The sequence below is a fragment of the Microbacterium sp. Soil_C_42 genome, from assembly GCF_057656735.1.
In genome coordinates, this window is sequence record NZ_JBDGJU010000021.1 from 1 (window position 1) to 57,671 (window position 57,671).

Sequence of the window (57,671 nt, forward strand, 5' to 3'; positions counted from 1 at the left end):
CCTCGCCCGCTCCGGCGACCGAGGCGCCGGCCGCGCCCCACACCGTGGAGCCGTCCACCGACGCGCCGACCACCGATGCGACGACGCCGGAGGTGTCGGCGCCGCCGACCTCGGCGGGCCCCGGCTGGACCATCGTCGACGGCACCGCGACCCTCGCCCTGACGGCGGCCGAGGCCGCAGCCGGCGGCATCGCCCTCGTCGGAGGGCGCATCGTCTTCACCTCCGGCTCCGGCGCGACCGTCGCCGTCGAGGCGCAGGGACTGACCCACGTCATCGTGCGCGGCGTCGACGGCGCCGCGTCGTTCACCGTCGACCTCACCGGCATCGCGGGTCTCGCGCTCGCGATCGACGGGGCGCTCGACGCCCTTTTGGTGAAGGGCCTCCCGGCCGCTGTCGTGCTGTCGGGCGCGCCCGCCCGGCTGCGGCTGGACGCCGTGCTCGCGAGCCTGACCTTCCTGGCCCCGCGCGTGGCGGCGCTGATCTCCGGCCGCAGCGCCGTGGTCGTCGACGGCGCGGTCGTCCTTCCGGGGGCCGACCTCACGATCCAGGCGCGATCGATCACGGTGCGCTCCGGCGCGTCGGTCGACACGACCGGCACCGACCGCGACGGAGCGATCACGTTCCTCGCGAGCGACACGAGCACGCACGGAGAGGATGCCGCTGCCTCCGTCACCGTCACGGGCGCGCGGCTCTCCGGCGGCGAGGTGACGCTGCGCGCCGACTCGACGGATGCGACAGGCCCGTGGTCGTCGTCGTCCGCAGGAGTCGCGGTGGTGGACTCCGCCATCTCGGCGACCGGCGACGTGCTGCTCAGCAGCTCCTCGACGACCGCCTCCTCCGCGAACGGCCTCGCAGCCCTGGTGAAGAACCAGTCGTCGGCCGTGACCCGCGTCGGCGGCAGCACCTCGATCACCACCCCCGGCAGCGTCCGCATCGACGCGCGCAACGCCGCATCCGCGAGCGCGATCGCCGCAGGCGGCGCCGGAATCGGACTCGCCGAGGCAGACGTCGTGCGGCTCACGCATGCCGTCGTCGAGGGCGATCAGTCGATCACCGCGGCGCGGCTCTTCCTGCTCGCGACCGCCGCGGGATCGCTGCGCGTGGTCGCGGCCGGCACCGTTGCCTCGACCCCCGCGCAGTCCGAGCTCAGCGGGGCGGCGCTCGCGGCGAACCCGCACGCGGGAGCGGTCGCCGTCGGCCGCGCGTTCCTCGAGACAATCGCCCGCTTCGCCCCGTCGGCCAAGGTCGCTCTCGACGACACGCAGGCGACGGTCCAGGCGGACTCGTCCATCGACGCGACCGCGGAAGCAGCTGACGGCATCACGGCTCTCGTCGTGCGCGAGGTGTCAGGCGCCGCGGTCGGCGAAGGAGCCGAGCTGAGCGGCGTCTCAGATCTCACCGTTCGCGCCACCGCGCGCCACGCCGTCGCCGCTGACGGCGGCGCGGGATGGGCGCTCGTCTCGTCGACGGCGCTCACCTCGGCCTCGATCGACGGCGGCTCGCCGCTCGCGGTCGCCGGCGACCTCTCGCTCCGCGCCGAGCAGACGGCGACCGTCCGCGCGACGGGCGCGGGTGCCGCCCTCGCCCTCGGTGTCCACGACGCCAGCGTGCGACTGGCGCGCGGCGCCGATGTCGCGGGTGCGGTGGAGCTCGCCGCGGTCGGGCGGTCGGACGCCACGGCCATCGTCGCGAAAGGCCGTGCCGGTGCACCATCGACCGCGGTGTCGGTGCTCGCAGGCCTCGGCGGGGCGACGGCGTCGCTGCCCGCGCTCGCCCCGACCGCTGTTCCCGTCCGCGCCCTCGGCGGCGTCGCGATCGCCGCGACGGTCACCACCTCGCTCGGCTCGCTGGGTGCCGCGTCGGCGCCGCTGCGCTCCGGTGGCGGTGTCAGCCTCGCCGCCGTGAGCGGCGGTACGACGACCACCGGCGGCTCCGGAGCCCTGGGCGGCGAGACGTTCCTGCTCCCTTCCCCCGTGCGCGCCGGCACGGTACGCGTCAGCAGCCACATCCTGTCGGGCGGCGACGTGGTGCTCCACGCCGGGCGCGGCCCCCCGGCAGCCGACGGACCCGTCTCCCTCCGCGTCGACGTCGACGCCGCCATCTCCCTCCTCGACCCCACCGCCACCCTCGAGATCTCGCCCTCCGCGCAGACGCCGGCGATCACGCCGCCTGCCGGGGCCGTCCTCGTCTCCGCCGCTGCAGGCGGCACCGTCGCCCTCGGTCGCGCCACCCTCTCGTTCGCGGCCGGCGCACTGCCCGCCGACGCCTGGGTCACGATCACCGCACGGGATGCCGCGGTCTCCGGCATCCTCACCCGCTCCGCGGTCTTCGACCTCCGGGCGTACGACGCCCGGACCGGCACCCTGATCTCGACCTTCCTGATCGATCCGGTGCTGACCATCGCCGTCGCCAGCACGATCGGCCAGCCGCGCATCTGGTACGTCGCACCGGACGGCTCGGTCCAGGCGATCGCGACGACCGCGGATGCCGCAGCCGGCACGCTGACCGCCGCGCTCCCCCACTTCTCGGACTACGTCGCCGGCTCCCCGCTGGCCGGCATCGTCGGCATCATCGTGCAGCAGCTCGAGGCGTACGTCGCGAGCCATCCGTACGACCAGGACCTCGACGACATCGTGCTCGGCGACGCCCTTTCGCTGACCGGCATCCACCTCTCGATCGCGCTGGGCGGGCTGACTTCGCCGTACACGGGGACGGCGAGCTTCACCGCGACGCTCCAGCTCGACCTCTCCGTCGGCGCCCTGCGCATCCAGGCGAACGCCGCGGTGAGTGCGACGTACACGCTCGCGGGCGCGACGACGCTCGACGCCGGGAGCCTGCTGATCACCCTGGGCTCGGTCACACCCGACACGTCGTTCGGCATCTCGGTGTCGGCGGGCGGCACCGAGATCGCGGGGCTGACGGTGACGTCGGCCACGCTCAGCCAGGACGGCTCCGACCTCACGATCACGGCCACCGGGGTCTCAGCAGCATTCGGCGACGCGGTCGAGATCACCGGCGGGACGCTGCGACTGGTCTCCCGCGACGACACCGGCGACGTCGACTTCACGCTCACCGGCGGCACCGTGAGCTTCACCGCCGGCGGATCCGGACTGACCGTGTCGAACGCCACGCTGAGCTACAACGGCACTGACGGGCTCTCGATCGCGGGCGACATCGAGCTGGACATCGCCGACACCACGCTCACCGGCAGGGTGCGCATCACGCACTCGGCGGGCGTCACGACGCTCACCGTCAGTCAGCTCCGTGCCACACTCGCCTCGGGCAGCGCGCAGACCCTCGACCTCGCCGACGGCGGCGGCACCCTCGTGCTCGCGCCCGCCGGCGTCAGCGGCGTGCTCACCGCGACGGTCGTCGCGACGGGCCTGGTCACCGCGACGCTGGCCGGACGAGTCGAGATCGACACGGCGACCGGCACGACGACCGTCGCCATCGCGGCCCGGAACCTCGGCATCGACCTGGGTGGCGGCCTCGCGCTCACGGGCGCCGTCGTCGGCCTCTACGTCGAGTCGTCGGCTACGGGAACCACGATGGCGCTCGACGCGAGCGGCACGGTGTCCCTGACCGGCTGGACGGATGTCTCCGTCAGCGGACTCTTCCGTGCGCGCGTGAACGGGTTCACCGGCGTCGTCGACGAGGTCGTGGCGCTCGGCGACGGCTCCGGCGACGTCACCATCTCGTTCGCCGCGGCCGAAGGTGACACCTACAGCGGGACCGGACTCACGATCACGGTGCTGGGACAGGCGATGACGGGCGACCTGGCGTTCGCCGCCACGGCCGATGGATTCACGGTGACCGTCGCGAATCTGTCGCTCGCCCTCGGCGCCGGCGCGGTCTCCGCCCGCTTCGAGAACGGCGGAGGCACCCTCACCCTCGACGGCGGAGAGGCCACCGCCACGCTGACCGGCGACCTGCGGATCTCGGTGCCCGGTCTCGCCCTCGACACGTCGCTCGACCTCGACCTCAGCACTGCCGCCGCGGATCGCCACGTGCGGGTGAGTGGAACGGGCGTCGTCCTGACGCTGGCCGGACAGCAGATCACCTTCGACGAGTTCACGGTGGAGAGCGCTGTCGTCGACGGCGCGACCCAGACGCGGATCACCGTCGCGGGCGGCGCCTTCGCGATCACGTCGGGCACGACCGACCTCCTCGCCCTCTCGGACATCACCGGATCCCTGACGATCGCATCGACGGGCGTCGCCGGGCGGCTGAGCGCGGGCATCTCGTCCGAGGTCACCGGCTTCTCGTTCGCATCGCTGGTCGGCGTCGCGGTGAACACCGGATCCGCCGCCGTCGGCGATCTGCCCGCCGGACCGTATCTGCGCATCGACGCCACGGGCACGGTGATCACGGTCGCGGGTCAGGAGCTCACCGCCGACCTGACCTTCGAACGCGGCGTCGACGCCGCCGGCGCGGTGGTGGTCCGGGCGGGGATCGCAGGCGGCCGGCTGGTGTTCTCCGCGGGCGGCACGCCCGTCGTCACGCTGACGAAGGGCGCTGGGGCGCTCGTGATCTCGGCTGCCGGGGTTGCCGCGTCGGTCGCCGGCGTCGTCGCGGTCGCCCTGCCGGGCGTCTCGTTCACGGGCGGCCTGGCGGTGCGGCTGAACACGACCGGCGCGGACGTCGACACCACCGTCACGGTGGGCGGGACCGACGTCGCGCTGGTCCTCCCGGCCGGAGGCGCGAGCTACCTGCAGCTGTCGGGCAGCGGCATCGCGCTCACCATCGCCGGGCAGCGCCTCACCGGCTCCGTGTCGGTCGAACGCACCGGTGGCGTGACGACGATCAGCATCACCGACGGCAGCCTCGCCTTCGGCGACGGGATCCTGACGGTCACCGGTGTGACGGCGACGCTCGGCGTCGACGCCGGCGGTGTCTGGGGCTCTTTCACCGGCACGCCGGCCCTCGTCCTTCCCGGCGTGGGCATCGGCGCCGGCCCGCTCACCGTGGAATTCAACACGGACACCGCGGCGCACAGCGCGATCGCGCCGGGTACGTTCCGCGTCGGAGCCTCCTCCCTCGCGGTCACCGTCGCGGGGGTGTCGATCACCGGCACCGTCTGGTTCGAGCGGACCGTCACGTCGGGCTCGGCCTCGTACCGCGTCGCGGTGACCGCCGGCACGGCGAGCCTCGGTTCGTTCGTCTCGGTCTCCGCCATCACCGGGGCGTTCCTGATCACCCCCGCCGGCATCGCCGGCAGCATCTCGGCGACCGCGAACCTGAGCGTGCCCGAGTTCCTCTCCGTGACGGGAACGACGGTGAGCGTCGCGGTGAACACGACGCCGGGGCCGCTCGACCCGGGAAGCGGCGTCCTGCCGGCAGGACCCTATCTTCGTGTCGACGTGTCGGGGCTCACCGCGGAGATCCTGGGGGCGGGCACGATCGAGGGTTCGTTCTCCTTCACCCGATCGACTGCGCCGGGTGGAACCGCGGAGACGATCGTCGCGATGACGGGCGTCGCCGTGACGCTCGACGGCGATGCGGACCCGTCGCTGTTCGACGGGTCGGGTGCGCTGATCCTCCGCGCCGACGGTGTCGCGGGCTTCCTGTCGGGGTCGGCGTCGCTCGGCGGCGGAGGCATGTCGGTCGACGGCACCGTGCTGCTGCAGATCAACACCACAGCGGCCGCCATCGACACGGTTCTGCGCGTCGGCGGCTCGGACCTGGTCTTCAAGCTCCCGGCGCCGGCGAGCGGCGACATCATCTTCAGCCTGACCGCGTCGGACCTCACCCTGACGATCGGCGACTTCGTCACGATCGAAGGCAACCTCACCTTCAGCGACACGGTCATCGGCGGCGTGCCCGTGCGCGTCGTCGCAGCATCCGGTCTCACGATCTTCCTCGGGCGAGGCCCGGCGTTCCTCGAGTCCGGGGCGCTCAACCCTCTCGCGATGGGAGTGCTCCTCACCGACGCCACGATCGGCCTCGTGGAGATGGGCGGAGGCCACGCGTTCGTCGCGACGGGCACGGTCAGCATCATCGGCGTGCCCGGCGTCACGATCACCGGCACGACCAGCGTGCGCGTCAACGACACCGGCCTGGCGGTCACGCAGACCATCGAGATCCCCGGCAGCACCGCGCCGGGCGTGCTGGTCGATTTCGCCACGGATGCTGCGATCACCGAGTTCGTCGTCAGCGGGGCGACGCTCGCCTTCGGCGGGCAATCGCTGAGCGGCACGTTCTCGTTCGGCCGTGACGGCACCGATCTCACCCTCTCGGTCAGCGACGGGGCGATCGCCCTCGGAGATGCCGTCGCCGTCACCGGCATCCAGGGCGACCTCGTCGTGCGTTCCGGCGGCGTGGCGGGCACGCTGAGCGCCACGATCACGATCGCCGCCCTCGGCGTGAACGCCGTGCTCGCCGAGCTCGCGATCAACACGTCGGCGGCAGCCGTGACCGTGGGCACCACGGCGCTTCCCGCCGGTCCGTATCTGCGGGTCGGCCTCACCGGCCTCGACCTCACCGTGCTCGGACAGACGATCCGCGCCGACCTCGCCGTCGAAAGGGTGACGGCCGGCGGCGTCGCCACCACGGTCGTCGGGCTCACGAACGTCGCGCTCTTCCTCGGCGACGACGGCGGTACCCCTGGTGACACCGGCACCGCTCTCGACGACGACCTGGGCGTGCGGCTGAGCGCGGGATCCGGCCTCCTCGTGCTCACGGCGGCAGGTTTCGGCGGACGCATCGACGGCACGGTCTCGGTGCGCCTCGGCGCCGACGCGAGCCTCGAGGGCGAGCTGTCCCTCGTGCTCAACACCACGGGAGCGCGCGTGCAGGCGTCGGTGGTCGTCGGAACCACGGCGCAGGTGCTCGACGTCGCCGCCGGTCCGTACCTCCGCTTCGAGGGAACAGGCCTCACGCTCCAGGTGCTCGGCCAGTCGCTCACCGCGAACCTGGCGATCGAGCGGGTCACGCCGCTCGGCGCGGGAGGTGCGCCGGACACCACGAAGACGCTCCTGCGGATCGCCGCCACGGACGTCGAGCTGCGGCTCGCCGGCGACGCCCTCGTGCTGTCGCACGGAGCCGCGCTGATCCTGCTGTCGTCCGCAGGCGCCTCCTCGACCTTCGCCGGCCGCATCACCGGTGATCTGACCCTCGACGTCCCCGGCGTCGCCTTCTCGGCCGGACTGGCCGTCGAGTTCAACACCGGAACGGATGCCGTCGACCAGACCTTCCTCGTCCGCGGCCAGACCCTGACGCTCGCGCTGCCGACGGGCGGCGCGACCGGCTACGTGCGGGTGGCCGGCACGGGAGTCGCGGTCACGATCGCCGGACAGACCCTGACCACCGACATCGAGGTCGTCGATGACGGCGGCACGCTGACCCTCACCCTTCGCAACACGCGGATCGTGCTCGGCGGAGCGGCCCCGCTGCTCACGGTGAGCCAGCCGGCATCCGGCACCGGCTCGACGGCGACGATCGTGCTCGCACCCGAGGGGGCGTACGGCGCGATCACCGTCGCCGTCGCGTTCGGGGTCTCCGACATCGCGGTGACGGGCACCATCACCGTCGCCTTCAACACGACGGGCACGGCGCAGACCGTCGCCGGGTGGTCGGAAGCCCTCCCCGGCGGCCTGATTCGCGTCGGCGGCGAGAACCTCACGATCACCGTGCTCGGGCAGTCGCTCAGCGCCGACGTGACCTTCGAGCAGGTGACCGGCGCGACCGGGACGGTGGTGCGCGTCGGCGTCGCGAACGTCGCCCTCGCCCTCGGCCCGCTCACGGTGAGCGACGGCTCGGGGCTGTTCGTCATCGCCCCGAACGGTGTGGCCGGCTCGCTCGCGCTCACGGTGGACGTGTCGGGCTCGGCCTTCTCCCTCGAGGGCTCCTTCGACCTGCAGGTGAACACGACCTCGCTGGCGGTGAACGACACGCTCCAGGTCGGCGCCGGCATCGTGACCATCGACGTCCCCGCGGGGCCGTACCTGCGCATCGCGGGGACCGGGGTCGTCCTGACGGTGCTGGATCAGCGGATCCGCGCGGATGCCGCGTTCGAACGCGCGACCTCCTACGGTGCCGACGGCGTCGCGGGCGGCACCGACGACTCTGTGGTCACCCGCATCGCCCTTGCGAACGTCTCGGTCTCGATCGGTGCGGGTTCCGCGGCGCTCTCACTCACGGGTGGCGAGGCGCTCTTCGTGCTCCCGTCGACCGGCGGACTCGCGGGTCGCGTCACGGGCACGGCCGCGCTGACCGGTGTGCCCGGCGTCAGCATCGCCGCGACGCTGACGATCGAGATCAACACCACCTCCGCGGAGGTCGACGAGACCGTCCGGGTGGGTGCGGGCACCGTGTCGGTGAACCTCCCCGCGGGCGGATCGGGCGGGTATCTGCGGGTGGTGGGCGACGACGTCGCGATCGTCATCGCGGGCCAGACCCTCGCCGGTGACATCGAGGTCGTCACGCAGGGCCCCGCGCTCACGCTGACGGTGTCGAGCGGCGTCATCGCGTTCGGGAGCCTGGCGTCGCCCCTCGTGCGCGTCACGGGCATCCAGGGGTCCTTCCGGATCACGGCCGCCGGCATGGCGGGGTCGCTCGAGGCCACGCTGGAAGTCACGGTGCCCGGGCTGGCGGTGAGCGGCGACGTCGCGGTGCAGGTCAACTCCGGCCTCGCCGCGGTGACCCTCGACCCGGGTGGACCCGCGGAGGTCGTCGTGCAGCCGGGCCTCAAGATCGAGGTGACCGGCGCGAGCATCACGGTCGCGGGCCAGTCGCTCGGCGCCGCCCGCGTGCTCGTCAGCCGCACCCCGACCGGCGACGTCGCCTTCGCCGTGACCGACCTCACGCTGCAGCTCGGGACGTTCGTGAACGTCACCGCGGCGCACCACTGGTCGGGTGCCCTGGTTGTGACGCCAGGCGGTGTCGCTGCCGGCTTCTCGGGCAGCGTGACCGGGATCTTCTCGCTCCCCGCAGGTCTCACGCTCGGCGGCGACATCGAGTTCGCGATCAACACGTCGACCGCGGCGGTGCGCCGCACCGACCTGGGCATCGACGTCCCCGCCGGACCCTTCCTGCACTTCGCCGTCACCGGCGGCGTGCTGGGCGTCGCAGGCGGCCCGTCGTTCTCGGGGAACTTCCTCCTCAGCCGTACCGCGACCGGAGTCACGACCATCGCGTTCAGCGACGTCTCGGTCGCCCTGACGCCCGAAGGCGGCGATGGGCTCGAGATCGTCGACGGTCGGGGCGCGTTCCTGCTCGCGACCGGCGGCATCGTCGGCACCTTCTCCGGCGCCATCGCGGCCGCGGCGGGCGGGCTCGAGGCGGAGGCCACCGTCGCTGTCCGGTACAACGGCACGACGCAGCCGCTCAACCAGACGATCGCGGTGGGCGGAGTGGACGTGCCGCTCGTCTTCGCGGCCGATGAGATCGCCGACGCCGGGGGCGCCTTCATCGCCCTGGCGGTATCGGGCTCGATCAAGCTCGGCGACTTCGTCGAGATCATCGGCAGCGTCGACTTCAGCGGCGCCGAGCTCGCCGTGTCCGACCTCACGGTGTTCGTCGGGCAAGGTCCTGGATTCGTCGAGGACGACGCACGCAATCCCTTCGCCGTCGGCCTCTACCTCACCGGCGTCAACGGCTTCGTCAAGGGCACCACCGGCAGCCGCGTCGTCGCGATCTCGGGAACGGTCGAGCTCGTGGGCATCCCGGGCGTCACCCTCGCAGGCACGGCGTGGATCTCCTACAACGAGACCACCACCGAGCAGGTGCTCGGCACGGGCGACGATGCCGTCACGGTGGCGGAGGGCGCGGCGGGAGCGCCGCATCTGCTCGTGGTCGGCGACCTCACCCTCGCAGTCGCCGGGCAGGAGCTCACCGGCACGTTCGCCTTCGAGACGCTCCCCGGAGGCGGGCTGCGCGTGCGTTTCGGGGCCGACGCCCGCGACGGCGGATCGCCCCTCACCCTCAGCCTCGGAGACGGCGTCGCCGTCGCCACCGTCGCCGCCGGGACGCTCGAACTCACACCGCAGGGCCTCGCGACGGTCCTGGTCGCGAATCTGACGCTCAACGCGGGCGACGAGGTCGAACTGACAGGCGACATCGGCCTGCAGCTCAACACCTCGGCCTCGGCCCGCACCGTCGGCGGAGTGGTGCTGCCCGCGAGTTCGCTGCGCGTTCAGGTGGGCACCCTCGCGACGCCGGCGGCCCTCACCATCGCAGGCCAGACCCTCTCCGGTGTCTTCGTCTTCTCGCAGGTGCGCGGCCCGGTGCTGCCGAGCGCTCCCCCGGGAACCCCCGCACCCAGCACCACCGTGATCATCGCGTCAGCGCTGACGCTGTCGCTCGGCACCGCGACCGCGGGGGTCCGGCTCACCGACGGCTCCGCCGTGTTGCTCATGCGGGACTCGGGGCTCGCCGGACGCATCACCGGCACGGTCCGATTCCTCGTCCCCGGCGATGCCGTGCAGTTCAGCGGCACGTTCACCGTCGCGGTCAACTCCGGGCCCGCGGTGGACGAGAGCTTCCAGCTCGACGGAACCACGGTCGCCCTCGATCTGCTCGCCGGCCCGTTCCTCCGCGTCGAGGGAACCGATGTGGCGATCGTCGTCGCCGGGCAGCGACTCTCGGGCGACTTCACCTTCACCCAGTCCGGGAGCGGTCCGTCGGCGACCACGGTGATCACCATCGCGGACGCGACCGCCGGGTTCGGCGACGGCACCACGGACTTCGTGTCGCTCACCGGGGGCGAGGGCGAGTTCGTTCTCAGCGCCACCGGAGTCGCAGGGAGGGTGAGCGGAACCCTCGCGGTGACGCTTCCGGGGATCCTCGTGAGCGGGGACTTCGCGGTCGTGCTCGACACGACCGATCCGGCGGCGAGCTCGATCTCCGTGGCCGGTGAGAACATCACGCTCGACATCGGCGGATTCCTGCTCACCGAGGGTGAGATCGCCTTCTCGCAGCGCACCGTCGGCGGGGTCAGGATCGTCGACGTCTCGATCGCCGCGGTCGCCGATTTCGGAGCGCCGATCGGAGAGCTCTCGCTGGCGGGAGCCCTGCAGATCGGCGCCACCGGGCTCGCCGGAATCCTCACCATCGAAGGTGCGAGCATCTCGCTCGGCGGCGGCGTCACGGTCTCGGCGTCCGCGCTGCGGTTCGAGATCAACCGATCGGGCCAGGCTGTCGTGCTCGCCGATCCCACGCACACGCGGTTGGAGGCCGGGCCGTACCTGCGGATCGCCGGCGAAGGCATCGCGGTCGTGATCGGCGACGTGACCCTCACCGCGAACCTGCTGTTCCAGCAGGCGACGTCGAGCGGCGGGACGGCGCGCACCGTCATCGCCGTGGCCGGAGGCGCCGTCCAGCTGGGATCCGATGCGCCGATCCTCACGGGTGTCGAGGGGATCATCGTCCTGACGCCGGCGGGCATGGCGATGCGTCTGGGGGGAACCCTCGACCTCGGCGCGCTGCTGCCGTCCGGGGTGACGATCGCCGGCTCCTTCGTGCTGGCGATGAATCAGTCGGCCACCCCGGTCACGGAGTCCGTGACCGTCGGCGGACGCACGGTCGCGCTCAACCTGCCCGGCAACCTCGCCGTCCGCGTGAGCGGCACGGGCGTCGTCCTCGCGATCGCCGGCCAGTCGCTCACCGGGGACTTCGCGTTCGAGCGCGCCGGGACGACGACCACGATCGTGCTCGCGAACGTCGGTCTGCGGATCGGTGACGGCGGGACGGACATCCTGATGCTCGCGGGCGGCACAGGCACGCTCGAGCTCGGGGCGACGGGAATGTTCGGCTTCGTGTCGGGCACCGTCGCGCTCACCGTGCCCGGCGTGGCCGCCTCCGCCGCGATGACGCTCTCGATCGATACCCGACCGGCAACCAAGGCCTTCGCCCTCTCGGTGAACGACCTCGCCCTCGACCTCGCCGGTCAAACCCTCACCGGTGACTTCACCTTCGAGCAGGCGGGCGTCGGCGCCTCCCGCGTCATCAAGGTCACCGCATCCGACGTCCGGCTCTTCCTGGGCGACCCGAAGGGCGCCGGCGACGCCGATGACGTCGGGCTGCGCCTGACCGGCGGGACCGGTGCGTTCCTGCTGACCTCCGCCGGCATGGCAGTCGACGTCTCGGCGAACATCGACCTCGTCGGCCTCGACGCCATCCCGCTCTCGCTCGGCACCGGGCTCGCGATCCGGCTGCAGATCAACACCGCGCCCATCGCCGTGAAGACGACGCTCGGCGCACTGAGCCTCGACCTGCCGGCCGGCCGATTCGTGCGCGTCGAGGTGACCGGTGGGGTCACGGTGTTCGGCCAGTCGCTGTCGGGGACTTTCCTGTTCGAGCAGGTGCGTGGCGGCGGAGCCGACGGGCGCGCGGGCACGTCCGACGACGTGAACATCCTGCGCATCGCGGCGACGAATGTGGCGTTGTTCGTGGGCGACGACGGCGGAACCCCCGGCGACTCCCCTGCCGACGTCGCGGACGACATCGGCATGCGGCTCACGGACGGCACGGCTCTCGTGCTCGTGACGAGCGCCGGCATCGGCGCGTCGATCACCGCGACGGCGTCGATCCGCCTCGGCCCTGGCCTCCAGGCCACCGCGACCGTCGGCGTGCAGATCAGCGACATGCGCCGGACCGTCGGCACCAAGATCGTCCCCGTCGCGGTGGACGAGGAGTTCGTGGTCGGCGGCCAGACGCTCACCCTCGAGCTTCCGGCCGGTCCGTACTTCAGGGTCGGGGTCACCGCCCTGACACTGACGATCGCCGGTCAGCAGCTCACGGCCGACATCTCGTTCGAGAAGTCCACGGCGATCGGCCCCGATGGCAGCGTCGGCACGCCCGACGACGTGACCACCCAGAAGATCCGCTTCGCCAACGTGTCGCTGCGCCTCGGGACGCCGGATCGCGACGTCGTCGTCGTGCGCGACGGCTCCGGCGCCTTCGACATCGTCGGCAAGAGCGGCCCGGTCGCCGGCGGCATCGCGGGGCGCATCCAGGCGACCGTGGAGCTGTTCATCCCCGGGGTGTCGTTCTCCGGAACGCTCGAGGTCCAGATCAACACCCTCGTCAACCCGTACCCGGTCGACGGCGCGACGATCGCGTCAGGGCTCAAGGTCGCGGGGCTCGACATCTCCCTCGAGGTGATGGGACAGCGCCTCACGGGCGACTTCGCGTTCGCGAAGGAGACCCCGAGCGGCCGGATCACCCTGGCGCTGTCGGACGTGCTGCTGGAGCTCGGCGACGGCACCCGCACCTACGTGACCGCCACCATCTCCGCGGGGATCATCGAGGTGACCCGCGGCGGCATCGCCGGAGCACTCGTCGCCGGGATCACGCTGAACCCCGCGGTGCTGCCCGGCGTCTCCGTCGACGCCGACATCATCGTGCAGGTCAACAACACCCTGGTCGACGCGAACCCGTCGCTCGAGGTCGGCGGATCGACGGTCGCGTTCTCCATCCCCAAGAACACGCTCCGCGTACAGGTCGGCCTCGTCGGCGACCCGGCCGCGATCGGGATCCTCGGCCAGACGCTCAAAGGTGTCGCCGTCTTCGAGCAGACGAAGACCGCCGCCGGCGCCAAGATCGTGCGAATGGCCTTCACCGACGTCGAGCTCTTCCTCGGCGACCCAGGGGCCGACCTCGCGTCGACCGCTGATGACGTCGGGGTTCAGCTGACGAACGGGCGCGGCGCGTTCATCATCACGCCCACGGGCATGGCGGGCGAGATCGCCGGCAGCGTCACCACCCCGGGACTGCCCCTCACGATCACCGCCGACCTCACGCTGCAGCTGAACACGCTCGTCACGAACGGCCAGGGGGTCGTCGTGAACGAGGTGTTCCAGTTCGCCGGCGTCTCGGTGGCGACGGCGGCCGACGGCAAGGCAGGCTCGGCCGAGGTGCAGCGCATCACTGTGTCGGCGCCCAGCGGCAGCTTCACGCTCGCGATCGACGCCGACAAGGACGGCGTGCTCGAGGCGAGCGAGATCAGTGCTCCGATCGCGGTCGGGGCCGCAGCATCCGTCGTCGATGCCGCGATCGAGGCGCTCCTCGACTCGGATGCCGCCACCGATCGGGTGACCGTCGCCCTCGCCGGCAACCAGTACACCGTGACCTGGAACGCGAACGGCAACCAAGCGGCCCTGCAGGCCAATGTCCGCGTGCTGCGGCTGCCCAAGGGACCGTTCCTGCGCGTGGCCGCCGAGAACATCGAGATCGGCATCCAGAACGGCGCCGAGACCCTCACGATCACCGCGGACTTCGGCTTCGAGCGGATCGGCTCGGGCGTCAACCAGGTCAGCAAGATCGCGCTCGCGAACGTGACGCTCGATGCCGGCGAGGACACCGGCGACGACAACCCCGGCATCGTGGAGGGCTCCGGCTTCTTCGTCGTCTTCTCCCCCGGCGCCACGACGTCGACCAGCCCGGTCAGGACGACGACCACCGGAGGCATCGCGGGCATCATCACGGGCAAGGCCGCGGTCGCGGTGCCGGGCTTCTCGGCGTCGGCCTCGCTGGGCTTCACCGTCAACACCACGGGCGCCGAGGTGACGCAGTCGATCGTCGTGGGCGGCGAGACCCTCACGCTCGACGTGCCCGCGGCGCCCGTCTTCCGGTTCATCGTGCAGGACCTCGACTTCAGCTTCGGCGACGTGCTCGAGATCCGCGCGGGTCAGTTCGCGATCAGCGGCGACGCGTTCTCGGGATCGGGCCTCGAGATCTTCATCGGGTCGGGGCCGTCGAAGCTCGCGGGCGGCGGGCTCAACCCGGCCGCGGTCGGCGTGCTGATCCGCAACGCCTCTGTCGACTTCAAGCGCGACGTCACCGGGTGGGCGCTGCGCGCAACCGGCGAGCTCGCGCTGCTCGGGCTCGACGGGCTCAACATCGTCGGCACGGTGCAGTTCCAGGTGAACACCTCCGACGCCACCACGTTCACCTTCTCGAGCGCCACCGGATCAGGTGCGAACGCCATCGCCGCGGGCTCCGTGGCGGCGGGCGCCTTCAGCTTCGCCGCGACCGGCATGGAGATCCGCGCGGGCGACACGGTGAGCCTGCGCGGCTCGCTCCGCATCAACCGTCAGATCGACGGAACCCTGGCCCTCGCGCTGTCCAACGCCTCGATCTTCGTGGGCTTCAGCGCCACCAGCGTCGCAAGCATGAGCGGCCTGGCGAGCTTCACGATCTCGCCGGTCAACGGCTTCCAGCTGGTGAACTTCAAGCTCACCGCGTTCTCCATGCTCTCGGCGATGCCGGTCGCGCAGACGGCCTGCGTCGCGGCGGACCCGCGGCCGATCTGCTCCCAGCCCGCTCCCGTGGTGACGGCGGATCTCGTCAACCCGGTCCGCGGCTCGGTGTTCAACGGATCGAGCATCACGACGCTGCGGGTGCGCTTCACGCCCTCGAGCGGCACGATCCTCGCGACCTCGGTCACCGACGTCGACCCCGAGTTCTCCATCAGCGTCGCCGGCGCCTCCGGCACCTGGACGCCCGGCACAGCGGTGGCGGTCGCCGGGATGCCGAACACCTGGGACTACGCGATCACCGGCCCCGCCCTGCCCGGCGCCGCGATCGTCACGATCACCTTCATCGACGGCAGCGTGACCGCGGGCGGCGCGTCGCTGGTCGGCGAACAGGAGCAGTTCTTCCGGCTGGCGCCCGTCGCGCCGGGCGGCGTCTCCGCCCCGGTCGCGTCGATCGCCACGCCGGCGATCAGCCTCGCCCAGCTGAACGCACAGGGCTACATCGACATCACGTTCACGAACCTGCCGAAGCCCGATGGGGCGGGCGGCACGCTGCCGGCCGACCCGATCAGCAAGGGACCGATCGAGAACGCGACGGTCGCGCCGTTCACGATCAGCGGCCTCGTGGGAGACCTCGAGATGACGGGGTCGCGCCCCACGATCGTCGGCGCGCCGCTCCTGATCGCCGGCGCCGCCGCGAGCTCGACGAGCGTCACCTACCGGTACTTCCTCAAGGACAAGAACCCGAACAACACGCTGGGCCTGTTCACCGGCACCGGCGCGATCTCGATCGTGCTCGACCGCGACGCGATCGTGCAGTCCGGCGGGCCGGCGCAAGGCACCCAGAGCCTGTCCGTCACCGTGTCGCCCGCAGCAGCAGGTGAGATCACCACCGGCGGTCCGCTCGCACTCGGTCCGCTGACGCTGCAGGGTCCGACGATCGGCCTCGGCGGCTTCGGGTTCGCCGACGGCAAGGTGCTCGTCTCGGTGATCGTGGGCGTCCAGCGGGCATCGCTCGCCTTCGGCGGCAACCCGACCACGGGTCAGCAGTCGGCAGCGCAGACGAGCTCTGGCGTCACGGTCGACCTCATCGGCATCCAGGGCTCGTTCGAGCTCGCCGTCGACGTGTTCGGGCTCCTCGGCGGCAACGTCGACATCCGCCTCACCGGCAAGTGGGGTCTGCAGGTCGCCGCGCTCGATGCGCAGATCCCCGGGGTCGCACGCCTCCAGGCGACGGGCATCAAGATCGCCTACGACCCGAAGGGCGCCATCGACCAGGAGATCGTCAAGATCAACACCGCCACGATCACGCTCCCGTCCTTCGGGATCACCGGGTCGCTGCGGCCCTACAACCCGGCCGCGTCCTCCAACATCAACGCCAACAACGACGTCGCGCTCGGGGCGGGGCTCATCCCCGGCCTGACCGTCTACGGCAACGGCTTCCGGCTCGGCACGGCCGAGCTGGCCTACGGCATCGCCCCGACGGCCGGCGGCACGCCGGATCCGGGCAACGCGCTGGCGCCGACGGCCGCGGACCGGAAGATCACACTCGGCGGGATCCTGGAGCTCGACGACATCCGTGTCGGCGTCTCCGGCCTCGAGGTCCGCTTCCCGCCGGCCGGCGCGCCGAGCTCCGAGACCGCCGGGTTCACCGGCCAGATCTACATCGCGACCGGTGGCGCCAAACTCTTCCCCGGCCGCGCCTACGGCGCCACCCTGACAGACCGTCTGACGGCAGACGACCGCCGGCCGGACGGCTCGCCCGACGACGAGGCGTTCCGCATCGCGCTCACTTTCAGCGGCGGCAAGGTCGACGCGTTCCAGCTCACCGTCGATACCCTCGAGATCCGCCTCGGCACGTACGTGACCCTCACGGCCCGCGACTTCCGCCTCGACACCGGTGCTGAGGGCGCCGAGTACATGGTCCAGCTGCAGGCCGTCGGGGCGAAGGTCACGATCGGCTCGCTCGTGATCGCCGGCGAGGGCCGCAACTTCGCGATCACCGGTGACGGTTCCTTCAAAGCACTGCCGGGCTTCGGAGTGTTCCTCTCGGTCGGCTCCGCGACCGGGGACTCCTTCAAGTGGCCGGCGTTCCTCCCGGTGCGCATCGACGCGATCGGCATCCAGTGGGACGACGTCGAGAACCGCCCGGGCGACTTCGTGCTGATCCTTTCGGCCAGCGTGACCGGCATCCAGGGGCTGCAGGGCCTGCAGATCACCGGCGCCATCCAGGGCATCCGCATCCAGCCGTCGCTGCTACTCGAAGGCAAATTCCCGATCATCGGCATCGACTCGATCGGCGTCACCGTCAAGGGCAGGATGTTCGGCGGCGAGGTGTCCGCAGGGCTGGTCGGCGGCATCCTGAAACTCGATTCGAACTACTCGATCATCGGCGTCTTCGACACGACGACGGCGGTGCATCAGCGTGTGTTCTACCTCGGCCTCGAGGGGACGATCTCGATCGCCGGCCTCGCCGGGTTCGGCCTGCGACTGGGCCTTTCCGAGCTCGGTCCGCTGCAGGTCTACATCACGGCGAACATCCCGGGCGGCATCATGCTGGTGCCGCAGATCGGCCTGGTGCTCAACGACTTCGCCGCCGGCGTCGAGTTCTTCAAGACGCTGCCGTCGATCGAGGATCCGTTCGCCCTGCGCTCGTCGGCCTTCCAGCTGCCGACCGTGCTCTCGGCCGCCGAGTGGCTGCTGTCGCTGCAGAACCAGGTCGCCCTGCAGGCCCGGACGATCTCGACGAACCCGGGCCAGAGCGGCTTCGCCGCCGCGTTCACGTCGCCGATGGTGATCACCGGGTCTGCCCGCATCTATTCGATCTTCACGTCGCAAGCGGTGTTCAACGGTCAGGTGATCGTCAAGATCTCGACCGACGGCAAGATCCTGATCATCGGCAAGCTGAACTTCGCGCAGGACAACATCTCCATCAGCGGCCGCCTCTACGCCGATCTGTCGAAGGTCGCCAACGGCGACGCCACAGTGCTCTTCCTCGCGGACTTCCCCGACCAGGTGCGCCTGCTGACCATCTACGGGAAGCTCAAGATGGGCTTCCGGGACTCGTCCGGCAACGAGGTCGCGTTCGACGTGCTCGACGGTGCGGACCCGATCGCCACCGGCACACCGCCGGTGATCGATCTCGGAGGTCCGACGAGCAACGGAGGCACGATCGACGTCGGCGTCGTGAACTGGGCAGCCGGTTCGACGAAGTACCTCGACATCTCGTACCGGCCGGCGCCCGGTGCGAGCCTCGACCTCGCGAGCGTCCTGACCGACCAGGTGAAGTTCACCCTCACCCGGGGGTCCGACCCGCCGCGGGTGTTCACCTTCACCCGCCCTGTGCCGATCCTGGCGGTGACGACCGCGGGCGGGATGACGCTCGCCGAACTGCAGGTCGACAGCACGGGTGCCTTCTACGTGGCCGACGGGGCACGCGTCGACGTCCTGACACGCGCCTCGCTCGCCGAGACCGAGGGGGTCGAGGCCGACGCCATCACCGACTCCCAGCTGCTCACCGCGGCAGTGCGGATCAGCGGCACGACCCGCTTCCGCTACGCGATCGGCGCGGAAGACCTCGGCATGGGGCGCTGGGTGATCGACTTCGCCCAGGGCGCGGTCAAGAACGCCGACCTCACGACGGCCGCGGGCACGACGGTCGGCGCCCCGAGCGCCGCCACGCAGCTGGCCTTCACCGTGACCGGTGCGACCGCGGTCATCACGAACCCGACCCCGGGCGCCTCCGTCGACATCAACGTCGTGAACGGCCGGGCGTGGATCACGGTCACGTTCACCAAGCCGACACTGTTCACCATCGACCAGGCGTCGATCACCGATCTCGCCGCCGAGTTCCAGCTGTCGGGCCCGGGCCTCGGCACGATCCAGCTCGACGGCACGCAGGCGCCGCAGCTTGTCGACACGACCACGACCACCCTGACGTACCGCTACTGGCTCACCGGCCGCTTCGCGACCACCGGCGCGGTCAACCTCACGTTCCTGTCCGGAAGCTGGTCGTACCTGTTCACGCTCAGCGGTGCGCTCACCGTCACGGACGAACCCACCGAGACGGGCGCGGGCAGCGTCGGCATCCTGTTCCCGACCGGTGGACAGTTCGGGGTTCCCGCCGGCTTCACCGTCGACCCCGACTCCGTCATCAGCCGCCTCGCCGGCTTGACACTCGGCGGCACGGGCTGGGCGCTGACGCGCGACGCATCCGCGCCGATCACGGCGACGGGAACGCCCGGGGAGTTCCGCATCCCCGTCATGGTCACCACCGTCGGCAGCGGCGCGCTGACCGCCACGCTGGCCGCGAGCCCGCTCGGCTACCGGGGCACCGTCTCGGCGGGCGCCCAGCCGGGGCAGACCCTCACCGTCACGCCCACGGCGTACGTTGACGTCGATTTCGACGCCGCGGTGAACGGCCGGAACCTCGACATCGCCTCGATCCTCGACCTCGCACCCGAGTTCGAGCTCTTCGGCGAGGGCCTGGGCACGATCGTGCTGGACGGCACCCGAGCGCCCGCGCAGATCACCGGCTCGCCGGCCGGCACGCTCCGCTTCCGCTTCTGGCTCACGGGACAGTACGAAGCAGGCCTCTCGGTGCAGCTGACCCGGCTCGCGGGCGGCTGGTCGTACCTCGCCGCGGTCGCCCCGACGGCGTCCTCCGTCACGGCGCCGGCACCGGCACCGCAGCCGCCGCTCGCGTGGAGTGCGGAGATCACCGTGACGTTCCCGGATGCTGCGGGCGCGGGGCTTCCGTCCGGCTACGCGGTCGATGCAGCATCCGTGATCAGCCGTCTCGGCGCGGTCGTGTTCACCGCGTCGACCGACGGCTGGACCGTGGTGCGTGACACGTCGCGCGCCATCCGCGCCGGCGCGGGCGCCTTCGAGTTCATCGTGCCGGTCGTGGTCGAGCGCGAGACGGCGGCCGCTTCGACGTCTTCCGTCACGATCGCCGCGGTGCAGGTCGGCTACTCCGACACCACGACGCCGGTTCCGGATGCCGCGTACACGGCGCCCGCGCGCGACTACATCGACGTGCCGTTCGCGGTTCCGACGGGACTGCTCATCGACACCGCCACCCTCATCGCGGGCCTCCCCGAGATCACGCTGGAGGTCAACGGGGCGACGGTGACGCTCGGAGCGCGCACCCTCCTGTTCATCGAGGATGGGGTCGCCTGGGTGCGGTACCAGCTGGCCGAACCGCTGGCGGCGGGCGACGACGTGGTGGTCACCTTCCTGGCCGGCGGCTGGTCGTACACGCTCCCTGACGGCACCACCGCCTACACCGGCTCGCAGCCGTCCGCGGGCACCCCGGCGGGGGTCCCGCAGGCGATCACCATCGACGCGGCGGACCGCCAGGTCACCTACCTCGACGTGACATTCATTCCGCCCGTGTCGGTCGGCGGGATCACCTACGCGATCGTCCCGGGCTCGGTCGACGGCGACGAGTTCGTGCTCAGCGGCCCCGGGGCGAACGGGGTGCAGATCACGGGCGTGGTCCCCCTCGGCGGCAACACGTGGCGGTTCCTCCTCCGCGGCACCTTCCTCCCGGGCCGAGTGGATGTGGTGTTCGACCTCACGGCGTTCACCGTGAATCCGGACCGTGGGCCTCCGTCCGGCACGAGCCTCACCCAGTCCTTCCGTGTCGTGGGCGCCACCGGCGATGTCGTGCAGACGGTGCCGGACAACCCGTCCACGCCGACCACGAACGAGGCGACGGTCCGCCAGATCGCCGGCGCCACCATCGGCCGAGACCTCGTCAACGGCCTCAAGTACTTCGAGATCCGCTTCCGCGGCGCCTCCGGCTTCGGGATCGACCACTCGACCATCAACGGCGATGAGCTCGAGTTCCGCGACGCCGCAGGCAACCTGATCACCCTCTCCGCACCGGTCCGCGTGGGCACGAGCGACACCTACCGCTACTCCTTCACATCCAACCTGGCGGTCGGCTCCTACACGATGACGTTCCGGGCCGGCGGCTTCGCCGACATCGGCGGGGTGCTCAACTCGGCCGAGACCGAGGCCTTCACGGTCACCGCCCCCACTGCGGCGCTCATCGACCCGACGCCGGGATCCGTGCTCGACGTCAGCGAGCTCGCGCAGCGCGGCTGGGTGGACATCACGTTCCACACCCTGGGCGGCCTCCCGGTCGACGGCGCGACCATCACCGACGCCGACTCCGAGATCGTCGTCAAGGTCGGCACGACCGAGCTCGACGTCATCGGCGCGGCCCTCCTGGTGACCGGCACCACGTACCGCTACTTCTTCTCGGGCCACGTCGCGGGCGACATCACCGTGACGTTCGTCGACGGGTCGTGGAAGAACACGCAGGGCGTCATCTACTCTGCGGCGAGCCACCCCGCGGCAGCGTCCGCCGAGGCGAACCTCACCGACGCCGTGATCCGGCCGCGCACATGGATCGGGGTGCGTCTCACCCCCGTCGCGGGCGCGGCCGTCGACACCACGAGCCTGGGCGCCGACGACCTGACGCTCACCGGCGGCGGGACGCAGGCGATGACGTACGCCGGGGTGCAGTTCGGCGACGGCATCGCCCGCTACTCGTACTCGCTGGCATCCGACCTGTCCGCGGGCACCGTCACCGTGACCTTCGCGCCGGGGGCGTGGCGCGACACGGCCGGAAATCTCGCCGACGGCGGCGCCCAGAGCTTCAGGCTCATCGTGCAGGGAACATCGTTCTTCATCGAGCTGTCCGGCGGGATCATGCTCCAGGCCGGCGACTTCCTCGACGAGCCGCTCCTGCACATCCACGCGGAGGTCGTCCTCGAGATCGACACGACGCGCAACCTGTTCATGCTGACGTTCGTCGGGCAGATCGAGGTCTACAAGCTCGGCACCCTCGGCGCCACCGCCGGACGCTTCGTGCTGCTCGTCGGCGACGAGTCGACGAACCCGATGCACCCGACTCCGCAGTTCTGGGGCGTGGCGTCCGTCGAGATGAACTTCGAGTTCCTCGAGCAGTTCGGCATCCACCTCGACGGCTCGGCGCAGCTGCGCATCAACCTCACGAACGAGGTCAAGACCGAGGTCATCACGCTTCCGGGCGTCGGCCCCGGCGGCTCCGACCTGACCGAGACCTTCGTGCTGCAGCCGTTCAGCTTCGGGTTCCAGATCCTCGGCCAGCTCATCGTCGCCCCCGGCGGCACGGAGCTCATGCGGGTGCAGGGCGGGGTGTACCTGAACATCTCGCTGGACCCCCCGGCGCCGAAGATGGACATGTTCCTGACCGGTCACCTCTCGTTCGGCTACGGCTCGGCCCGGCTCGAGTACGGCTCCGTCACGGGTCTGCTGATGATCCGCACGGACGGCCCGCTGCCCGGCGTAGCAGGCAGCATCCGCGTCGCCACCGGTGTCGGCATCGGGCTTCCCGACGTCGGTTCGCTCTTCTCGGCCACCGGTTCGGTGAACGTCATCTTCAACACGACGCTCGCCGATCAGACCTTCGTCGTGCCCAACGCCTTCCTGCCGCTGCTGCTGCCGGGGCAGGCGCCGGTGTTCTACATCCCGGCCGCTCCCCCGGGCATCGACGGTCAGCCCGACCCGTCGGCGACCGGGCCGAGCATCTACGTCGTGGCCGCGATCCAGGCCGAGCTGACGATCGGCGGAGCGTTCACCCTCACCGGCTTCATCGGCATCACCGCGGCGATCGACCCGACGGGCACCGCCTACCTCAAGGTCGACGGCATGGTCGGCACGACGATCCCCTACCTCGGATCCCTCACCGGCGCGCTGAATCTCGCCGTGTACGTCGGCGCGCAGACCGGCGTGGTGGGGCGTGTGCAGCTCACCCTCGGGGTCAATGCGATCCCCGGTCTGTCGCTCAACGGCCAGTTCCTCCTCGAGATCAACACCTTCTCGAACGCGCGTCAGATCCGCACGTTCGTGGTCGAGACCCAGACCGTCAACGGCAGCCCGGTATTCGGCGGGTTCGCCCGCGACGCGCAGGACCGGCTCATCGTCGAGAACCAGACGATCAACGTCATCGCCGGCTTCCGCCTCGAGATGTACGGGTCGCTCAAGGTGCTGAACGTGCTCGAGATCACGGGACACGTCGTGCTCACGATCAGCGCGTCCGAGCTGTCGCTCTTGGTCAACGGCCGCGCCGCGCTGGATCCGTTCGGCGAGCTCACGATCGTCGACTCCGGCTTCTCCATCACGAGCCAGGGCGTCGTCGCCCGGTTCGCGATCGCGCTCGACGTGGGCTTCGGTGAGGACATCGGCATCGGCTTCTCGGCGAGTGCGGTCATCCAGCTCAACACGACCGGGTCGGCGAAGCTGATCGGCTCGACGAGCGTCGCGCCCGGATTCCTGCTCCGGCTCGACGGGGCGATCGACTTCCTCGGCTTCGCCCGGGGCTCCGGCTTCGCCGAGATCCGCATCGCGGCCGGTGCCTTCGAGATGTCGTTCGGCGTCGACTTCAACCTCGCCGGGCTCACGTTCCGGGCCACCGGCCGGGCGGGGGTGTACGACGACGGCTTCGTGATGGCCGTGGCCGTCAGCGCCTCGGCCGATGCGTTCATCTTCAGCTTGAGCGCGAGCGGCGAGCTGCGCATCAACACCGTCGGCGAGCGCCGCAACGGTGTCGATCCTGGATTCAGGCTCCAGCTCACCGGCTCGGTCACGCTCCTGCGGCTGTTCAGCTTCGACGCCGGCTTCACGATCGAGGTCGGCAAGACGAGTGCGACCGACACGACGTACTCCTCCGGCGACTGGTATCTCGATGCCTACGCGACGCTCAACTTCTTCATCGCCGACCTGTCCGGCTCGATCTTCCTGAACTCCGACGGCAACTTCAGCCTCAAGCTGTCGGGGCGCATGCAGCTCGGGGGCTCGTTCATGGGCATCCGCGGCGAGTTCCACCTCGAGGTGTCGTTCCTGAAGCACGAAGACGACGGCATCGTCTGGTACACGCTGTTCATCGGCGGCGGCGCCAGCGTCGAGGTGTACTTCGACTTCAAGATCTTCGAGATCAGCCTCGGCGTCGGGCTCGACCTCTCCGTCTCCGCAGATTCCCGCGACGGCGTCGACAGCGACGGGGACGGCTTCGGCGAAGTGCCCTTGCGCTTCAAGATCACGGTGCGGTTCAAGATCCTGGGCACCTGGTACTCGCGCAGCGACACCTTCACCATCGGGACCGTGTCGTTCCCGGTCGTGCCCTACCTCGCCAGCAACGGCACGACGGGCAACCCCGATCCGTACCACGACCTGCGCGCGTGGCGTTCGACCGATCGCGACCTCTACGTCAATGTGGGCGGCAGTCCGCAGCGCACCGCGAGGAACGTCGCCACCTCGGTGACGAACGAGACCGTGTTCATCGAGCAGATCGGCAGCCTGAACAACGGCCTCGCGACCATCCGGATCACGGCGTTCGGGTACGCCCGCACCTACGCGAACGTACAGCGCATCCACGCGAACTTCGGCGACGGCGTCGACAACCTCGTCATCGACCCGAGCGTGCAGGTGCCGGTCACCATCGACGGCGGGTCCGGCGACGACACGATCCTGCTGCAGGGCTCGAGCTCCGGCAGCGTGCTCAGCGGCGGATCCGAGAACGACACGATCACGGTCGCCGGCACGGCGAGCGCGACCGTCAACGGCGGCACGGGCAACGACAACCTGCGTCACACCGGCTCGGGCACGGTCACGCTCAACGGCGACGACGGCAACGACCAGCTGTTCGGCAGCAGCATCACCGACATCCTCAACGGCGGCGGCGACAACGACACGCTCTCGGGTCTGGCTCGCCGCTACGACGGCGGGTCCGGCGACGACTCCATCACAGCGACGGTCGCGGTGTTCACGTCGGGCGACACGCAGGTCGTGATCGGCGGGTCCGGCACCGACACGCTCACGCTCTCGCTGAGCGGCGGCGCGGACCTGCTGACGGTCGCCAACCCGGCCACGAGCACGCTGAGCCTCGACCTCGGAGGGGTCGTCAAGACGACCTCGGGGATCGAGCGCCTCACCGTCGACGCCGGCGCGGGAGCCGACCAGATCACCCTCGACGACATCACCGGCAGCTCGTCGGGCCTGACGCGGGTCGACGTCGCCCTCGGTACCGGCAGCACGGATCTCGTGACCGTCCGTGGCTCGAACACGGCGGGTGACACCTTCGCGGTCACGACCGACAGCGGCCAGACCAAGGTCACACGCACGTCTGGCGCCGCGTATGCGGTCTGGATCTCGGGCGGCGTGCGCGGCCAGGGGGACGCGCTCGTCGTGGAGGGTCGTGGCGGCGCCGACTCGATCTCCGCGGCCGGCGTCACGGCGAACCAGCTCGCGCTGACACTGCGGGGCGGCACCGAAAACGACACCCTCGTCGGCTCGATGTTCAATGACGTCATCGACTCCGGACTCGGCGACGACACGGTGAGCGGTGGGGCCGGTCAGGACCAGTTCTTCGACGAAGGTGGCAGCGACACGCTCGTCGAGGCCTTCGCCACCGGCGATTTCGGTCTCTACGGCAACCTGTTCGTCGTGGGGCTGGCCGTCGGCACCGACTTCGGCGTGGGCTCGATCGCCGAGGATCTCAAGGGCATCTTCGAGACCGCGCGCCTGACGTCCACTGGCGGCGGGGCGACCACGATCCTCGTCGGCGACGCCGACGGCACGGTCACGGTCGCCGGGTCCGCCCGCGCGGCCACGCCGTGGACCGGGACCGCGTACCTCGACGCCGGGCCGGGCGTCGACCTGGTGCGCATCGAGCTCACCCGCTCGACCGGCATGGCCGTGCACGTCGTCGACACGTCCGGCGCCGACCGGCTCGAGGTCTGGGGCGGTGCCACTCCGGACGATCTCATCGTCGACGTGGTGGCCGCGCCGCCGGCGGGGACGCAGGCGAACCGCATCCGCCGTGTCGCGTTCGACGACGCCGGCGTGATGACGACGCTCGGAACGATCACGCACTCCGGCGTGGAGCTCGTCGAGCTCCGCACGCTCGCCGGCGGCGACCGCGTGGCCGTGCAGGCCATCCAGGTCGAGCACCGCATCTTCACGGGTGAGCACACCGACCGTGTCGCGGTGGGCTCGCGGGCCGCCGGCGCCGGCACCACGAACACCGCCTGGACGAACACCGGCGGAAACGTCAACGCGATCGCTGCGCTTCTGGTCGTCTCGGGCGGATCCGGCCCGGGCGCGATCCTCGGTGCCGACCTCCTCGCCGTGGATGACACCGGCGACACCGCGCCCAACACCGGTGAGCTGACCTCCGATCGCATCACGGGTCTCGGCATGACCGCCGGCATCACCTACTCGGGCTTCGAGGCGCTGACGATCGACCTCGGCTCCGGCGGCGACACGTTCACGATCCACTCCACCCACACCGGGACGACGACCCTCACCACGTGGAACGGCGCAGACACCGTCATCGTGCGCAGCGTCGCGGGCGCCACCGCCATCAGCACCGGGGAGGGCGGCGACACCGTACGCGTGAGCTCGACCCTCACCGGCATCGGCGGCGTCCTGACCGGCATCACCGCGCCCCTCGCCATCTCGGGCGGCTCGGGCACCGACACGCTGTTCCTCGACGACGCCGCGACCGTGCTCGATCGCATGGGGGTCGTCAGCAGCACGTCGGTGGCGGGACTGGGGATGACCGGAGGGATGCCGCGGCCCAGCCTCGTGCAGGTGGTCACCGTCGCGGGCGCGGTCGACGGCCGGTTCGCCCTCGCCGTCGCGGGCCTCGGCACGACCGGTCAGCTCGCCTTCGACGCGACCGCAGCGCAGGTGCAGGCGGCGATCGCCGCGCTGGTCGGCGCGGGCAACGTCGTCGTCACGAAGGCCGGCACCCGCTGGACCGTCGCCTGGACCGGCGCGCTCGCGGGCGCCGCGGGGTGGTCGCGTCTGCTCACGATCACCCCGGTCGCAGGACACCCCCTCGTGCCGGCCGGCGCATCCGTCACCACCGGCACCCTGGCCATGACCGACGGACGCGTCGACTATGCCGCGTTCGAGACGCTCGATCTCACGCTCGGTGCGGGCTCGGACGTGCTCAACGTCGACTCCACCCACGCGGCCGCGACGACGGTGCGGGCGGCAGACGGCGACGACCGGGTGTTCGTGGAGGCGCTCTCGGGTCCGACGACGGTCCTCGGCCAGAACGGGGCCGACTGGCTGGTGGTCAATGCAGCGCCTGGGCCTGTCGGCATCAACCCGATGGACGGGCAGGTCCTCGACCTCGACGGCGGCGCGCACTCCGACCACTTCGTCATCGACCTGTTCGGCGTCGGCAACAGCCGGATCAACACGCGCGACGTGGCCGACGGCAGCACCAACGTCCTCATCGTCAACGGCTCGTCGCTCGACGACACGTTCCTCTTCCGCCGGAACGCGACCCGCGCCCTCGTCGCGGCGCTCTCGCAGCCTGCTGCGACCTCCGGGCAGTTCGGCTCGGCCGAGAAGGTGACCTACGGCACCGAGATGACGGGCGGCGTCCTCGTCAACGGCCTGACGGGCGACGACACGTTCGCGTTCGACGACACCGCTTCGGTGCTCACGGTCGACGGCGGGTCCGGCAACGACCGCTTCCGCTTCGGCCAGCTCTACACCGCGTACGTGCCCGACAGCGAGTTCCCGGCATCCGCCTTCTTCTCCTCCACACGCGGCCTGCTCACGCGCGGCGTGTCGTTCACCGCGAACGTCTACGGCGGGACGGGCGATGACACCTTCGAGGTGTTCCGCAACGTCGCGACGCTCAACCTGTACGGCGACGCGGGCGACGACACCTTCGTGATCCGCTCATTCGTGGGCGAGTCGGAACTGACATCCCTCAACGCCGGCGAGGGGCGCAACTTCATCCAGTACGCGTCGAACGCGCCCGTCAACATCGACGGCGGCGCAGGCTACGACCTCGTGGTGATCATCGGCACCGAGTTCGGCGACACCTTCGTGATCACGTCGGGCGGCGTCTATGGCGCCGGTCGCGTCATCCGGTTCGTCAACGTCGAGCGGGTCTCCATCTACGGGATGGAGGGTGACGACGTCTTCCACGTGCTGTCGACCAACCCGGCCGTCGAGCTGTCGATCTTCGGCGGGCTGGGCTCCGACCGCATCGAGGTCGGCAGCACCGCTCCGGCCGTCCAGGCGAACGACCTGCTGGGCCACACCGGCCTCATCCGTCACGAGGTCGAGAGCACGGTGGCCAACAGCGCCTGGGCGCTGCTGCCCGTGGACGGCATCTCCACCGAGATCATGGACAACGATGAGCCGACCGTCGTCGTCGCGCCCGTCGGCGGTTCGCTGGTCCTCGCCGAGGGCGGAGCGACGGGTGCCGTGACCGTGCGTCTCACGCGCACTCCGAGCGTCGCGGTCTCGGTGACGCTCTCCGGCCCGGCCGTCGACCCGAGCTCGACGAGCCGTGCGCGGGCCATCGAGCTGTCGCTCGACGGCGTGTCGTGGAGCACGTCGGTCACCCTCACGATCGGCGACACCGCTCAGCGCACCGTTTTCGTGCGGGCCACGGGCGACCTGGCCGCCGAGGGTGAGAGGTTCGCTCCCATCGACGCGATCGTGGTGGGCGGCGAGTACAGCGGAGCGCTCGTCGCGACGACCTTCGTCCGCGTCATCGACGACGACGCGCCCGAGGTTCCCGTCGTGCTGCCCGACGGCGGCATCCGCGTCGTCGAGCCGGTGGATGCCGCGGGCACGGGGGGCACCACCGCCACCTACGAGGTCCGCGTCACCGCGGCGCCCCAGGGCTCGGTGACCGTGCGCGTCTCGGCCCCGGTCGGCCTCCTGCTCTCGACGAACGGCACCACCTGGTCCTCGACGCTCGATCTCGTGTTCGTCGCCGCCGGCACGCGCACCCTCTACGTGCGGGCGATCGACGACACCGCCGTGGAGGGCCAGCACGTGCAGGCCCTCACCGCAGCGATCCTGTCGAGCGACCGCCGCACCGGCACCGTGGCGGGAGCAGCCGGAGTCGCGAACGAGTTCGCCTTCTCAGGCGTCGTCGTGGCCGACGGCGCGCTGAAGGGCCACCTCATCACCATCACGAGCGGACCTGCCGCGGGCCAGGTGCGCCGCATTTGGAACAACACCGCGACCACGATCGAGATCGAAGGCGAGTGGGATGCCGCTCCCGGCGCCGGTGCAGCGTTCACGATCGTCGGGTACGCGGCGCCGCTCACCGACAGCGAGCTCGTCGGCACGGTCGTCGCGATCTCGGCCGATCGCCGCACCGTGACGCTCTCGGGCGTCACGCTTCCGAACACCGCAGGGGGTCTGAGCGGTTCGCTGCTGCGTCTGGTGGACGCCAACGGAACGGCGGCCTACCGCACGATCGCGAGCAACACGGCGACGACGATCACCGTCCTCGATCCGTGGGGCACCAGCCTCGTGGTGGGCGGACGGGTCTACGTGGCGGATCTCGCAGGCACCGTCGTCGATCGCGTGAGCGTGCTCGTGCACGACGGCGACGCGGCCGGCGTCGTGATCACGCCTACGGGCGGTGACCTCCGCCTCGTCGAGGGCGCGACGACCGGGCAGTTCGGCGCGACCGCGTCGTACACCGTACGACTCACCAGGGCCCCCGCGGCCGGCGAGACCGTGCGCGTGACGCTCAACGCGATCGCCTCGTTCACGCTCGACATCGGCGGCGCCGACTGTGGGCTGCCGAACGGATGCCACGAGCGCCAGCTCGAGATCTGGAACGGCAGCGCCTGGGTCTCGTCGCTCACCCTCGCCTTCACGGCCGCGAACTGGGCATCGGCGGTCACCGTCACGGTGCGCGCACTCGACGACGCGCAGGTCGACGGCGACGATGTGCAGGAGTTCGCCGACGCCGCCCGCCGCGTGCACCTCATCCAGGGACCGCTGCACGTGTCCGGCGGCGACGACCCGAACCCGCCGGTGTCGCTCGAACTCGACGACTACCTGCCGATCGTGCTGCCCGGCGAGAGCTCGGGACACCCGGCTCCCGTCACCGCCAGCACCGGCGAAGCGATCGAGTCCGCGCAGGTGGACGTACTGATCGTCCACAACGAGGACAGTCCGGCGAACGACTCGGGCACGCTCACGCGCGACCGCATCACCGGCCTGGGCATGGCGGGCGACTACTCCCTCGCCGGACGCCCCGTGCTCGGCGGCATCCGCTACGCCGAATTCGAGGACCTCACCATCCGCCTCGGGTACGGTGACGACCGGTTCACCGTCGAGTCGACGCACGCCGGCACGACGACGATCGACGCGGGTCCCGGCGACGACCTCCTCACGATCCGCACGATCGACGGCCACACCCGCGTGATCGGAGGACCGTCGAGTGCGGCCGCGCCGCTGTACGGCAACACCGACGACGACACGTTCGCGGTGGGCACCGCATCCGGTGTCCTGGATCTGCTGACGGCTCTGCTCGTGCTCGACGGCGGCGTCGGGACGGATGTCGCGAACCTGAGTGACGCCGGCGACACGAACGCCGACCTCGGCTGGCTCACGCAGGACACCCTGACCGGGCTCGACATGGCGCCGCGCACCGCCGTCGACGCGCTCGGTCGTCCGCTCGACCGCCTCTACTCGGTCACGCCGCGCGGCGGCGCGTTCACCGTCATGCTGTCGCAGGTGCAGGGCGGCGTGGCCACCGGCATCGGCGCCATCACCTTCGCGGCCGGCACGTCGGCCGAAGCCGTCCGCTCGGCTCTGCAGTCCCTCCTGTACCCGCACACCGCCGGAGCCGATCCGGGCGTCTCGATGAGCTGCGGCCAGCAGGATCGCACCCGCTGCGCCGGGAGCGTCTACGTGTGGCTCGTGGGCGGCACGTACCTCATCGGCTTCCGCGGCGAGGTCAACGAGCACCCGGCCGACCCGATCACGATCCGGCTGGCGGCCCTCGGTGCAGCCGTGGCTGCGCCGGCGACGGATGCCTCGGCGCAGGCGGGCATCCGCTACATCGGGCTCGAGACGCTCAACCTGGCGCTCGGCTCGGGCAGCGACGTGCTCAACATCCGCGGCACGCTGCCGATCACCAACGTCTCGTTCGGCCTCGGCGACGACCGCGTGTACATCTCTTCGCGGGCCGACGTGGGCGTCGCCCAGAAGCCCCAGTTCCTCGCCGGCGACCTCGACCTCATCCAGGGCACGCTCAACCTCGACCTCGGCGCCGGCCGCCACACCCTGCTCCTCAGCGACGAGGGCGCGGGGGCCGGTGACACGAACGTTCTCATCACGGATGCTGCCGCCGCCGCCATCGCCCGGGACGCGGCGCTCGCCCCGAACGGCGAGATCTTCGTCACCGGGCTCGCGCCGGCCGGGATCTCGTGGCGCGCCGCGGCCGACGGCACCTTCGCCGACGGCATCCGCATCTGGTCGGGCGGCTTCGCCGACACGATCCTGATCGACGGCACCCACGTGCGCGCCGGCGTGCGCACGACGACGTGGCTGAACACCGGGCTCGGCAACGACACCGTCACCGTGAACCTGTCCGCGGCGGAGGACGACTTCTTCGTCCTGAACACGCAGGGCCCGAACGACAACGTGATCGGGCGCGGCACCGACCTCGACGACGGCGACGAGCCCCTGCGCGCCGACATCGTCGCCGGCATCACCGTCACCCGCGCGGGGGGCGTCACGACGACGATCGACCCGACGCTGTATGTGGTGTCGTCCCGCCTCGACACGGCGGGGCTGTTCGATTCCTTGCTGCCGGGCGACGTGGTGACCGTGCTGCTGCACCTGACGACGTGGGCGGTCCAGTCGACCGGCACCTACACGCTCGGCGCCATGGGCGACCTCGTCGGATACCGCGTGTGGGTGAACGGCCGCCTGCTCACGGCGTCCGAGCTCTCCGTGAGCGGCGGGATCCTGTCGTTCGCCACTGCGCCGCAGCGCGACGGCTCGGCGGCGCATGTCGTGATCGAGGTCACCCGTTCGTCGACCGTCGCCGCGGTGATGCCCGCGTCGGGCGCGATCCTTCCCGCCGGCACGAACGACGACGACGTCGTCAACGGGCACGCGTCGACGCTGCCGCTCGTCATCTTCGGCGGCATCGGCGCCGACACGCTCCACGGCGGCACAGGCGGCGACATCGTGTTCGGTGACCGCGGGGTGGTGCGGTGGGTCGACGCGGCCGGCAACGTCGTGGCGGAGTCCGGCCACGGCGGGGTCGGCGACGTCACCGACGGCGCCGTGCGCCCGCTCGGCTGGCTCGCCACGGTCGACCCGACGATCGGCGGCGCCGACGTCATCTCGACCGGCCTCGGCGCCGACATCGTCCTCGGCGGCGCGGGCGGCGACACGATCACGACGAACCGCGGCGAGACTCCCACCGCCTCCGACGGCACCGGCATCGTCATCGGCGATCACGCCTCGATCGACTGGGCGATCGACGGCGCTCCGGCCGACATCGACCGCGTGTGGTCGATCGCCCCCGCTCTCGGCGGCAACGACACGATCACCACGGGTCGAGGCGACGACCTCGTCATCGGCGGCGCCGGCGGCGACACGATCGCGGTATCGGACGGGCGCAACATCGTCATCGGCGACAACGGACGCTTCACCGCCGACAGCGCGCCCGCCACTCCGCTCTGGAGCGGCGTCCCGCTCCCGGCGGGCCGCCTCGAGACCACCGACCCGGCGATCGGCGGGGCCGACACGATCACATCGGGCTCGGGCATCGACCTGGTGCTCGGCGGCGCCGCCGGCGATGTCGTGGCCGCCGGAGCGAGCGCCGACATCGTGCTCGGCGACCACGGCTTGCTGCAGCTGGCCGTCCGCGCGAGCGCGCTCCACGTCATCAGCCTGGGCATCACCGACAACGCGGCCGGCGCGGGCGACACGATCCGCGGTGGGGCGGGCGACGACATCCTCATCGGCGGCACCGGAGCCGATCGGATCGACGGCGGCACCGACCGCGACCTGATCTTCGGCGACAACGTGTCGCTCGACCGCTCGCTGACGTTCGGCAACCACACGAGCCCGCGCTTCCGGGTGCTGGGCGACGGCCAGATCTACAGCACGGATGCCTCCACCGCCGGCACCGCGAACGTGACGACGAGCTGGCAGAACGACCCGGCAGGTCCGACCGCCTGGAGCGACTTCCGCATCACCCTGCTCGATCACGAGCTCGGCACCGCGGCGGACCGGTTCGGTGCGGACGACATCGCCGGGGGCGCGCATGACGACACGATCTTCGGACAGCTCGGCAACGACACCATCCAGGGCGACGGATCCATCGACGAGGCCGTGAGCGCTTCGCGCAACGCCGCCGGTGATCTCGTCCTCGACCCCTCGGTCGAGGCGGCGAGCGACGGCGACGACTACATCGAGGGCGGCGGCGGCTCCGACGTGATCTTCGGAAACCTGGGCCGTGACGACATCGTCGGCGGCAGCTCGGATCTGTTCTCGCTCGCCACGCCCGACCGGCGGCCGGACACGGGCGACATGATCTTCGGCGGCGCGGGCACCGACGTCGGCCGCAACGACGACACGGCTCTGCACGGACGCGACTCCGACAACATCGTGGGCGACAACGGCCGCATCCTCCGCCTCGTCGCGGCGGGCGCCGGCGGCGCGACCCAGTACCGCACATTCACCTACGACAACTACACCGGCGTCGGCGAGATGCGCCTGCTCCCCCGCGCCGTCGTGATGCTCGACTACACGCCGGGCGGACCGGACTTCGCCGCCGGGGCGCTCGCCGACGACATCGGCGGCGCCGACGAGATCCACGGCGAGTCGGGCGACGACACCGTGTACGGCGGCCGCGACGGCGACGTCGTCTTCGGCGATGCGGGTGACGACGACCTCATCGGCGGATGGGGCCACGACTGGATCTCGGGCGGCACCGGAGTCGACGGCATCCTCGGCGACGACGGTCGCATCTTCACGAGCCGCAACGGCACCGCCGAGCCCCTCAACGGCGTGACCACCGCGAGCGTGCAGGTGGAGATCACCACGCCCGGCCGCGTCCAGGTGGCGACCCTGTTCCCGACCGGACAGCTCACCAAGCGCGTGGACCTCACCCCCTTCGCGGCCAACGGCGACGTGTTCGACGTGGACTTCACGCCGCTGTACGCCAACGACGTGATCTTCGGCGGCTGGGACGCCGACTTCATCCACGGCGGCTCGGGCGACGACGCGATCTCGGGCGCCGAGGCGCTCCCGCTCGGCTACGGCGTGGGCGGCAAGCGCAGCGACTTCGCCCGGCCGTTCAACGACGGCACGCTCCTCGCCTTCGACCCCGTCACGGGCGAGTTCGACCGGTACGACGAGTACTTCCCGATGCGGAAGGTTCTCATCGACGGCGGAGAGTGGTTCCTCAACTTCGTCCACTCCGAGGGCCGCCTGATCACCGGCTGCTCCGCGTCGAACAACCAGGGGACGTGCACGGCGACCAGCGCGGTGGCCTCCGACGGCGATGACATGCTGTTCGGCGACAACGGCAACGACTGGATGGTCGGCGGCACCGGCCGCGACACGCTGTGGGGCGGCTGGGGCAACGACCTGCTCAACGTCGACGACGTCCTGACGACCGCGGCCGGCGAGAACACCCAGCCCGACACGCACGGCACCTACGAGGATCGCGCCGTCGGCGGCGCGGGCCTCGACGTGCTCATCGCCAACACCGGCGGCGACCGGCTGATCGACTGGGTCGGTGAGTTCAACAGCTACCTCGTCCCGTTCGCGCCGTTCGGCCTCGGAACCGTGAGCCGCCAGGTGCCGCCCGCACTGTTCGAATTCCTGTACGCGCTGTCCGCGGCGCAGGGCGCGGACTTCACGGTCGCGCAGCTGTCGGGGCCGACCTACATCCCGCGCAACGGCGAGCCGTACGGTGAGATCGGCCTCGTCACGCAGAAGGACCCGCAGTGGCAGGACCAGACCGGCGGCCCGCGCGATCCGCAGCCCGGAAACGTTCCGGGCGGCAAGCGCGACGTGCTGCGGTCCGCCGGGTTCACCGACGGCGCGGAGGACTTCTTCGCCGACTCGGGCGTGTTCCAGGTGCAGGGCGGCGCCCTCACGGTCACCGCGGCCTCGACCACCGGCGACGCCGTCGCGGTGTACTACATCGACCAGTACCTGCCGATCTACTTCGAGATCCACGCGCAGGTGTACCTCACCAAACCGACGGGCGGCTGGAAGGCGAATGCCTACGTCATCTTCGACTACTTCTCCCCCACCGACTTCAAGTTCGCCGGCGTCGACCAGTCCACGAACAAGCTGGTCATGGGCCGTCGCACGTCGGCAGGATGGATGGTCGACGTCCAAACGGTCGTCACCGGCGGGGTGAAGTCGAACAAGTGGTACACGATGATGGTGGCGGTCAACGGCACCACGGTCAGCGTCGTGCTCGACGGCACCACCGCGTTCACGCACACCTTCGCCCCGCGGATCATCGACGGCGAGGCGGTCGGCCTCAACAAGGGCTTCGTCGGCGTCGGCTCCAGCCAAGCGCGCGGGCAGTTCGACAGCGTCTCCGTCCAGGTGCTGCCGCCCACCATCACGTACGACGTGACCGACGACTTCACGACCGGCCCCGGAATCGTCGGCCAGGTGCCGAGCGGCGCATTCGTACCCGGAGCCGGAACTGTGAACGGCACCGTGGCCGGCGGCAGGCCCGTGGTCGGACTCGCCGGCATCGGCGGCACGGTGTCGCCCAACGCCTACCTCGAGATCACCCAGGCGGTCACCCTGACGGCGGGCTCGCGCGCGGGCCTCGTGTACGACTACTACAGCATGTCGGACTACAAGTTCATCGTGCTGGATCTCGCGGCGCAGGCGGTCGTCTTCGGACACGTCGCCGGCGGACGCGTCGTCGTGGATCAGACGGTCAGCCGGGCCCTCACCGCCGGCACGAAGTACACCCTCTTCGTCACGATCAAGGGCGCCTCGGTGTCGCTGACACTCAACGGCGTCTTCATCGCGTCGCGCGCGTACAACGCCGCCCTCGCCGACGGGCGCTTCGGCCTCCTCGTCGCCGTGGGCTCCGCGCAGTTCGACTCGTTGCGAATACGCTCCGACGGCTATGCGCCGGGCGCGGCCATCACCGCAGCCGCGGCGCCGGTCACCCCCACTGCCCCGATGCCGGAGACATCGTCTCCGCCTGCGGAGCAGACGGTCACCCCCGCCCCCACGCCCGCACCGGCACCGGAGCCCGGCCCCGCCCCTGAGCCCACCCCCACCTCACCCGGCAAGGGCAAGAAGAAGTAGAGCTCGCAGCCGCCGAGCGAAGTGGCGGCCATCCTTGATCATGTACCATGTTCACTATGTTCGGCACTCAGATTCTCGACACGCTTCTCGCGCTGTCCGGAGTGCTGAGCGCCGACCAGGAGCGCGAGCTCGACCGCCGAGGCCTCACGCCCGCCCGCACGCACATCCTCTGGCTCGTCTTCCACGAAGGCCCGCGCACCCAAGCCGAGCTCGCAACGGCGCTCGGTGTGACGCCCCGCAACATCACGACCCTCGTCGACGGGCTCGAGGCGACCGGTTTCGCACGCCGCGAGCCGCACCCCCACGACCGCCGGGCCGTGCTCGTCACCTTGACGCCGCGTGGCGAACAGGCGATGCGCGCCATGGATGCCGAGCACACCGAGCTCGGCGCACAGCTCATCGACGGCCTCGACGACGCGACGGCCGAGGCGACGCTGCGGGGGCTGACGCATGTCCTCGACCGGCTGAACCGGCTCATCGCGGAGCACGAGGCCCGCACCACCGAGGACGGCCCGTCATGAGCGCCGTCGACACTGCGCGCGACAGCCCGGCTCGACCCGAACGATCATCACGCACCCCGGCACCGCCCGGATGGCGGACGAAGCTGGCAGCCTTCGCGCGGCGCGCATGGATCATGGAGCTCGGGGTCTATCAGAGCATCTACCGGTTCGTGTTCCGCAGGCCCCGCGTTCCCGTGGGCGCCAGCGCGTTCCGCTATCACTCCCCCGTGCTGACGCTTCTCGTCGTCTTCATCGTGCTGTCGGCCATCGAGATCCCGGTCGTCGATCTCATCGTCCACCGCTGGACCTGGGTGCGCATCCCGCTGCTCGTCCTCGGCATCTGGGGCGTGACGTGGATGCTCGGCCTCCTGCTCGGCTACCTCACCCGACCGCACGCGGTCGGTCCTGCCGGAATCCGCGTGCGACAGGGTGCGGAGCTCGACCTCGACCTGCCGTGGGAGATCGTGCGGTCCGTCGAGCGCTCACCGCATCGGGTCGACAAGGCGCCTGCCGTCGTGGACGAGCCGGAAGGCCGCACGTTCGCCGCGCGCATCGCCAACGAGACCAACGTGCTGATCCGTCTGGAGCATCCGCTCGACGTGCGGCTGCCGCAGGGACGCGACCGCGTCGAGGCGGTGCGGCTGTGGACAGACGATCTCGACGGATTCCTGTCGGCGGTGCGCACCCACATCCCCTGATCCCCGTCGACAATGGAGGGGTGGACGAGCCGGTCTTCGTGATCCCCCTGTGGGCCGACCTCATCGCCGTGGGTCTCGGCGGCATCCAGGGCGCCCTGTTCGCCTCCGGCTTCCGCGGTGAACGCCGGCTCGACATGCTGGGCGTCGCGATCATCGGTATCGTCATGGGCATGGGCGGCGGTCTCATCCGCGACCTGCTGCTGAACGTCACGCCGACCACGCTGCAGAGCAATTGGTACCTGCTCACCGCGGTCGGCGCTGCCCTGCTCGGGATGCTGCTCGCCGGCCTCTTCCAGCGCCTCAACGCCGTCATCGTCGGCCTCGACGCCCTGGTCATCGGCCTGTTCGGCGCGTTCGGGACCAGCAAGGCCCTCGTCCTCGGCCTCCCGCTCGTGCCCGCCGTGTTCGTCGGGGTCTGCGCGGCGGTCGGCGGCGGCATCCTCCGCGACGTGATCATGGGTCTTCCGGTCGCCATCATGCACGTCGGCTCGCTCTACGCGGTCGCCGCGGGAGTCGGATGCCTCGTCCTCGCGACCGCGGAGAAGCTCGGCGTCAACGTGGTCATCGCCGCCGTGATCGGCATCGTCGTGACCGCGGTGATCCGTCTGCTCGCCGTGATCTTCGACATCTCACTGCCGGAACAGCGGGCGCTCTACCGCCGCAAGGTGGCCGTGGAGACCTCGACGATCCCGATCGTCAAGCCCTGAGGCGTCCGCGTTCGACCCGCGCCCCGACTCCGAGGCTCGCTCAGCGACCGGCAGCGGCGAACACCGACGGGCGCGCGCGGGGATCACCCGCGCACACCCGTCGACGGTTCGCGCTCAGACGCCCGCGAGGGCCCCGGAGCGCTGCCGCGTGCGGATGGCGCGGTTCACGCCCGACACGATCGCCTTGAGCGATGCGGTCGAGATGTCCGAGTCGATGCCGACGCCCCAGAGGCGCTCGCCATCGACCTGGAGTTCGATGTAGGCGGCCGCCTGCGCGTCGCCGCCTGCGCTCAGGGCGTGCTCGACGTAGTCGTAGAGCGTCACGTCGAATCCCTGTGCGCGGATGATCTCGAGGAATGCGGCGACCGGGCCGTTGCCGCGACCGGACGCCTCGAACCGGTCGTCACCGTCGCGCAGAGTGATGTCGAGCGCGACGTCGCCCGACAGGTCGCTGCGAGTGCTGGTCGCCAGCAGCTCGAAGCGTCCCCAGCGGTCGTCGGCGACCTCCGACGGCAGGTACTCGTCGGTGAAGATCTTCCAGATCTGGTCGCTCGTGACCTCGCCACCCTCGGCATCGGTCTTGGCCTGCACGACGCCCGAGAAGTCGATCTGCAGCCTGCGGGGCAGATCCAGCGAGTGGTCGGTCTTCAGCAGGTACGCGACGCCGCCCTTGCCCGACTGCGAGTTGACGCGGATGACCGCCTCGTACGAGCGGCCGAGGTCCTTCGGATCGATGGGCAGGTACGGCACGGCCCACTCGATCTCGTCGACGGTGACGCCGGACGCCGCGGCGCGCGCCTCCATCGCCTCGAAGCCCTTCTTGATCGCATCCTGGTGCGAGCCGCTGAAGGCGGTGAACACCAGGTCGCCGGCCCACGGGCTGCGCTCATGCACGGGCAGCTGGTTGCAGTACTCGACGGTGCGCTTGACCTGGTCGATGTCGCTGAAGTCGATCTGCGGGTCGATGCCCTGCGTGAACAGGTTGATGCCCAGCGCGACGAGGTCGACGTTGCCGGTGCGCTCACCGTTGCCGAACAGGCAGCCTTCGATGCGGTCGGCGCCGGCCATGTAGCCGAGCTCGGCGGCGGCGATCGCCGTGCCGCGGTCGTTGTGCGGGTGCAGCGAGAGGATGACGTTCTCGCGGTGCGCGAGGCGTCGGCTCATCCACTCGATCGAGTCGGCGTAGACGTTCGGCGTCGCCATCTCGACGGTCGCGGGCAGGTTGATGATGACCTTGCGCTCGGGCGTCGGCTCGAAGATCTCGATGACCTGGTTGCACACGTTCAGCGCGAACTCGAGCTCGGTGCCGGTGTAGCTCTCGGGCGAGTACTCGTAGAAGACCTTGGTCTCGGGGATGCGCTTCTCGAACTCGCGGCACAGGCGCGCGCCCTCGAGGGCGATGTCGATGATGCCCTGCTCGTCGGTGCGGAACACGACCTCGCGCTGCAGCACGCTGGTCGAGTTGTACAGGTGCACGATCGCCTGCTTGGCGCCGGCGATGGACTCGTAGGTGCGCTCGATGAGATGCTCGCGGGCCTGCGTCAGCACCTGGATCGTGACGTCGTCCGGGATGAGGTCCTCTTCGATGAGCTGACGCACGAAGTCGAAATCAGTCTGGCTCGCCGAGGGGAAGCCGACCTCGATCTCCTTGTAGCCCATCTTCACGAGCAGGTCGAACATGATCCGCTTGCGCTCGGGGCTCATCGGGTCGATGAGCGCCTGGTTGCCGTCGCGAAGATCGACGGCGCACCAGCGGGGTGCGGTCGTGATGCGCTGGTCGGGCCAGGTGCGGTCGGGCAGATTCACGGTGATCTGCTCGTGGAACGGCCGATACTTGTGGGTCGGCAGGCCCGAGGGCTTCTGGGTGTTCTGCATGATGTCGTCGCTTCTCTCGTCTGTTCCGAGCTGCTGCCCGATCGGGGCGGCTCGATGCCTGATGATGCGGGCCAACGAAAAGCTCCGCGACGAGGAAGGCCCTAGAACGAGGTCTCGTCGCGGCGGCTAAGAAGGAGAAGCCGGCCGAAGCGCATGGATTCAGGCTACACCCCGTTGCGAGCGGAGAGCGAACCGATGACGAACGGATGCCGCGGCATCCGATTCTGAGACGATCGGCGTCGATGCGACACCATCGAGACATGAGAGGTCTTCGTCGCCCGCTCGGCATCGCGGCCACCGCCGCCGTCGTCATGCTCGCCGCCTCCGCGTGCGCGAGCGGGAGTCCGGGCGGCACGCCCGCGCCGGCATCGCTCGGGGCGGTGACGCCGATCCCGCCCCAGGGCGAGGTCGCGGCCACCGGCACCGTGCTCGACCAGGGCGGCGCTGCGCAGCTGTGCCTGGGTGCGGTCGCGGAGTCGTACCCCCCGCAGTGCACCGGAATCCCGCTGGAGGGCTGGACGTGGCAAGGCGTCGACGGCGCGGAGTCGTCGGGTGACGTCACGTGGGGCGCGTACGCGGTGCGCGGCACCTACGACGGCGAGACGTTCACCTCGACGCAGCCGCCGATCCTCCTCGCCCTGTACGACCCGATCCGGCCGGAGGACCCGACGGGTGGCAAGCCCGGCGCGGGCGACGAGGCGAGCCTCGCCGCCATCCAGGACGAACTCCCCGACAAGCTCGGCGACGCGTACCTGGCCTCCTCTGCGCAGGACGGATGGCTCTGGGTCGACGTCGTGTGGGACGACGGCAGCTGGCAGCAGGCCGCGGACGCGGAGTACGGTGCCGATATCGTCATCGTCCGCTCGGCGATCACCGAGACCGGCGGGTGAGGGTCGGAGTCAGAAGCCGAGGCGTCCGAGCTGCTTGGGGTCGCGCTGCCACTCCTTCGCGATGCGCACGTGGAGCTTCAGGAACACCTTGGTGCCCAGGAGTGGTTCGATCTGCGCGCGGGCGCGGGCGCCGACGTCGCGCAGCCGAGAGCCCTTGTGGCCGATGATGATGCCCTTCTGGCTGTCGCGCTCGACGACGATGTCGGCGTAGACGTCGGTGAGGTCGGAATCCTCGCGGGGCTGCACCTCCTGCACCATGACGGCGATCGAGTGCGGCAGCTCGTCGCGCACGCCGTCGAGGGCGGCCTCGCGGATGATCTCGGCGATGCGGTCCTCGGTCGACTCGTCGGTGACGACACCCTCGGGGTACAGTGCGGGGCCCTCCGGCATGAGGGCGAGCAGCTCGTCGCTCAGGACCTCGAGCTGGTCGCGTGTGAGGGCGGACAGCGGGATGACGGCGGCCCAGTCCTCACGAAGCTGGTCGACCTCGATGAGCCGCTCGGTGATCTCGTCGCGGGTCGCGGCGTCCGTCTTCGTCACGATCGCGACCTTCTTCGCGCGGCCGTACCCGCTGAGCGACTCCGCGATGCGGCGGTCGCCGGGGCCGACCTTCTCGGTCGCGGGCACGCAGAAGCCGATGACGTCGACATCGCCGAGCACCTGCTCGACGAGGTCGTTGAGACGCTGGCCGAGGAGCGTCCGGGGCTTGTGGAGGCCCGGCGTGTCGACGATGACGAGCTGACCGCCGGGGCGGTTCAGAATGCCGCGGATCGCCCGGCGGGTGGTCTGCGGCTTGTCGCTGGTGATCGCGACCTTCTCGCCGACCAAGGCGTTCGTCAGCGTCGACTTGCCGACGTTGGGGCGCCCGACGAAGGTGACGAAGCCGGAACGCCCTTCAACGGGCTCAGGGGCCGGCGAGGGTGCAGCGGCCGAGCCGGCCTCGTGTGCCGGCGTGGGGTCGTTCTCGGTCATGACGTCTCTTCCTTCCGAGGCAGCCGGATCTCGCCGGTGCGAGGGCTCACGATGCGGATCTCGCCCGTGCGCGGTGAGCGGCCGGTGTCGAGAGCAGGGTCGCCGCGCTCGACGAACACCGTCGAGATCCCGCGCCCGCGCCCGCGCGACGCACCCCCGGTGAGCACGAGGCCGGCGTACTCGGCCGTGGCGCCCGGCTGCGGCACGCGGCCCAGGGCCTTGCCCAGCAGTCCGCCGATGGAGTCCACGTCCTCATCCTCGAGCTCGAGACCGAACAGGTCGCCGACCTCGTCGAGCCCGAGGCGGGCGCTCACGCGGTAGTGACCGGGCTCGAGCTCGGTCACCTCCTCGGCGCGCGGGTCGTACTCGTCCGAGATCTCGCCGACGAGCTCCTCGATGAGATCTTCGAGCGTGACGAGTCCGGACACGCCGCCGTACTCGTCGACGACCAGACACACGTGCACGGCGTCGCGTTTCATCTGCTGCAGCAGCGTCTCGGCCTTCATCGATTCGGGGACGAACACCGCCGGCCGCGCGATCCGGCTGATCGGGGCATCCCGCCACCCGGTCTCGTCGCGGAAGCCAAACTGCACCAGGTCCTTGAGATACAGCACTCCGACCACGTCGTCCGCGTCGTCATCGACGATCGGCATGCGCGAGACGCCCTTCTCGAGGAACAGCGTCATCGCTTCGCGCGTCGAGGTCGAGGCATCCACCGTCACCATGTCGGTGCGCGGCACCATCACGGCCCGCACGAACGTGTCGGTGAAGTCGAACACCGAGTGGATCAGCTCGCGGTCGTCCTGCTCGATGAGCTCGTTCTCGGCCGCCTCGTCGATGATGCTGAGCAGCTGCTCCTCCGACGCGAAGGACGAGCCTCGCGACGCGCCCGGCGTGATGCGGGTGCCGAGGGCGACGAGCCCATGCGCGAGCGGCCCCAGGATGATGCGCACCCCGCGCACCACCGGAGCCGCCCCGCGCAGCAGTCCGCGGGCGTGCAGCCGGCCCACCGACCGCGGACTGGCGCCGACGACGACGTACGAGACGCCGGTCATGAGCAGGGCCGCCGCCAGCATCGCCCACCAGATGTTGTCGAAGAGGTCGACGAAGGCGACGGTGACGAGCACGGCGGCCGTCGTCTCGGCCAGCACGCGGATGAAGATCACGGCGTTGGCGTGCGCGTCGGGGTCGTCCGCGATCTTCCGCAATGACGCCGCGTTGCGGCCGCCTGCTCCGAGCTCGGCGAGGTCCGCGCGGGAGGTGACGCTGAGCGCCGCGTCGATCGCGACCATGAGGGCGCCGAACGCGAGCAGGAGCGCTGCGGCGACGAGAAGGAGGGCGGCTGTCATGCGCGAGGTCGTCGGCGTTCGGATGCCTGGAACGAGGTGATGAGCTCGCGCTGCAGTCCGAACATCTCCCGCTCCTCCTCCGGCTCGGCGTGGTCGAAGCCGAGGAGGTGGAGCAGGCCGTGCGTGGTGAGGAGGATGAGCTCGTCGAGCGTGGAGTGCTTCGCGGCCACCGCCTGGGTCTCGGCGACCTGCGGGCACAGCACGATGTCGCCCAGGAGGCCCGGAGGCGTGGGAGCGTCCTCCGTGCCGGGACGCAGCTCGTCCATCGGGAAGCTCAGCACGTCGGTCGGGCCCGGCTCGTCCATCCACTGGACGTGCAGCGCCTCCATCGCGCCCTCGTCGACCAGGAGGATCGCGACGTCGGCGTCGGGGCTGACGTGCAGTTCGGCGAGGTTGTGCTCCATGAGGCGCAGCAGCACCGTCTCATCGACGGCGATCCCCGACTCGTTGCCGATCTCGATGGTCATGGGCGTCCTCGCTTCGGAAGGTGGTCACGGGGTCCGCCGCCGCGCACGGTGGCGGTGCGGCGCTCGGCGCGATTGGCGAACTCGGATGCCTCGTCCCGTTCGCGACGCGCGGCGATCCGGCGCTCGTCGTATTCGCTGTAGGCATCGACGATGCGGCCCACCAGGGTGTGGCGCACGACGTCGTCGCTGGTCAGGTACGAGAAGTGGATGTCGTCGATGTCGCCGAGCACACGGGTCACCAGCCGCAGGCCCGACGCGCCCTGCGGCAGGTCGATCTGCGTGATGTCGCCGGTCACCACCATGCGCGTGCCGAACCCGAGACGCGTGAGGAACATCTTCATCTGCTCGGGGGTGGTGTTCTGCGCCTCGTCGAGCACGACGAACGAGTCGTTCAGCGTCCGGCCGCGCATGTAGGCCAGCGGTGCGACCTCGATCGTGCCGGTCGCCATGAGCTTGGGGACCAGCTCCGGGTCCATCATCTCGTTGAGCGCGTCGTACAGCGGGCGCAGGTACGGGTCGATCTTGTCGGTGAGCGTGCCGGGGAGGAAGCCGAGCCGCTCCCCCGCTTCGACGGCCGGGCGCGTCAGGATGATGCGGCTGACCTCCTTGCGCTGGAGCGCCTGGACGGCCTTCGCCATCGCGAGGTAGGTCTTGCCTGTACCGGCCGGACCGATGCCGAACACGATGGTGTTCTCCTCGATGGCGTCGACGTACGCCTTCTGACCGAGGGTCTTCGGGCGGATGACCTTGCCTCGCGACGACAGGATGGCCTCGCCGAGCACCTCGGACGGCCGCGGGCCGCCCTCGCTGCGGAGGATGCGGTTCGACGACGCGACGTCGTCCTCGCCGAGCGACTGACCCGCTCGGGTCATCGCGACGAGCTCGTCGACCAGCGTCCGCGCCGCCGCGACGGCCGGCGCCTCGCCCGTGAGGGTGATCTCGTTGCCGCGCACATGCACGTCGACACCCGGGTGCTCCTTCTCGACGACCCGCAGCAACCGGTCCTGCGGACCGAGAAGCTGCACCATCGCGACGCCGTCGACCTCGACGTGGTCGCTCACCGTCTCATGACCGGGTTGATCAGGCACCGACACTCTTCTCTTCGAGGCCTCCCGCGAGCACATGGGCGTGCACGTGGAAGATGGTCTGGCCCGCGTGGGGGCCGGTGTTGAAGACCAGGCGGAAGTCCCCGTCCGAATGATCGGCGGCGACTGTGTTCGCGAGTCCCACGAGCTCCGCCATGAGGTCGGGGTCGCCGGCGGCGAGCTCGACGACGTTGCGGTACTCCTCGGTCTTGGGGATCACCAGCAGGTGCACAGGCGCCTGCGGGGCGATGTCGCGGATGGCGAACGCGTTCTCGGTCTCTGCGATGATCTCGGACGGGATCCGCCCGTCCAGGATGCGCGTGAAGATCGAAGGCTCACTCATGTCGCAAGTCTACCGACGGGGCCCTGCGACCGGCTCCGGGAGCGGTCGCCGAGCCGGTCGAACCGTCACCACCGCCCGAGCGCGGTGCTGACGACGGCCAGCGCCGCGGGACCCGCGGTCGACGTGCGCAGCACCGTGTCGCCGAGGCGCACGCCTCGCGCGCCTGCGGCCGCGAGGGCGTCGAGCTCTTCGGGGGCGATGCCGCCTTCGGGCCCGACGACGAGCACGATGTCGCGCTCCTCACCCGGGTCCACCGCGAGCGCGCTGAGCCGCTCGGTCGCCGTCGGTTCGAGGATCAGGACGAGGGATGCTGCCGCCCGGCGCGCCAGCGCCGCGGTCGTGGTCAGCTCCGCCACCTCCGGCACCCACGCGCGGTGGGCCTGCTTCGCCGCCTCCCGCACGATGCTCGCCCAGCGGGCGCGGCCCTTCGCGGCCTTCGCCGCGTCCCAGCGGGACACGCTGCGCGCGGCCTGCCACGGCACGATCTCGTCGACGCCGAGCTCGGTCGCCGCCTGCACGGCGAGCTCGTCCCGATCCCCCTTGGCCAGTGCCTGCACGAGCACGATGCGCGGGCTCGGCGGCGCAGCATCCGCCCGTCCGTCGATGCGCACGACCACCTCGCGGGGCGCCACCGACTCGACCGTGCCCGTGAGCCATGCTCCGCGGCCGTCACCGACCGTGACCTCCTCGCCGACGCGCACCCGGCGCACCGTCGAGGCGTGGTGGGCCTCCGCGCCGGTGAGCGTCACCGCGTCGCCGGGAGCGGCGCCGACGGGCTCGTCGAGGAGGAAGTGCAGTGCCACCGGTCAGCTGTTCCGGAAGCGATCGCGGAGCTTCGCGAACAGGCCCTGGTGGAACTCGGCGAGCCGGGGAGCCGGCGCCTTGGTGCGCTTCGCGAAGTCCTCGATGAGGGCGCGCTCCTTGTGGTCGAGGCGTGTGGGCGTGACCACGTGCACACCGACCTTGAGGTCGCCCCGCTGCGAGCCGCGCAGCGGCGTGATGCCGCGGCCCTTGATCGTCAGGATGTCTCCCGCCTGAACGCCTGCCCGCACCTCGAGGTCGACCGGGCCGTCGAGCGACTGGATGGTCGTCGTCGTGCCGAGGATCGCGTCGGGCATCGACACCTCGAGCGTCGCCAGCAGGTCGTCGCCGTCACGGCTGAACACCTCGTGCGGCTGCACCGTGACCTCGATGTACAGGTCGCCGTTGGGGCCGCCCGCCGGGCCGACCTCGCCCGAACCCGGCAGCTGCAGGCGGAGTCCGGTCTCGACGCCGGCCGGGATGTCGAGCGACACCGTGCGGCGGGCGCGCACGCGGCCCTGTCCCTGGCAGGTGGCGCACGGGTACGGGATGGTGGTGCCGTAGCCCTGGCAGACGTTGCACGGCTGCGTCGTGACGACGTTGCCGAGGAGGCTGCGCACCTGGCGCTGCACGTTGCCGGTGCCGTGGCAGATGTCGCACGTGACGGGGCTCGTCCCGGGCTGGCAGCACGAGCCCTGACAGGTCTCGCACACGACGGCCGTGTCGACCTCGATGTCGCGGTGGGTGCCGAACACCACATCGCCGAGCTCGAGGGTGACGCGGACCAGGGCGTCCTGGCCGCGCTCGCGGCGCGATCGTGGCCGGCCGCGCGATCCGCCCGCCGCACCGAAGAAGGTCTCGAAGATGTCGTTGAACCCGCCGAAGCCGCCGGCCCCGCCGCCGAACGGCGAGTCGCCGCCGCCCATGTCATAGCGGGCGCGCTGCTCCGGGTCGCTGAGGACGTCGTATGCGTGCGTCACGAGCTTGAAGCGCTCGGACGCCTCCTCGCCCGGGTTCACGTCGGGGTGCAGCTGACGGGCCAGCCGCCGGTATGCCTTCTTGATCTCGTCGGTGGAGGCGTCGCGTGCGACGCCGAGGACCTCGTAGTGGTCAGCCACTTTCGCCTTCCTGCCGCGGGCGCGCCGCGGGATCGTGTGCGCGTGCGTCAGCGGGAGCTGTCGTCCTGCTCGAGCATGCGCGTGAGATAGCGCGCGACGGCGCGGACCGTCGCGAGATTGGTGGGGTAGTCCATGCGCGTCGGGCCCAGCACGCCGACGCGGGCGAGAGAGCCCGTCGCGTCGTAGTCGCTGGCGACGACGGATGCCTCGGCCAGGCCGAACGCCTCGTTCTCGCGGCCGATGCTCGCCGCCAGGCCCTGCTCGTCGGCGACCATCTCCCCCATCAGCCTGAGCAGGGTCACCTGCTCCTCGATCGCCTCGAGGAGCGGATAGATGCTGCCGCGGAAGTCGGATTCTCGGCGTGCGAGGTTGGCGCTGCCGGCCATCACGAGCTTGTCCTGGCGGAACTCCTCGAGCTCCTCGGCGACGGCGCGGACGATCTCGTCGGTCGCGCGCTCGTGCGCCGGAGCCTGGGCATCCGGTCCTTCGAGGCGCTCGGCGATGCGCTGCAGTCCTTCGCGGACGGGCCTGCCGACCAGCAGAGTGCCGAGCCCCGCACGGATGTGCGCGAGGTCGACGTCGTCGAACTCCTCGCCGACGAACGTCAGACGCTGCGACACGCGTCCCGTGTCGGTGACCACGATGACCAGCATCCGTCCGCCGCCGAGCTGGACCAGCTCGACATGGGTGACGGTCGCGCGCGCGAACGACGGGTACTGCACGATCGCGACCTGGCCGGTCAGCTGCGTGAGCGCGCGCACGGTGCGCACCAGGACGTCGTCGAGGTCGCCGGAGCCGTCGAGGAACGTGGCGATGGCCGCCCGCTGGGGCGGCGAGAGCGGGCGGAGCTCCGCGAGATGGTCGACGAAGACGCGGTAGCCCTTGTCGGTGGGCACGCGGCCCGACGAGGTGTGCGGTGCGACGATGAGCTCTTCGTCCTCGAGCAGGGCCATGTCGTTGCGGATCGTCGCGGCCGAAACTCCGAAGGCGTGCCGTTCGACGATCGCCTTGCTGCCGACCGGCTCGCGCGTGTCGACGTAGTCCTGGACGATCGCCCGCAGCACCTGCAGACCTCGTTCGCTGACCATCCCGCCTCCCCACGCCGCAGCTGGCACTCGCATGACTGGAGTGCCAATTCTATCCGATGCCCCTGCCAGGATCGTCGAGCGACGCCGGGATGGATTGCGAAGCCGTCCGACGCATGATCGCGCTGGGGCTAATCGGTGAGCGCCCGCACCACCGCGTCGGCGAGGAGTCGGCCGCGGCGCGTGAGCACGATCCTCCCGCGCAGCGCGGCGGGACCCTCGATGAGCCCGTCCGCGATCAGCGCGGCGACCGCGTGGCGGCCTTCGCCGAGGAGCTCCTCGACGGGCAGGCCCTCGCGGATGCGGGTGCGCAGCAGCACGCTCTCGAGGTTTCTGGCCGCGGCATCCGGGATCTCCCGTCCGGCGGCCGGCGACTGCCCCGCGCTCAGCCGCTGCGCGTAGGCCGCGGGGTGCTTGACGTTCCAGAACCGCACACCGGCGACGTGGCTGTGCGCGCCGGGGCCGAAGCCCCACCAGTCTGCGCCGACCCAGTACGCGAGGTTGTGGCGGGAGCGATGCGCGTCACCACGCGCCCAGTTCGACACCTCGTACCACTCGAACCCCGCGTCCGCGAGCAGGTCGTCCGCCAGCTCGTACATGTCGGCCTGCAGGTCGTCGTCGGGTGCGACGACCTCACCACGGCGGATCTGGCGAGCGAGCTTGGTGCCGTCCTCGATGATGAGCGCGTACGCCGAGATGTGGTCGGGTTCGAGAGACACCGCCGCCTCGAGCGAAGCGCGCCAGTCGTCCAGCGATTCACCCGGCGCGCCGTAGATGAGGTCGACGCTCACGTCGAGCCCGGCCCCGCGCGCCGCGGCCACCGCCGTGCGGACGTTGTCGGGATCGTGCGTGCGATCCAGGGCCGCGAGAACGTGCGGAACGGCCGACTGCATGCCGATGGACAGGCGTGTCACACCGGATCCGGCGAGCTCGGCCGCGACCGCGGGCGTCACCGTGTCGGGGTTGGCCTCGACGGTGATCTCGGCCCCTTCGGCGACACCGAACGTGTCGCGCACGCCGGCCAGCATGCGGGCGAGGTCGCCGGGCGGGAGGAGCGTCGGGGTGCCGCCGCCGAAGAACACCGTGGACGCGGGACGGTTCCCACCGGCGCGCTCGAGCACGGGCGCCGCCAGCTCGATCTCTCGAAGGAGCGTGTCGGCGTACTCGTCCTGGCGGGCACCGCGCAGCTCGGAGGACGTGTACGTGTTGAAGTCGCAGTACCCGCAGCGGACGCGGCAGAAGGGGACGTGCAGATACACGCTGAACTCTGCGGCCGGATCGATGCGCGTGCCGGACGGCAGCGAGCCGTCCGTGGGAACGGGCTCGCCGAGCGGAAGAGCGGAGCCCATCAGCGCCTCACGCGGGAGTCGTGTACAGGGGCGAGATCGCGCGCAGGTACCGCGTGAACAGCTCGCGACGCCGGCGCTTCGTGAGCCCCGGAAGCATCCGGTACAGCACGGCACGGGGCGCGTCGAACGCGCGGACGGTGAACCAGACCTCGTCGTTGTCGTACCAGTCGAGCATGAACGACTCCTCGCCGCTCACGACGGAGTCGCTCACGGTCCCGAGCGCGAAGCCCACCCGCCGAGGCTCCTCGACGGCGAAGATGACGCGCAGCTCCGCGTCGGCGCGCAGCCCCTTGACGCGACCGTCGACGCGGATCGTCGTGCCCGCGCCGACGAACGGGGTGCCGTCCGCGTCGAAGCGCTGTTCAGCCTCGGAGCGACTGGGCCCCACGGGGTTGCCCTCGGCGTCGAAGCTCACCCCCGAGTACGTGGGGCCGGAGGCGGGGCGCACGTCGCTGACGTCGAGCCCGGCGCCGCGCTGTGCGGTCCACGACATCAGCGCCTCGCTCGCGGCGCGGAAGCGCGCTTCGCCGCTGCCGATCCGCCAGGACTGCTCTGCAGGGATGCTGCGCTCCGGCGGATACTGCATCAGATCCGGCGCTTGGGTCGCCCCGACAGCGGCGTAGTCGACGGTGTCGTCACGGAAGGTTCCTCGACGCATGGATTCCAGCCTACTTCGCGAGTCGCGTCACTTCTTGGCAGGACCCTCGACGTCGCCTGAGAGCGCGGCGATGAACGCCTCCTGAGGGACCTCGACGCGACCGACCATCTTCATGCGCTTCTTGCCCTCCTTCTGCTTCTCGAGGAGCTTGCGCTTGCGGGAGATGTCGCCGCCGTAGCACTTGGCGAGGACGTCCTTGCGCATCGCGCGGATGTTCTCGCGGGCGATGATGCGGGCGCCGATGGCGGCCTGGATGGGCACCTCGAACTGCTGGCGAGGGATGAGCTTGCGCAGGCGCTCGGTCATCATCGTGCCGTAGGCGTACGCCTTCTCGCGGTGCACGATCGAGCTGAACGCGTCGACCTTGTCGCCCTGCAGCAGGATGTCGACCTTGACGAGGTCGGCGGTCTGCGAGCCGGCGGGCTCGTAGTCGAGGCTCGCGTAGCCCTGCGTCTTGGACTTCAGCTGGTCGAAGAAGTCGAACACGATCTCGCCGAGCGGCATGTGGTAGCGCAGCTCGACGCGGTCCTCGCTGAGGTACTCCATGCCCAGAAGCGATCCGCGGCGCGACTGGCACAGTTCCATGACGGTGCCGACGTAGTCCTTGGGCAGCAGGATGCCGACCTTCACGACCGGCTCGGACACCTCCGCGACGCGCCCGTCCGGGTACTCGCTCGGGTTGGTCACGACGACGGTGTCGCCGGTGTCCGTCGTGACCTCGTACGTCACCGAGGGTGCGGTCGTGATGAGATCGAGGTCGAACTCACGCGAGAGGCGCTCGGTGATGATCTCGAGGTGCAGCAGGCCCAGGAAGCCGCAGCGGAAGCCGAAGCCGAGCGCCACCGACGTCTCGGGCTCGTACTGGAGGGAGGCGTCCGAGAGCTTGAGCTTGTCGAGGGCCTCACGCAGGTCGGCGTAGTCGCTCTGGTCGATGGGATAGATCCCCGAGAAGACCATCGGCTTCGGGTCGGTGTAGCCGGCGAGGGCGTCGGTCGCGGGCTTGCGATGGTTGGTGACGGTGTCGCCGACCTTGGACTGGCGGACGTCCTTCACGCCGGTGATCAGGTAGCCGACCTCTCCGACGCCGAGCCCCTTCGTGGGGACGGGCTCCGGGCTCGACACGCCGATCTCGAGGAGGTCGTGCGTCGCCTTCGTCGACATCATCTGGATGCGCTCGCGCGGCTCCAGCTTGCCGTCGACCATGCGGACGTAGGTCACGACGCCGCGGTAGGAGTCGTACACCGAGTCGAAGATCATCGCGCGGGCGGGGGCATCCGCGTTCCCCTTCGGAGCGGGGATCTGCTCCACGATGCGGTCGAGCAGGGTCTCGACGCCCATGCCGGTCTTGCCGCTCACGCGCAGCACGTCATCGGGCGAGCCGCCGATGAGGCCGGCCAGCTCTGCGGCGTACTTCTCGGGGTCGGCGGCCGGCAGGTCGATCTTGTTGAGCACCGGGATGATGTGCAGGTCGTTCTCGAGCGCGAGGTACAGGTTCGCGAGGGTCTGCGCCTCGATGCCCTGCGCGGCGTCGACCAGGAGGATCGCGCCCTCGCAGGCGGCGAGCGAACGCGAGACCTCGTACGTGAAGTCCACGTGGCCGGGGGTGTCGATCATGTTGAGCGCGAAGGTCTGGTCGGCCGTGGCCCAGGGCATGCGCACGGCCTGCGACTTGATCGTGATGCCGCGCTCGCGCTCGATGTCCATGCGGTCGAGGTACTGCGCGCGCATGTCGCGGTCGGAGACGACGCCGGTGATCTGCAGCATGCGGTCGGCCAGCGTCGACTTGCCGTGGTCGATGTGGGCGATGATGCAGAAGTTGCGGATCAGCTCGGGCGGCGTGGCAGAGGGCTCGAGGGGCTTCAGGGCGCGCGGTGACATGTCCAGACGATTGTACGGGTGCGCGCCGCCCGACGAACCCCGGCGACGGCGCCCGGGTCAGGCCGGAGCGGGGATGCGGCTCAGCCCGTCGAGCAGCTCGTCGCGGTCGCTGGCCACGCACACGCGGATCCAGCCCTCGCCCGAGGCGCCGAACGCGCTTCCCGGGGCGACGGCGACACCCTGCTCATCGAGGAACCGCTCGCACCAGGCGACGACGTCGCCGCCGGAGACGTGCGCGACGTCGATCCAGAGATAGAACGCGCCTGTGGGGTCGAGGTAGCGCAGTCCCCGGGCGTCGAGGAGCGCTGTCGCGGCGGCGAGGTTGTCGCGGTAGTGCGCCGCACTGTGGCCGACGGCCAGCTGGTCGCCGGTGAGCGCCTCGGCGGCCGCGCGCTGCGACGGCTCGTCGACGCAGCTGACCACGGACTCCTGCACCCGCAGCATGGTCTGCCGCCATCCCGGGGGCGTGACCAGCCACCCGACCCGCGCCCCGGTCATCGCGTAGGTCTTCGACATCGAGAACACCGACAGCACGCGCCCGTCGTCGTCGAGCGTCGCGGGGCTCACGTGCGGCTCGCCCCATGTGAAGCGCTCGTACACCTCGTCGCTGATGAGCCACAGGTCGTGGCGGCGCGCCAGGGCGATGAGCGCCTCCAGCGTCGGGCGGTCGAAAGTCGAACCGAGCGGGTTGGAGGGGGTGTTCACGATGATCGCGCGCGTCCGCGGCGTGACCAGCGACTCGAGCTCGGCGAGATCGGGCTGGAACGCGCGTCCGGGGCGCAGCGGATACGGCACCGGCGTCGCCTGCAGGAGATGTGCGTTCATCGTGAAGGTCGTGTAGCCCGGGTCGGGCACGAGCACTTCGTCGCCCTGCGAGAGGGTGAGCGCCATCGCCAGATGCAGCGCCTGGGTGGCACCGACGGTCACCCAGATCTGCTCGAGGTCGACCTCGAGCGCGTTCTCGCGGGCGAGCTTGTCCCGGATCGCTTCCCGGAGCGCCGGGATCCCGCCGTTCGGGGTGTAGCGGATCGCCCCGTCGCGCCAGGCGTCGGAGGCGGCATCCCTGATCCGCTCCCCCGCGACCTCTCCCGGCTCGCCCACCGCGAGGATGATCGTGCCCGGGCGGCGCAGGGCGCGCTCGAGGATGTGACGCACACCGGAACCCGGCATGCGCGCGATGTGCGGGGCGATCTCGGGCATGCCGCCATGCTAAGCGGGCCTGCACGGCTACCCTGGCGTCATGGTCGTCCAGGTCGTGCTCGTGCACGGCATCCGGACGTCCGCCACGATGTGGCGCGCGCAGGTCGAGTACCTGACGGCCCGCGGGAACCCCGTCACCGCTGTCGACCTGCCCGGCCACGGCTCGCGGATGGCGGAGGCGTTCACGCTCGAGGGGGCGCTCGAGACGATCGATTCCGCGGTGCGTGCCGCCGCGGAGCGCGGCCCTGTGCTGCTGTCGGGGCACTCGATGGGCGGCCTGCTGTGCATCGAGTACGTCGGTGCCGAGGACCCGCCGCCCGTCGCGGGATTCGTCGCGGCATCCTGCACAGCGATCCCTCGCGGCGCGGGGCTCGCGACGTATCGCCTGCTCGCCCGCGGCTTCGATTCGCTGCCCGACCGCGGGATGTGGCTGACCGACCTCATGCTCGATCGCATCCTTCCCGACGAGACCCGCGCCGACTTCGGCGCCGGCGGCTACGCGCTGGATGCGCAGGACGTCGCGCTGCGCAGCCTCTCTGTGCTCGATCTGCTCGCGGCCCTCCATCGCATCGACGTGCCGCTGTGGTTCGTCAACGGACAGTGGGACCAGCTGCGCGTGAACGAGAAGCTGTTCATGAGGGTCGCGCAGCACGCAGAGCTCATCGTCGTGCCGCGGACGACCCATCACGTGACGGTGATGCGGCCGCGCGTGTTCGACGCGGTGCTCGAGGTTGCGCTGACGACCCTGGAGGCGTCACACGGCTGAGGGCTGCCGCTCGCGGCTGCGGATCGCGTACGTCATGAAGCCGCCGGCGATCGACAGGATGCCCCCCACGAGGAACAGCAGCCAGAAGCCGCCCACGAGGGCGACGAGACCGGCGCCGAGGAGCGGGCCGATGAGCTGGCCGAGGCTCGCCGAGACGTTCACGAAGCCGAGGTCGCGGGCGTGGTCCTCGGGGAACGGGAGCAGGTCCGTGCCCAGAGCGAGTCCCACCGACATGTACGCGCCGTAGCCGACGCCGAGCAGAGCCGCCGCGATCATCGCGGTGGTGAGCGACGGCGCCACCACCAGGATGATCGACGCGAGACCCTGGACGACGGCCGACCACACCACGAACGGGATCCGTCGTCCGGTACGGTCCGAGATCCACCCCGACGCGATCGAGGAACCCACCACGAACAGGGTGTAGACGAGGATCAGGAGCAGCAGCTCGTCCTCGGCCGTCGCGGGGTCGCGGTGCAGGCCGTACAGCAGGAAGAACAGCAGCAGGCCGGTTCCGAGCGCGTTGCCGATGTTCACGGTGAGACGCCCGGCGAGCAGCCACGCGAAGTCGCGATCGCGCAGCGCCGCGAGCCGTTCGCGGAGCGTACGCACCTGGCGGGCGACGGCGACGTCTGCACCTGCGGGCGGATCAGGCAGCAGGAGCGCCGCCGCCGTGCCGATCACCGCGAGGAAGCCGGCGAGCACGAGGTAGCCGACCACCACGCCGAGCTCGAGCAGCACGATGACGCCGACACCCACGACGATACCGAGAGCCTGCGATGAGGAGACGGCGGCGGATGCTGCTCCCCGCTGCGTCGTCAGCTGATCGGCGATGAGGGCGGTGAAGGCCGCGGAGGCCACAGCGACGCCGACAGAGACGCCCACCCAGGCGAGCCCCACGCCCCACGGGCCGGACGCGAAGGCGATTGCGGCGAGCGACGCGGTGCCGAGCCACACTCCGCCGAGCGCCCAGGGGCGCCGGCGCCCCATCCTGCCGCGGGTGCGGTCGGACAGGCCCCCCGCGACCGGGGCGGCGATCACCCCGGCGACGCCGCCGATCGCCAGCACGAGGCCGGACGACACCACGCCCGACACCCAGCCGTCGGCATCGTCCGGCGTGTCGAGCTGCAGCGGGATGAGCAGCTGCAGCGGCGTGAGCTGCACCGTCCACAGCGCGAGCCACGCGAGCGTGAAGAGCGTGAACCAGCCCGCGCCGACCCTGGCGCCCTGCCGGGCGCTCACGCGTGCGCCTTCGCGATGAGGGCGCGGTACCAGTCGAACGACGCCTTCGGCGTTCGTGCCGAGGTGTCGAAGTCGACGTGGACGAGGCCGAACCGCTGCGACCAGCCGTCCGCCCACTCGAAATTGTCCAGGAGCGACCACACCGTGTACTCGCGCACGTCGACGCCCGCAGCGGCGGCCGCCCCGACCGCGTCGATGTGCCCCGCGAGGTACGCGATGCGGTCGGTGTCGGGCACGGGGCCGTCGACGTGGTCCGGCTCGGGGAAGGACGCCCCGTTCTCGCCGATCACGAGCGGTGGCAGGCGGTCGCCGTAGCGCTCGTGGAAATCGAGCAGGAGACCCGTGAGGGCCGCGGGCACGATCGGCCACTCGGAGCCGAAGCCGGTGACGGGCGCGCCGGGCGTGGGCACGATCTCGAACGGGACGGGGCTGCCCTCGGGCGCGGCGGCGACCGTGGTCGGGTTGTAGAAGTTGATCCCGTAGAAGTCCCCCGGCGCTGAGATCGACTCCAGATCGCCCTCCTCGACGGGCATCGGCGGGATGCCGAACGCCTCGAGGTCGGGGTAGGCGCCGGTGAGCACGGGGTCGGCGAAGACGCGGTTGTGGAGCAGGTCGTACACGGCCGCGGCCGCGAGATCGGCAGCCGTCTGGCCCGCCGTGCGCACCAGGGTGTGATTGTTGACGATGCCGACCTCCGCGGCGCCCGCCGCGCGCAGCGTGCGGAGGGCGAGGCCGTGCGCGAGCAGCTGGTGGTGCACGGTCGGCAGCGCGCCGAACAGCAGCTGCTTGCCCGGCGCGAGCGTGCCGACGGCATAGCCCTGCAGCGACGTCGAGACCGGCTCGTTGAGCGTGTACCAGTGACGGATGGTGTCGCCCAGCGACTGCGCGACGATCTCGGCGTACTCGCCGAATCGCAGGGCCGTGTCGCGGTCGAGCCACCCGCCCCGCTCTTCGAGGACGCTCGGAAGATCCCAGTGGTAGAGCGTCGCGAACGGCGTCACGCCCGCATCCAGCAGATCGTCGGCGAGTCGTCGGTAGTAGTCGAGTCCGGCCTGGCTGACAGGGCCACCGGGCTCGGGCTGGATCCGCACCCACGAGAGGGAGAAGCGGTACCGATCGACGCCGAGCGCGGTCAGCAGCGCGACGTCTTCGCGATGACGCCGGTAGCTGTCGGGGCCCGGGTCCGCCGTCGCCCCGTCGCGCACCGCGCCGGGCGTCGCGACGAAGTCGTCCCAGATCGACCGCCCGCGTCCGTCAGCGGCACGCGAGCCTTCGATCTGGAACGCGGCGGTGGCCGCCGACCACCGGAAGCCCGGCGGGAACGGCGAGAGATCGACAGACGGATGCTGCGGCACGGCGGACTCCTTCGTCACGGCGCGCCCATCCCCAGCGGTGCGCGCACCCACGCGTAGATCATGCATCATCGAAGGGCTCCGCCGTGCACGCCTGTGGACGTCCGTGAGTCATCGGTTCACCTGGTAGAATCCTTGTTTGGCTTGCGTGTGGGTTCGCCCTCACGACCGCCGCGAAGCGCCCCTCTCTCGCTGACCGGCACATCAATCCGATTCACCTTCGAACGAAAGAACGTCGACACGTGGCGAACATCAAGTCGCAGATCAAGCGCAACAAGACCAACGAGAAGGCGCGCGAGCGCAACAAGGCCGTCAAGAGCGAGCTGAAGACGCACGTCCGTCGCACCCGCGAGGCCGTCGCAGCCGGCGACAAGGCCGCGGCTGAGAAGGCGCTGGGCACGGCGACCAAGAAGCTCGACAAGGCGGTCAGCAAGGGCGTCATCCACAAGAACCAGGCGGCGAACCGCAAGTCGGCCATCGCCAAGCAGGTCGCCGCTCTCTGAGCCTCTGACAACCTCCGCGACCCCGAGTCGCGTGAAGGCCCGTCCCGCAAGGGGCGGGCCTTTCGCTTGCGTTCGCGAGTGCCGTGTCAGGCGCCGTACGGTGCGCGCGTGGCGATCACCGTGATCATGCGCTCGAGGGCGAACACCGCGTCGCGCGAGCCGCCTTTGACCTCAGCATCCGCCCGTGCCGTCGCCTGGATCGCGCGGCCGAGGCTCTCTTCGTTCCAGCCGACCAGGTCGCGGCGCGCGCGATCGATCTGCCAGTCCTTCATGCCCAGTCGCGAGGCGAGGGCCTTCGCCGGCTCGCGGTTGCCCGCGACCCGCGCCATCGTGCGCAGCTTCATGGCGACGGCCGCGACGAGCGGCACCGGGTCGGCGCCCGAGGCCAGGGCATGCCGGAGCGCGATGAGCGCCTCGCCGTAGCGCCCCGCGATCGCCGTGTCGGCGACCGTGAAGGCCGACGTCTCGACGCGGCCCCCGTAGTAA

23 protein-coding genes (1 of these 23 running past the window's edge) are annotated in these 57,671 nt (G+C 70.8%); 7 read left to right on the forward strand and 16 right to left on the reverse strand.

Features of this window, described 5'->3' with window-relative positions:
* Nucleotides 1-44 precede the first annotated feature (44 nt).
* Genes AC3A46_RS12890 through AC3A46_RS12905 form a run of 4 tightly spaced genes read left to right on the forward strand, consistent with a single transcriptional unit; the run spans nucleotide 45 to nucleotide 38,255 of the window.
* A complete protein-coding gene (locus AC3A46_RS12890) occupies nucleotides 45-36,350 on the forward strand; it encodes a hypothetical protein (protein WP_487665540.1) in 36,306 nt (12,101 codons plus the stop codon).
* Nucleotides 36,351-36,406: 56 nt separating this feature from the next.
* Complete coding sequence (locus tag AC3A46_RS12895; RefSeq protein ID WP_487665541.1) at nucleotides 36,407-36,871, forward strand: MarR family winged helix-turn-helix transcriptional regulator; 465 nt, start codon at nucleotides 36,407-36,409, stop codon at nucleotides 36,869-36,871.
* Entirely contained in the window at nucleotides 36,868-37,548 is a 681-nt protein-coding gene (locus tag AC3A46_RS12900; protein WP_487665542.1) for a hypothetical protein, read from the forward strand. The genes AC3A46_RS12895 and AC3A46_RS12900 overlap by 4 nt, the downstream gene beginning before the upstream one ends.
* Nucleotides 37,549-37,568: 20 nt before the next feature.
* Nucleotides 37,569-38,255 carry a trimeric intracellular cation channel family protein gene (locus AC3A46_RS12905; RefSeq protein WP_487665543.1) on the forward strand — a complete coding sequence of 229 codons (687 nt, stop codon included), beginning with the start codon at nucleotides 37,569-37,571 and terminating at the stop codon, nucleotides 38,253-38,255.
* A 114-nt stretch (nucleotides 38,256-38,369) separates the two neighbouring features.
* Here AC3A46_RS12905 and leuA read toward each other — a convergent pair whose 3' ends face one another.
* Nucleotides 38,370-40,130 carry a 2-isopropylmalate synthase gene (gene leuA, locus AC3A46_RS12910; protein ID WP_487665544.1) on the reverse strand — a complete coding sequence of 587 codons (1,761 nt, stop codon included), beginning with the start codon at nucleotides 40,128-40,130 and terminating at the stop codon, nucleotides 38,370-38,372.
* A 260-nt stretch (nucleotides 40,131-40,390) separates the two neighbouring features.
* Between leuA and AC3A46_RS12915 the strand changes: the two genes are divergently transcribed.
* The gene (locus AC3A46_RS12915) at nucleotides 40,391-41,020 is read left to right on the forward strand and encodes a hypothetical protein (protein ID WP_487665545.1); all 630 of its coding nucleotides are present in this window, start codon (nucleotides 40,391-40,393) and stop codon (nucleotides 41,018-41,020) included.
* A gap of 9 nt (nucleotides 41,021-41,029) precedes the next feature.
* Here AC3A46_RS12915 and era read toward each other — a convergent pair whose 3' ends face one another.
* The 12 genes from era to AC3A46_RS12975 all read right to left on the reverse strand — a co-directional run bounded on the left by era (nucleotide 41,030) and on the right by AC3A46_RS12975 (nucleotide 53,325).
* A complete protein-coding gene (era, locus tag AC3A46_RS12920; protein ID WP_487665546.1) occupies nucleotides 41,030-41,992 on the reverse strand; it encodes a GTPase Era in 963 nt (320 codons plus the stop codon).
* Nucleotides 41,989-43,341: a hemolysin family protein gene (locus tag AC3A46_RS12925; RefSeq protein ID WP_487665547.1), complete on the reverse strand. Its 1,353-nt coding sequence runs from the start codon at nucleotides 43,339-43,341 to the stop codon at nucleotides 41,989-41,991. The genes era and AC3A46_RS12925 overlap by 4 nt, the downstream gene beginning before the upstream one ends.
* Complete coding sequence (gene ybeY, locus AC3A46_RS12930) at nucleotides 43,338-43,808, reverse strand: rRNA maturation RNase YbeY (RefSeq protein ID WP_310246792.1); 471 nt, start codon at nucleotides 43,806-43,808, stop codon at nucleotides 43,338-43,340. The genes AC3A46_RS12925 and ybeY overlap by 4 nt, the downstream gene beginning before the upstream one ends.
* Complete coding sequence (locus AC3A46_RS12935; RefSeq protein ID WP_487665572.1) at nucleotides 43,805-44,836, reverse strand: PhoH family protein; 1,032 nt, start codon at nucleotides 44,834-44,836, stop codon at nucleotides 43,805-43,807. Before AC3A46_RS12935 ends, ybeY begins: the two co-directional genes overlap by 4 nt.
* 52 nt (nucleotides 44,837-44,888) lie before the next feature.
* A complete protein-coding gene (locus AC3A46_RS12940) occupies nucleotides 44,889-45,236 on the reverse strand; it encodes an HIT domain-containing protein (protein ID WP_487665548.1) in 348 nt (115 codons plus the stop codon).
* A gap of 65 nt (nucleotides 45,237-45,301) precedes the next feature.
* Entirely contained in the window at nucleotides 45,302-46,039 is a 738-nt protein-coding gene (locus tag AC3A46_RS12945) for a 16S rRNA (uracil(1498)-N(3))-methyltransferase (protein ID WP_487665549.1), read from the reverse strand.
* A 3-nt stretch (nucleotides 46,040-46,042) separates the two neighbouring features.
* Nucleotides 46,043-47,155: a molecular chaperone DnaJ gene (gene dnaJ, locus AC3A46_RS12950; RefSeq protein ID WP_487665550.1), complete on the reverse strand. Its 1,113-nt coding sequence runs from the start codon at nucleotides 47,153-47,155 to the stop codon at nucleotides 46,043-46,045.
* Between the two features lie 47 nt (nucleotides 47,156-47,202).
* Nucleotides 47,203-48,243: a heat-inducible transcriptional repressor HrcA gene (gene hrcA, locus AC3A46_RS12955; RefSeq protein WP_487665551.1), complete on the reverse strand. Its 1,041-nt coding sequence runs from the start codon at nucleotides 48,241-48,243 to the stop codon at nucleotides 47,203-47,205.
* Between the two features lie 128 nt (nucleotides 48,244-48,371).
* Nucleotides 48,372-49,589, reverse strand: a complete 1,218-nt coding sequence (gene hemW, locus AC3A46_RS12960) for a radical SAM family heme chaperone HemW (protein WP_487665552.1) — start codon at nucleotides 49,587-49,589, stop codon at nucleotides 48,372-48,374.
* Nucleotides 49,590-49,596: 7 nt separating this feature from the next.
* Complete coding sequence (locus AC3A46_RS12965) at nucleotides 49,597-50,247, reverse strand: DUF1990 domain-containing protein (protein ID WP_487665553.1); 651 nt, start codon at nucleotides 50,245-50,247, stop codon at nucleotides 49,597-49,599.
* Nucleotides 50,248-50,274: 27 nt separating this feature from the next.
* Nucleotides 50,275-52,125, reverse strand: a complete 1,851-nt coding sequence (gene lepA / locus AC3A46_RS12970) for a translation elongation factor 4 (RefSeq protein ID WP_056367389.1) — start codon at nucleotides 52,123-52,125, stop codon at nucleotides 50,275-50,277.
* Between the two features lie 57 nt (nucleotides 52,126-52,182).
* Nucleotides 52,183-53,325: a pyridoxal phosphate-dependent aminotransferase gene (locus AC3A46_RS12975; protein ID WP_487665554.1), complete on the reverse strand. Its 1,143-nt coding sequence runs from the start codon at nucleotides 53,323-53,325 to the stop codon at nucleotides 52,183-52,185.
* Between the two features lie 40 nt (nucleotides 53,326-53,365).
* Between AC3A46_RS12975 and AC3A46_RS12980 the strand changes: the two genes are divergently transcribed.
* Nucleotides 53,366-54,091 (forward strand): alpha/beta fold hydrolase, encoded by a 726-nt coding sequence (locus AC3A46_RS12980; protein WP_487665555.1) that lies wholly within the window; start codon nucleotides 53,366-53,368, stop codon nucleotides 54,089-54,091.
* Here AC3A46_RS12980 and AC3A46_RS12985 read toward each other — a convergent pair.
* Together AC3A46_RS12985 and AC3A46_RS12990 are read right to left on the reverse strand one after the other, a co-directional pair.
* A complete protein-coding gene (locus AC3A46_RS12985; RefSeq protein WP_487665556.1) occupies nucleotides 54,080-55,330 on the reverse strand; it encodes an MFS transporter in 1,251 nt (416 codons plus the stop codon). The genes AC3A46_RS12980 and AC3A46_RS12985 overlap by 12 nt on opposite strands.
* Nucleotides 55,327-56,685: a GH1 family beta-glucosidase gene (locus tag AC3A46_RS12990; RefSeq protein ID WP_487665557.1), complete on the reverse strand. Its 1,359-nt coding sequence runs from the start codon at nucleotides 56,683-56,685 to the stop codon at nucleotides 55,327-55,329. The genes AC3A46_RS12985 and AC3A46_RS12990 overlap by 4 nt, the downstream gene beginning before the upstream one ends.
* Nucleotides 56,686-56,924: 239 nt before the next feature.
* On the opposite strand from AC3A46_RS12990, the gene rpsT reads away from it, so the two are divergent.
* Nucleotides 56,925-57,185: a 30S ribosomal protein S20 gene (rpsT, locus tag AC3A46_RS12995; protein ID WP_341999261.1), complete on the forward strand. Its 261-nt coding sequence runs from the start codon at nucleotides 56,925-56,927 to the stop codon at nucleotides 57,183-57,185.
* An 86-nt stretch (nucleotides 57,186-57,271) separates the two neighbouring features.
* Here rpsT and holA read toward each other — a convergent pair whose 3' ends face one another.
* Nucleotides 57,272-57,671, reverse strand: partial view of a DNA polymerase III subunit delta gene (gene holA / locus AC3A46_RS13000; RefSeq protein WP_387137358.1) — the 3' portion only. 638 nt of this gene lie beyond the right edge of the window; only the last 400 of its 1,038 coding nucleotides appear in the window; its start codon lies off the right edge, out of view; the stop codon is at nucleotides 57,272-57,274.

Coding starts and splice junctions, on each gene's coding strand:
- AC3A46_RS12895 (WP_487665541.1), top strand. CDS start 36,407: ATGTTCGGCACTCAGATTCTCGACACGCTTCTCGCGCTGTCCGGAGTG.
- AC3A46_RS12900 (WP_487665542.1), top strand. CDS start 36,868: ATGAGCGCCGTCGACACTGCGCGCGACAGCCCGGCTCGACCCGAACGA.
- leuA (WP_487665544.1), bottom strand. CDS start 40,130: ATGCAGAACACCCAGAAGCCCTCGGGCCTGCCGACCCACAAGTATCGG.
- AC3A46_RS12915 (WP_487665545.1), top strand. CDS start 40,391: ATGAGAGGTCTTCGTCGCCCGCTCGGCATCGCGGCCACCGCCGCCGTC.
- era (WP_487665546.1), bottom strand. CDS start 41,992: ATGACCGAGAACGACCCCACGCCGGCACACGAGGCCGGCTCGGCCGCT.
- AC3A46_RS12925 (WP_487665547.1), bottom strand. CDS start 43,341: ATGACAGCCGCCCTCCTTCTCGTCGCCGCAGCGCTCCTGCTCGCGTTC.
- ybeY (WP_310246792.1), bottom strand. CDS start 43,808: ATGACCATCGAGATCGGCAACGAGTCGGGGATCGCCGTCGATGAGACG.
- AC3A46_RS12935 (WP_487665572.1), bottom strand. CDS start 44,836: ATGGTGCAGCTTCTCGGTCCGCAGGACCGGTTGCTGCGGGTCGTCGAG.
- AC3A46_RS12940 (WP_487665548.1), bottom strand. CDS start 45,236: ATGAGTGAGCCTTCGATCTTCACGCGCATCCTGGACGGGCGGATCCCG.
- hrcA (WP_487665551.1), bottom strand. CDS start 48,243: ATGGTCAGCGAACGAGGTCTGCAGGTGCTGCGGGCGATCGTCCAGGAC.
- hemW (WP_487665552.1), bottom strand. CDS start 49,589: ATGGGCTCCGCTCTTCCGCTCGGCGAGCCCGTTCCCACGGACGGCTCG.
- AC3A46_RS12965 (WP_487665553.1), bottom strand. CDS start 50,247: ATGCGTCGAGGAACCTTCCGTGACGACACCGTCGACTACGCCGCTGTC.
- lepA (WP_056367389.1), bottom strand. CDS start 52,125: ATGTCACCGCGCGCCCTGAAGCCCCTCGAGCCCTCTGCCACGCCGCCC.
- AC3A46_RS12975 (WP_487665554.1), bottom strand. CDS start 53,325: ATGCCCGAGATCGCCCCGCACATCGCGCGCATGCCGGGTTCCGGTGTG.
- AC3A46_RS12980 (WP_487665555.1), top strand. CDS start 53,366: ATGGTCGTCCAGGTCGTGCTCGTGCACGGCATCCGGACGTCCGCCACG.